Raw genomic sequence first — 57,671 nt, forward strand, 5'->3', positions numbered from 1 at the left:
GTAACCGTTCATTCACGATTGCGAATTGGAGGGGAATCGTGGAGCGTGAGGGTGTTGTGGGCCTAGATCCAAAACCGAAAAACCCCCTTTCCATGTCGTATCGCTCAAGGGCAAAGAGAAAACTTTCTCCTTCACGTGAAGAACAATTGGAGCGGGGGAATAAACGTCTTCGATTGCAAAAACCGTGTATCGGACAGCGTCAAAGATTAAAAACCAGAGTAACACGAATCGCCTCTCCTTTTTGATAGGGGGTTTTCCTTTTAGAAAGGAGGGAACTATATTTTAAAAACGTTATAATTTGAGGGGTAATTTATGAGTAGATTAGGACTAAGAAACTTTGTTATTTTTATTTTATTAGGTGTTTTTTCATGACTGTCTTAAACATTATCTTGAATATTAGTCAAAATGAATCCATTAATATTCAATCAATAATGCCATTTACTCTAATAGGATTAGGAATTGGATTTGCGTTAGCACTGCTTAGGTTTATTATTAAAGGTGATTTATGGGAGAAGAACTAAAAGGTATGGCGGAATGACTATATTTCGACTTATTCCTGCCACATATACAGATCAATACGAGCCCCTTCTTCTTTGCGGAACGGGAGTTATTTTCTTTGATAAATAAGAACGAATGTTCTATATTAGAGTGAGATGAAAATATGGAGGCGGAGAGTATGAGACCTAAATTAACAAAAACCCTTAATGTAGACGAGTTCAGTGACTTCTATTGGTTAAAAGAAGAATTACAATCTTTTTGTAGGAATAACGGAATTAGTGCATCAGGTTCAAAAATTGAGCTCTCTGAAAGGATTGAAACGTTTCTTGATACAGGGGAGATTAAAAAGGCACTTAGAAAAGCAAAATCCATAAGCAAAAAGGGTACTCAAAAAACGTTAAGTTTAAATACGGTCATTACAGTTGATCATCGATGTAGTCAAGATGTTCGTGCTTTTTTCAAGTCAGTTATTCCGAATTTTCATTTTTCTACGTATATACAAGACTTCTTTAAAAACAATGTGGGTAGTACATACCACGAGGTTGTAAACGCATGGCATAAAGAGCAGGAGAGAATGAAAAACCCCTCCTACAAAAAGAAAATTGCTCCTCAGTTTGAGTACAATCAATTTACAAGAGACTTCTTTGCAGATAAGAATAATGAAGGGAAGAATCGCGAGGATGCTATAGAGGCTTGGAATGCTATAAAAATACTACCAGGAAGTAATAAATACAAACCAACCCAATGATCTATACATATCTATATATGAGAATCATTCTTATTAAGCCACAGCGAGGTTGGTCGTTGTGGTTTTCGGTTTTGCATTTTTTATGAACAAAGATATTGCAGGTGCTCGAGCCATGCTTTACCAAGTTTCTACTACTCGTTTTTAGATTTTCCATATGTATACGTTGCCTCTCTAAGTGGTGAATTAGTGTCGCCCCCCAAAAAAGTGATAGCTAAAACTAACGTTTGGGGTGTTTTTATTTTTAAAGCCCAAAAACCACGGTCTGCTAAGAGACCGTGGAGTAATCCACTAAATAATGAAGAGGGTACCGGTGATTAGCATCGATATACCTGTAACTGCACAAACGAAACTCGCTCCCCGTTCACTCATGAGTTGTCCAGCAGGCTTGTCTTTGTCCATTGCATAAAGTAGCGTTAGTGCTATCGCTATAATGATTGGCATGGCGATATATCCAATGTTTTGGTACAACCATGCATACGGGACAAAATGAATCGTTACAGCTGTCGAGAATATTATAGGTATTGCCGTAAAGTTGCCTTTAATACTAAATAAAATTAATATAGGTAGCACCAACATTTGGGACAGTGACAGCATAATCGTTAATTGATTAATTAATTCTCCCCCTGGTTGATTGGTAAGCATTCCGAGACTAGCTGACACACCAAGGGCGATAGGTAAAGCAACCATACCTTGAAATAAGGTAGCGAGTGACGCTGTATATAAACTTACTTTTCTCCATAGTACTGCGCACACTACCCAAGTTACTCCGTATGCTCCTAAAAATGGAGCCCCACTATAGGTATGATTTGCAAGGTCAATTAAAGTACTCCTTAGCTCATCCATGTAAAAATTATAGCATGTCGTCGAAATAAAATCTATAATTTGGTTAAATTTTCTGAATATATCAGGTGCAATAATTAACAGAGAGGTCGGATATGAAAGAAGATTGGGTGCTGGTAGAGGTACGGGAATGACTATTTAAGATTGAAACAAAGCAGGAAAATATCCTTCAGTTCTAAGAGGTCACAGCTGAAGAAGCATTGAGGGTCGTCAAGCGATATGTAAAGGCATATAAAATAGACACAAAAAAGCTCGGAAGATCGTAGTCTTTGAATTAAAACAGGTGTCGGGATAGCAGGAATTTTGGTTACAATGCTACTTTTTCGATGCCAATTTTAATCGCTGATTACACACCATAAGGAAGAAAGTTGCATGATTAAGACATTACAGGGGTCGGCATTAGAGTTTTTGCTTAGCGTACTAAGTGTATTTCTGGCTGCACTAGTCGCTTATTTAACGACAAAAATCAAAAGGTATTTATATCTCGCGGCAGACCGTGCCAAACTTGGCATCATTGGCGCAATCACCATTGGAGCTGTGGAGCGTATAGAGGAGCAATTTTTCTGTAAATCCCGCGCTTTACATTTAAAGAGGCAACACAATCTGCATTGAATATTTTAAACCACTACGATATCGCGATTTCCGAAGATCTCATCCGTACGTAGATTCGAGATAAATAAGACCGTATATAGAAGTGAAATGAACAAGTGGTGTAACTATGGTCCACAGTACATTTGTTGCAATTCCTTGGCCAGCAAATAATAGGCCGGGCACTGACAAAAGCGAGGCGAGGTGATAGTTTATGCTACTTTCAGCACGTTACAATGCGATCCTTCAGATCCATTTCACTACGAGCCCCAACTATTGAATTTAGGGTATCAAATAAAGATTCGATGGATATACATAGCAAATAAATTCTGTAAAATTTAGTGCTTATGATAAAGTGAGTATATCCATGATTTGTTCGTTTTCTGGGCTTTTATTTCTGTACCCCATAGCTGGGGTCTTATTTATGTAATAAGGAGGCACATGAGTGCATCCCCATTTATTTCCTTTTAGTATTTATTAAAGAATTTTTCTGAACTTAGAGGACGCACCTCGCAGATTATCTGTGGTTTTGTTGATATTTTCAAACTCTGTAATCGCTTGTGAAATATGTTCTAAAGTTAGATAAAATTGATCTTTAGATAAATTTGTGGAATTTATTACTCTAGAAACTTCTTTTTTATTGGAGTACACAAGCTCTTCTACATCTTGAATTGATCTTTTAGAATTATTCGCTAGTGTACGGATTTCATCCGCAATTACTGCAAACCCCTGGCCTTCATTTCCTGCTCTTGCAGCTTCAATTGCTGCATTGAGCGCTAGGATGTCGGTCCTTATAGAAATTTCGCTTATCGTATTCACTATTCCCTCAATTTCATTAGAACTTTTCTGCAGGTTGTTGAGTATTTCGCTATTCTTGTTCGATTGTTCGATTAACTCGCCAGTCAGTTCTATAATTTCTGAGGCTTTATCATGTCCTCTCTGAGCAATAGATAACACCGTATTAGCCTCATTCACAATATTGGTTGTAATATCATTCACTGCATTTTCTCTGTAGGTTATGTCGGTTGCTATCTTTATTATTGATGTAACCACGCCAATCTCATCTTTCACAGGTATATACGTTGCCTCTAATATAATTATTTTCCCATCTTTTTTGACACGTTTAATTTTGTCTTGAAATCGTTCTCCAGAACGAAGTCTAGTCCAAAATTCTTCATAGCTATCACTGAGTGTAAATTCTTTTTGACAAAGCTGCTCATGATGATTGTTTATTAATTCTTCAGGCGTATAACCTATGGTTTTGGAGAATATTGAATTGATCCAAGTGATCGTTCCTTCAGGTTGAAACTGAATCATAGCTAAAGAATTTTCCATTGCGGTTAACAAGTGTGCTTGTTCATGACTTTGCATAGTGGCTAATTTTATTTGCATTCGTTACTCCCTTTTATAAAATAAATGAACAACAAAAATCTTACGGTAATAAATACCCATTCGGAGAAGTTTGCAAACAAATTATTCGTAAATAAAAAACACGCCCTCGACAGGACGTGCCAAAAAAAGGAATTGGAGTGGACGTTACTAGGTTGGTCTATGCTTGTCCTTTATTCAGTAATGAACGACAAAAACACGAGCAAATTCCCGTGTTAAGTCGCCTCATATCGCAATGATATTAACGGCAATGATTGATCACTTCAAAAAATAGCCCTAACGCCAGTACGTGAACGAAATCAACTGATTACACTCCATACACTCATTTTTAATCATCCAAACTCCTTCAAGTGCTACTTATTGATTTCAGATTTGGTTTTTTTGTGATTAAGGTTGTGCTCGAGACACCCTACACGATGCTGCGGGAATATCATCGGCAGTAAATACTAGCACATATTTGTACGAGGTGTTAGTTTGTTATCTCCTAAGGTGCACCCTCTTAATAATAAGAATGTGCGTTCTCATTACGTGCAATTGAGTACTTTTATACAAATTGAGCAACTCTAGTTCAACTATGTCTTCTATTCAGTACTTTTGATTGGAACGAAAGGCGGTGACGCCTGCGGAAGAAGGACCGAAACTATGCCTGGCAAGTCATAAGACCGAAGAGCCTAGGCGGTTCATCGGTGGCAAATGTTTCGCCACTGATGTCGCCCTTGTGCTCCGGAGTATAAAGAAAACACGGTGGACATCTTTTGGCCACCGATGTTGCCCTTATAGGCTGGACTACAAGCATCCGCCTGTAGTGGGAAGCAACAACCAATAGCGCAAATTAGAAAACTAAGGTTCATCCTATATAATCCATAAATCAGTAAGAAATTCAACAGAATTTTGTTTGTTCAATTTATATGCACTTTTTCTATACGATGTAAAAAGAGGAACATTTCAGTTTGCCCAGTACCTTACAACATCGTAAGCTGACGTAAGATCAATCAATTCAGCACAGTTCATCTAGGATGTAAAATGTGTGATAAAGGTATAGGTTAAGGAGGCAGTATGATGAGAAAAGCAGTGATTGGCATTAGTGTAGCAGTGATTCTAGGAATTGCTGCATTTATTGGGATGTATTACTCGTTGAGTGATATGACTAGAGCGAACATCAATCCGTTTATTCAAGAAGAATATTGGTATGTTCAAGTTGATGAAGATGGCATAGTTGCTGAAGATGAGCAAGGAACTGTCTATTATGAGCTACCTGCAATGAATGAAAATGGAGACGAAAAGGATATTGAGTTTACAGCACTCAGCGAATTAAGAGAAGGTGCGTTTATTCAATTAACGATGAAAGAAGGCTTTGTGATGACGTATGAAGAGGTAGGGGAAGAGGACGTTCCTTAAGCGAGTAGTTAAACGTGAAGTATGGATGTATTGCACCATAAAGGTTCTCTCAAACATGTTTTAGGGGAGGATCTTGATGAGTGAGATTTTAAAAGGCAAAGGGACGAATGGCCAACTAGAGTTGCACGAACATAAATTGGTCATTAAGCGAAAAGGACTAACGAATAAGATGTTACATGGGCTCAAAGGGGATAAAGAAATATCCATTAGAGAGATTACCTGGATTCAATATAAAAAGCCAGGACTCGTTGCCGGCTATATTCAGTTCTCGTTTAGAGGGGGAACTGAGGCACAAGGGGGTGTGTGGCAAGCGGTGAGTGATGAGAAACCGATTACGTTTAACCCCGGTCAAAACAAGAATTTCCTAAAAATAAAAGAAGAGATTGAAAAGAGGATCAATGATCTTTATGCCACCCCAACCGTCACTCAGCCTACGAACCAGAACTTGAATGATTATGATGAGATTGAAAGGCTCGCCTCATTGATGGAAAAAGGCTACATTACAGATGAAGAGTTTCAGGTAAAAAAGAAACAAATCTTAGGCCTTTAACAATACGAATGAAATGAATCCACCATATGGTGGATTCATTTCATTAAAGGCTTTGTGTGTCTTCAATAAAGTCTTCAAGGTCACGAAGCTCTCTGAGGTCCACAAGATCGTATTCTTCTGCAATCAAGATGAGTTGTTCGTAAGCGTTAGCAAGATGCTCGTTACCGGCTACAACTTGATCTACGAATGCTTCCTCTACCTCTTGAGCATTGTCGTTGTGGATCTCATCGAAATTGCCGTCTAATGACTCGACTGCTTCGGTATGAAGCTCCATTGCGAGTAAAAATTCATCAGCATAATACGTCATTTCTGGTGTGCTAAATTCAGCTCGTTCCAGGTTGCGAATTTGGTATGGCACATTTTCCATGTAGCGGTTGTAGTGAACGTCGACTGTTGTTCTTGCCTCCATGGCAGTGAAAACGGCGCTTAAGTAGTACGGGTGTTCACGCATGTTTTGCGGATTGTCGGGATCGACAATTTGGGACTCAAGTAATGTAATCATATCTTCCTCTAAGTCATCTTCTGATGAGGTGACTTCTATTGCTTCAGGCGAGTCCGTTTGCTCTTCTTCTTCGGGTTCTACATCCTCTTCTTCCGTTGCGGGTTCTACCGCGACGGGTTCATCTTCAGTCGTTTCTTGGTTCTCTTGTTCGTCTACCCCTGTATTTTCACTTTCTTCTTCCTCAATCGTGCTAGATAGGATTCCGCACGCAGAACTAAGCATGAGAATGGAGAATAATCCAACAAATTTCAACGTATGATGCATCTTTATTTTCATCCAGTCACCCTCCTTTTTTCTTAACGATACGCAAAAGAAAAACACCGTCAAATCGAGAAAGAGGGGGAAGGCCATGCATAATATAGTTATAAAGCATTAGCAAATAAATGGAAAAAGGATAAGTACTCTGTTTGGCAATCGTTGTTTCACTCCATAGCACTGGGTCGTAGGACATGAAACATTCACTAATAAATATATTTAGGTATCACGGCTTAATTTTTCGTATGTGTGCCTCACTTCATTGATAGCGGATATGGTACAATGCCAACTAGATCTGGAATAAATGAGGTGCGAGACATGAAATGGTTGGACGTATTGTTTCCGCTAGCCGCTGTGTTCTATTTGATTGCGTTTGACTGGCAAGAAACAACGCTTGGCATATTAGCAGCGATCGCCATCCTCCTTGTGGCGTCGCTAGCTGTTACAAATATGATTCTACGAATCACACAGAAAAGGAAAAAAACGTAAAAAAAGCAGACCACACCCTGCTTTTTTTAGTGTCCCGTAAATGTCGGGGTTCGTTTTTCCTTAAAAGCGTTCAGCCCTTCAACGTGATCGGCGGATTGCCCGGCAATCGTTTGTGCAGCCGCTTCTTTTTCTAGCAACACGTCGTAAGGTTGATCCATACCATCGTACATATACCGTTTGATGAGTCCCATTGCTCGTGCTGGTGAATCGGCCAGTCGGCGGGTGAACTGCTCGATCTGTTCCTCCCATTCCGCTTCATCAATACACAATGATGCCAGGTGCAGTCCAACGGCTTCAGTGCCTGCAATGGGGTCGCCAAGAACGGAAATCTCCATCGCTTTTGCATAACCAACGATTCGTGGCAAGACGGAAAGAAAGCCTGCATCTGGAATGAGGCCGATGTTGACAAATGCACTAACGAACTTCGTGCGTGGCTGTACGAGTCGGAAATCAGCGGCTAAAGCTATACTCATTCCAGCACCAGCAGCGGTTCCATTGACAGCTGCAACAATCGGCTTTTCGACGGAGCGCATCATTTTCAGCAATGGGTGATAGCTAGACTTGAGAAAATCACCGTACCGTGTCACCTCCCCAACGCTGTGAAGGTCTTGACCGGCAGAAAATGCTCGACCACTGCCGGTCATCATGATCGCCCGGATTTCGGGATCTTTGTTTGCGTGTTTCAAGGACTTTGTGATTTCTTTTAGCATGATCGGTGTTAATGCATTATAGGCATCCGGTCGGTTTAGACGAATGGTCGCAATGTTCTTCTGTTTCGTATAAATAATTTCTTGATAAGCATCGGTCACGTCACTACACTCCTTTAAACCGTGGCTGGCGTTTTTCTTTGAAGGCGTTCATGCCTTCTTTTTGGTCATCTGTAGCGAACGTGAGGTAAAAGTTCTTTCTTTCAAAAAGCATTCCATCATGAATGGATTGGTGCTCCGCAGCGAGAACCGACTCCTTTATCGCACGAAGCGCAACAGCAGGCCGTTTTGCAAATGTACGTGCGAATTGAAGCGTTTCTTCATGTAGAATTTCTGAGGCACATACCACATTTACAACACCGTTCTCATACAAGTATCGGGCAGAAATTGGTATCCCTACACCGATGATCTCCAACGCTTTTCTTCTACCTAGCGCATGGGTGAGGAGCTGTGTGCCACCAGCACCAGGGAGAACGCCGAGGGTGACTTCAGGAAAACCGAACTGGCTGTTCTCCGCAGCAATAATACAGTCACAATGAAGTGCTAATTCAAAGCCTCCACCAAGAGCTGAACCGTGGACGGACGCAATCATTGGTTTCTTGATTCGCATGATCCGTTCCCAATCCCGAAATGGATCCGCATATTCCAATGATACCGGTGATTCGTCTTTCATCTCACTAATATCAGCACCTGCGGCAAACATCCGCCCACTTCCATTTACAATGATGACCGATATTTGTCGGTCCTGATCAAACGCTTCCAGTTGATTGGCGATTTCTTTGACCATTTGCCAGTTGAGGGCATTAAAGACCTCTGGTCGGTCGAGCGTAACGATCCCGAACGACTCCGTTTTTGAAACACGAATATATTCGTTATTGCTCATCGACGTCCTCACCGATCATTAGCGTCACGAGTTTACCGGCGAACCCCATTAAATCTTTGCCTGAAGCTTTGCCTTCGTCACTTTTTAAGCCAGCTTTTAATGAGTCGTGAGAATCATAATACATCTCACAAAGCAAATAAAAATCACTTTCTCCTCCCATCGGGGAGCCGACAATTTTCGTCACTTTCATGTCGAGAAGTCCAGGTATTTCCTTTGTGATCGGTGCATGAGTATTGAAATAATAATCATCAAAGGCTGCTCGGTCTTCGGGCTGTTTATAAAGAGCGATAAGTTTTACCAAGTGATCATCTCCTTAAGAATGGATAGGTTTCATAGCTTCAAACGGATTTTTACAGTGATGGCAATAGAGGATACTACGACAGGCGGTTGGACCGAACAAATTATCTACGGACGTAAATAAAGACTCGCAATACGGACAATTCACCTCCCAATTAAAGTCTTCATCAGGAGTGGTGGGTACAGCAATTCCGTTTTGTCTCAACGATGCGATCCCTTTTTTCGTAATACGTGTTGTTGACCACGGAATATCGAATGAAAAAGCAACATCAATGCGAGTGAACCCTTGTTGCTTTAGAACTTGAACCACTTGACGTTCAATGAAATCAAGTGCTGGGCAACCGGTAAAAGTAGGAATCAAACGAACAAAGATTTCACCTGATGATGTAACGTCTACTTGGTCAATCATCCCTAAATCAACAATGCTGACACCAGCGAGTTCTGGGTCATCAACGGCCATTAAGATCTGGTGGGCAGTTTCCTTATTCAAACGATTACCTACCATACCGCATGCTCTTCCAATCGATACACTTCTGAAAGCGTATCGATTGCTTGTTCAAGGTCTTTTGTATGCTCGCCTTTTCTGCCGCTGAACACTTTCTGCAGCGGTCTGTCGGGCACTTGAACGAGTGTTTTACTTAATTCGTGAATCCATTGCTTTTCAATGAGACTTTCTTCGGGCATTAATTGATAGACGATCATCTTCTCTTGTTGGTCACCGAGTTGCAATAGATCGAGGCATTCGTTCCACGCTTCTTGAATGCGAGTATCGAGCTTTTGTTTTGCTGTAGCGCTTGATGATTGCAGTTGATTGACCCACATCTTCCAATAGGCAAGATGATACGTTTGCTCGGCTAACATGCGATTTGCCGCATGGGTGAGTGGTACGTATGAGCAATTTTTGAGCATCTGCAAACGCACTCGTTTAAATGTTTCATAGAAAAATCCGCGAATGACAGCAAGCGCCCAATCATAATAAGGATCTTGATCGTATTCCCCGTCACCGTTTTTTATCTCCAAATAAGTAGCATTTCGCCGCTCATTTGCCGATCTTTCATGGGCAAGTTTGTTCTTCGGCCCTTGGCCGAGTTCTTCTAATAATTGATAGAAATAAGCGGCATGGCCCATCGTGTTTTGGGTGATCGAAGAATACGCAACGTCAGCTTCAATATGCGGCGCAAGCCCAAGCCATTCAGATCCACGAAAAGCAACAATGAAATCATCATCGGCAAGTTGATACAACAATTGAGTAACAACGTTCTTATACTCCGCGTTTTTAGCGGCTTCTTCAGCGGTGTGAATGATCGTCATGTGAATTCACCTCTTTCCATGACATAATTTCTTTTTCATCAAGCATTCCTTGTTCTTTCGCTTGCCATTTCTTACGTAAATAACCGTATGCTTTTGTTGTTCGATAATCTTTATTATCGATGCGGGCAGTCAACTGCTCACGTTCTTCACTTTCTAAACCGTAGATATGTTGTTTTGGTATGACCCAAATGTCAATTACATCTTCGCGTCGCATAAAGTTCTCTTGAGCAAGCAATAGTGCCATTTCAGCATTTGGTGCGACGAGACTAAACTGATGTTGAAAAGACTGTTTGTTGTTCTTTTTGCTGAATACTTCGAATTCTTGGTAGAAAGAAGATTCATCCATTACGACACCTCATCTCGATGGGATAGTGCTTCTCGAACCCAGCGATTATTCTCATAGGCAATTTCTCGCAATGCGAGTCGTTCCTTTGAGCGAGGGCCGTTGTTTGAGATGATTTGTTTAAACTCATTCCAGTCGGGTTGTGCATACATCCATCGTTGCTGCTGTTCATCGTAACGGACAGTCGGGTCAGGGACGGTTAAGCCTAATGAAAATACACGTGGCAAATATTTGTCCAGAAACGCCTGACGTAATTCTTCATTTGAACTTTTGCGAATCCGGTATTTCTTTGTAATTTCTTGCTTAGATGATCCTGTCGTCGCAGCACTTTCTGGGCCAAAAAACATTAGCAAGGACGGCCACCAACGGTTTAGTGAGTCTTGTAACATTTGTTTTTGGTCGTCAGTACCTTCGGCGAGTGCATAATAATTGATTCTCCGTGTTGAGCATGAAATACTTCTTCTTTGCAAATGCGAAGCAAAGCGCGTTGATAAGGTCCATATGAGGCATCAAGCATGTTTGTTTGCGAAATAATTGCCGCTCCGTCCACGAGCCAGCCAACAATGCCCGCATCTGCATGTGTACGTTGGCATATGAAAAACGTTATGAAACTTTAACCGTCCGCTAAGCAAATCTTCCATAAGATGTTGTCGGTTTCTTGCGTAAGGTTTCATGAGATCTTCGGTTACGCGCAACAATAACTGCCCATGCCCCATTTCATCTTGAACTTTTGCCATAATGGCGAGCTTTCGTTCCAAGCTCGGGGCTTTTGGAACCCATTCTTTTTCTGGAAGTGCGCCCATAATCTCACTAATCCCATGCATGGAAATTAGCTTAATCAGTGTTGTTCTGTATTCTTCGGGCATCCAGTCGTCAGCTTCAATTTTATCTCCTCGTTCAATCTTCTTCATGAACTGTTCGTATAGAGCCGGGTCGTCGTTTGAAGAATCGGCGATTTGATGTTCCAGAAAATGATACATCACGCACGCTCCTTTTATTACGTTATTTTAACGTTATAATATCATTCTGTTATACGAATCGCAATATCGAAAGTTAGGAAAATTATATCTATTCTCGCGTTTATTTGTAAGATTATTCAAAAAATATGATTGACAGCGAACGAATATCGATGTAATTTATGTATAACAAAATAAGATCAGCCGTAAAGAAAAAGAAAGACATCAGGTAATTTTAGCAAGTTAAAGTGTTAATTTGTTGAAGGTTGTGCGATAATACGATAAAAGAAATGAAGAACAGTCTTATATCCTGTTCTTTTTTCGAATATTTTGTTTAAGGGGGATTTCAGTTGAAAAAGTATCTACTAGGGTCGGGGTCGATCGTTTTTTGCTGCTGCATTATTCATGGCGTGTGATGCAGGGGAGGAGAATGGTGAAACTGAAGAGGCGTCGGGAGATGCTGCCGGTGATGAAGAAGTAGAAGATGATGATGCGGACGAAGGAGAGACATCAGCGAATGGTGAGGCGTTTGATATTGGTGTCGTTCAATATGCTGACCACCCATCTCTTGACGCTGCCACAGATGGATTTAAAGACGCCCTTGATGATGCCGGGTTAGACATTACGTATGATGACCAGAACCCAAATGGGGATATGAATGTGTTGCAAACGATCGCGGATACGTTTATCGGCAATGATGTGGATCTTATTTTTGCAAATGCAACACCGGCTGCACAAATTATGTCTAGCTCAACTGCGGATATTCCAATTTTATTTACCTCGGTTACCGACCCAGAAGGAGCGCAACTTGTGGATAGTTTGGATTCACCAGGAGGGAACGTTACAGGCACGATGGACTTGCATCCAGATGCCATCTCACAAACGGTCGAACTGATGAGTGAAGAGTTTGATATTGAAACGATTGGAATGATTTACAATGCAGGCGAGCAAAATTCAGAATATCAAGTGAGTATTGCTGAAGAGACTGCCGATGAATTAGGAATGAATGTACAAACGGCAACCGTTCAAACATCAGCAGATGTTCAAAGTGCAACTGAAAGCCTGATTGGCAATATTGATGCCATTTATATTATTACAGATAATGAAGTCGTTTCTGGACTTGACGCGGTCATTGGTGTGGCAGAGAGCGAAGGATTACCACTTTTTGTTGGGGAATTAGACTCTGTTGAGGCTGGAGGTTTAGCAGGTTTCGGGTTTTCATATTATGATATTGGCTACAAAACTGGAGAAATGGCGGCAGACGTACTCGTAAATGGGGAAGACCCAGCCACATTATCTGTAGAATTCCCTCCAGAGCTAGAGCTCGTCTTTAACGAAGGCGCTGCTGAACGAATGGGTCTGGATTGGGATGATGAATGGGAAACCATCGCTGACAACATAATCAACGAGTAAAAAGGTGAGGTGAAACGGCATGTTTACGGCCATTTTTGGCTCACTTGAACTCGGGCTATTATATGGAATTATGGCATTAGGTGTCTATCTATCGTTTCGGGTGTTAAACTTTCCCGATTTGACGGTTGACGGTAGTTTTGTCACGGGAGGTGCGGTAGCTGCCATTCTGATTACGAGTGGGTACTCTCCGGTTCTCGCGACTGTGGCGGCTGTCGCCGCCGGATTTCTTGCCGGGACAATTACGGGGACGCTTCATGCCAAAGGCAAGATTAACCCGTTGTTATCCGGCATTCTCATGATGATCGCTTTGTATTCCATCAACTTGCGAATTATGGGGAACAGCCCAAACATTCCGTTGATGCGAGAAGATACGATCATGACGATGTTTGGCAATGCTTGGGCTTCACTTCCGTTTGATGGGTGGATGGCAAGCTTGTTTGGTGCATTGAATGTTGGTTTCCAGCCGAGCACGTGGGGGATTTTATTGCTCGCGTTCGTGATCGTCATCTGTGTGAAGCTCTTTACGGATTTCTTTTTAAAGACGGAAGTTGGTCTTGCTGTTAGAGCGACGGGTGATAACCCGAGAATGATTAGCTCTTTATCAGCGAATACAGACCGTTTAAAAATCATCGGGCTTGGGATATCGAATGGATTTGTTGCATTGTCAGGTGCAGTGATTACCCAGTATAGTAGTTTTGTTGATGTGAACATGGGTATTGGGATGATCATTATTGGTCTTGCTTCAGTAATTATTGGAGAATCAATTTTTGGTAAAGGTTCAATTTTCAAAATTACGCTTGCGGTCATCGTTGGTGCGGTTATTTACCGTATTGTCGTGGCACTCGCGCTTAGGTTGGTTTTTTGGAAACCGGTGATATGAAACTCATTACTGCTGTCATTGTAATCGGAGCGCTCGTTATTCCGAAAATGATCGATGATGGGAAAGAGCGAAGGCGTAAATATAATAAAGCAAGAAAGATTAAACGAGAATACGAAGGGGAGGAGAGCGTTGCTTCAACTAAGTCAGATTTATAAAGTGTTTAATGAAGGCACGATTGATGAAAAAGCAGCGCTGGAACGCGTCTACCTTACACTAGAACCAGGGGATTTTGTGACCGTAATTGGCAGTAACGGTGCGGGGAAATCAACAATGATGAATCTAATAGCCGGTAATTTGACTCCTGATGTAGGCACTGTCAAAATTGATGGCAAAGATGTGACCCGTCAAAAAGAACATGAACGATCAAGATTAATTGGTCGAGTGTTTCAAGATCCCATGGCAGGGACCGCTCCGTCAATGACCATTGAGGAGAATATGGGAATGGCGTATAGCCGGACGCATAAACGTTCATTTTTCTCAATGGGCGTGACGAAGAAAAGAAAACTTTTATTTCGAGAGCAACTTGCGACACTAGGTCTCGGGCTAGAAGATCGACTGAACGCGAAAGTTGGGTTTTTGTCAGGGGGAGAGCGTCAAGCGTTATCGCTCCTCATGGCCACGTTTACGAACCCATCGATCTTGCTGCTGGATGAACATACCGCCGCACTCGACCCGTCTCGCGCCAAGCTGATTACAGAGAAGACGAAAGAGATCGTTGCAGGGACAGAGCTGACAACGCTTATGGTCACCCACAATATGCAGCAAGCGTTAGATCTAGGCAATCGGCTAATTATGATGGATAAAGGTCAGATTATATTTGAAGCTTCAGGCGACCAGAAGAAAGAGCTCACGGTGGAACAGTTGTTACATGAGTTTCAAAAGATTCGTGGCGATCATCTCGCAAATGACCGTGCGGTACTCAGTTCATAAGATAGAATAAGAGAAACGTACTTTCAAAGAAGGGAACGGCGATACTTTGTCTCAAAAAGTCAATGCACGCTCCATGATCTTTACAATCTATGGGGATTACATTCATCACTATGGAGGAAAAGTTTGGGTTGGGACACTCATTCGCCTTTTAGAAGCCTTCGGACATAATGCACAGGCAGTGCGAGCTGCGATATCTAGAATGCAAAAACAAGGGTGGGTGCAAGCTGAAAAAAGAGGCAATCGCAGTTTTTATTCACTAACCGCCCAAGGTCAAAAACGGATGCGAGAAGCAGGGAAGCGTATTTTCAATGATGTGGACAAAGAATGGGACGGAAAATGGCGTATGCTTATTTATTCGATTCCAGAAGATCAACGCAAGCTCCGAGATGAATTACGAAAGGAATTAGGGTGGAGTGGTTTTGGCTCACTGACGCATAGTTGTTGGCTCACACCCCATCGATTAGAAGATCAAGTTCAGCAGCTTTCCAAGCGCTATGGAATTGCAGAATATATCCATTTTTTTACAGGTGATCATCAAACGCCAGAACGCAACGACGAGCTCGTTGAAAAATGTTGGGACCTTGCCGCAGTGAACGAACGTTATCGACAGTTTATTGATGAATACAGTAAGCGGTTCATCATTACGCGAAACGAAATTAAGAACCAAAAGATGAACCGAGAACAATGCTTTGTAGAGCGCACGAAACTTGTCCACGAGTATCGGAAGTTTCTTTTTATAGACCCAGAACTTCCTGAACCGCTGCTCCCAGATTACTGGTGGGTGATCATGCGTCTTCCCTATTTCATGAATACTATGAAGTGTTAGCCGAGCCAGCAAATGAGTTTTTTGAATCGGTGTACAAAGAAGATAATGATGCAAAAGACAGTGTGAAGCGTGGCAAAGGATACCGGGAACCTTTGTCTATAAAGGAGTAATTCATGGAGCCCTTTACTATTCGAGATTTCAAACAAGTCGCCAATCACAATCATCCGCCTCCTGCGTGTGATACGCATATGAATGTTACAGTACAACGTGCAGAACATGGGAAATCGACGGGCATTTGGTCGCCAGATGAGCGGTTTGTAAACGGCAATGGGGTTGTTATGGGCGGTTTGTTGTCTGGCGCTACCGATATTCTGATGGCGTATGCACTTGCATCAACACTTGAGGACAACCAAAGCTTTGCAAGTGTAGACCTTCATACAACATTTCACCGTCCTATTTTCCCAGGTAATGTAACTGTAAATGCTGAAGTCGATAAACTGGGCAAGAAGATGGCTTACGTGACTGCGGAGTTATGGCAAAACGATAAAAAAGCGGCATCGACTGTGTCGTCTGTCTTCATCCAAACGAATCAACAGTGAGGGCCATGAATGTACGAATCCCTCGCTGTTTTTCTGTGTGGGCAGGCAAGTATGATAAGTAAAGTGTTGTGGTGAATCTATAATGGGTATATAGCGGCTTTTATCAATTAAGACGACGTCCAAAACGATCTATATAGGGTGATCTTTAAATCTTCCTGATTTGCGTTGTTGGTTTTTGCTTTCCGCTACAGGCGAATTCTTGCACTCCAGAGCACAAGTGCAACATCGGCGGCCAAAAGACGCCCGCCGTGTTTTCTATGCACTCCAGAGCACAAGTGCAACATCGGCGGCTAAAAGACGCCCGCCGTGTTTTCTATGTACTCCAGAGCGCAACGGACATCGGTGGCTAAAAAACAGCCACCGTTTTTTCTTTATACTCCAGAGCAGAAGGCAGACGCGGTTCACGTTTCTGCCTACTGGCTACGGTGTGTGGAAAGATGTCCAAATGCCCCATATATTCATTTATGTGACACTTGGGAAAGAAAAATCATCATTTTAAACGTGAATACGCCCATAAACGGAGTCAACGGTCACTAATCGTGATATATGTGACCGTTGGGTGCCGAAAGTGCCCGGTTTGAGGGCTGGATTGTCACATAAGTAAGAGGTCATCACATGCTTTCGCCAGGTGGTGACCCTAGGTCACGACTTTTTAGCCTTCGGCATACGTTTCCGTGTTGACCGCAACCCTTACAGTGACGAACAACGATCGGCAACGAAGGTAAGGGCAACATCGGCGGCCAAAAGACGCCCGCCGTGTTTTCTATAGTAGTCCAGACGATAAGGGCAACATCCCCTTTCACTGCGCTTCGGTGCTGCACCTAAAGACGTCGGATTTTGAACGTGAAACGAAAGAATGGGTTCCAAAGAGTATCGATTGGAATCAGATTCACTCATATGTGATCGGTTTGCCTCGTTCTGATTCCAATTGATCGACATCTCGTTCCAAACTTCCGTTTATGGAATCAGATTCAAAAGTTTTATAGAAAATAACCAACAATCTAGCCCGAAAGTGATGTTCATTAGGATGTATGCCCTGTCCCAACCCCGAGTTGAAAAACCCAAAATTCTTATCGGCGCGAGTCGCGCTGAATCGAGACCGATTTCGGTTCGGCCCCACTAGGCCGACAGATCGTATGGTGTTAGGTTTAATTTAGACTGAGCGTAAGTTTTACGAAATGAGTACTAAAATCGCTAAAAAGAGCAAACTTGATTGCAGAAAGTGAAAACTAGCGCGCACAATGCGAATGACGCTCCCTTTCCCTACTCGGGATAACACCATCGAAGTGATTCCACTACGCAAAAGGGGTATGAAGACATTTTTGATCATAACGGTCAAATTGCATGAAATGACGATGTTATCTCTATATTGTGGCGTCTAACGAATTTCTTTCGTTCATCCTATATAGATCGCAGCCCTCTCCCTAAGTGTTATAAATCGAAAAAGCGAACCCTAGCATCGGATGGGGTTCGCTTTTTCTCATCGTCTCTCCCTCATTTGAGTGAAGTAAGGAGGCGATATGGCTTTTCAAGTAAGCTTTTCATCCGGTTCGTAAACATCACCGCTGTGTAGCCATCGGCAACACGGTGATCAAAAGAGAGTGACAGGTTAAGCATCGACCTTATGACGATTGTTTTGTTACGCACAACCGGTGTATCTTCGATCTGATGAAGAGCGAGAATGGCGACTTCGGGGTGGTTAATAATCGGTGTTGCATACACCCCTCCGATCGGACCGACATTGCTAATCGTAAAAGTGCCTCCTCGCAAGTCGCTCATTTCACACTCGTTGTTTTGCGCTTTTTCGGTGAGTTGTTTCATCTCTTCATGCAGATGTGGAATGCTCTTTTGTTGTGTATCCTTTATAACAGGAACAATGAGACCCTCATCGGTATGTGTCGCGATTCCGCAGTTTACCGTCGGCTCTAGCGTAATTTCCTCGCGTTCTTCATCTAACTTTGAATTAAAGACAGGGAACTCTAATAGGGCAATTGATACGGCTTTTAGAAAAAATGCCGTGAGAGAAAGATGAACTCCGTCTGCTTTTAACTCATCTTTTACTTCAATTAACGCGCTTACATCAATTCGGTCAAAGTGAGTAACGTGTGGAATCGTGTAAGCGGAAGTTGTCATTTTTTTTGCAATTTGTTTTCTGCGTCCTTTGAAGGGCAGGCTTTCTTTATTCGTGTGCGTATCCAATAGTGTGCGATTGGTTGTTGGATTGTTGCTACTTTGACGTGTACGTTCAATATCTTCATTCGTAATTCGTTTGTTCTTACCCGTTCCTTCGATCGTTTCAATCTCGATGCCATATGAACGAGCAAGTTTACGCGTGTACGGTGCTGCTTTTACATTCCTCATCCGAAAAAGACGTGAAGGTGTAGGGAGGAGGAGCCCTTCGCAGCATCTTGTGATGGTGAGGGAGAAGGTGTTGTCTTTTTGGAGTGATCCTCAATCACAATAATGGTGGTACCTGTTTTCACGACGTCTCCCTCTGCAACAGGATGGTAACGACTTTTCCGGCAACCGGTGAAGGCAGGTCAGCGGTCACTTTATCAGTCTGGACACTCAAAACCGGCTGGTCAGCTGAGACCGAGTCCCCGACTTTTACAAAGACGGTGTCCACAGTACCTTCAGTAATGCCCTCACCAATGTCGGTTAATTTCATTTCAAACATACACACCCCTACCTTTCATTCATGACATGTTCAATGGCTGCACCAATCCGCTTGGCACTTGGAATATACGCTTGTTCAATAGAAAAAAATGGTACGTGAACGTCAAACCCCGTCACTCGTTGAATCGGTGCGCGTAAAGAGTACAAAGCTTCATCATTAATTATCGCAATAATTTCCGCACCAAAGCCGCTCGTCTGGTGACCTTCATGGACGACAACGACCCGACCTGTTTTTTCTACGGAAGCAATAATCGTTGGAACGTCTAGTGGGTCAAGCGTACGTAAGTCAATGACTTCGGATTGGATCCCCTTTTCTTCAAATGCGTCACGTGCCGCTTCCAACGCTGGACGTACCATGTTGCCCCAAGCAAGAACGGTTACATCCTCACCCGTTTGACGAACACTCGCTTCTCCAATGTTTACGATGTATTTCTCAACAGGAACGTCTTCACGATACGCACGGTACGTTTCATCGGCTCCATAAAAAGTACCGGATCAGGGTCAAGAATACTTGCGATTAACAGCCCCTTAGCATCATAAGGTTGATGGAACGACGACTTTTAAACCCGGAATGTGGGTGAAAAGGGACTCCATACTGTCTGAGTGCAGTTCAGGAGCATGAATTCCTGCACCATAAGGTGCGCGAATAACGAGAGGTACAGTGAAGCGGCTTAACGTTCGTGTACGCATACGGACGGCGTGGGACACGATCTGTTGAAAGGCAGGGTAGATAAAACCTTGGAATTGCATTTCAGCGACAGGTAAAAAACCGTTCATGGCAAGACCGATACTCGTGCCGATGATTCCTGATTCAGCAAGGGGGGTATCCACAACCCGTTGTTCCCCAAATTCTAATTGCAGTCCATCGGTGGCTCGGAACACACCCCCATTTGTTCCGATGTCTTCCCCAAGTAATATGACGCGCTCATCTTCACGTAACATTACTTCTAATCCAGAAGTGATCGCACCAACAAGGGTCATTTCTTTCGTCTTTTTCTCCTCCAAAGCACTCGGTTGACTCATCATTGGTGGGCCTCCTTTTCATAACGTTCATGCTGCTTAATTAGTGAAGCACTTTTCGTTTGATATACGTGTTCAAACATGACGGTTGCATCTGGATCTGGAAAGCGATCAACGGCTTCGGCTGCTTCGTCAATTTCAGATTGAATGATCGCCTGTTCACGTTTTAGCCAATCATCTCCGATGGCTCCTTTTAATGATAGGTACGTATGTACCCTTGATAAGCAATCTTCAGTGCGGCGGGCCTCGCTTTCTTGTTGGTCGCGATACTTCGTCGGATCATCGGCGGTTGTATGCGCGCCGTACCGCCACGTTACGGCCTCAATAAGCGTAGGGCCACCACCGTTTCTAGCTTTATCTATCGCTTTTGACACGGTTGTATAAACAGCATAAACGTCATTACCATCGACACGAATTCCTTCAATATCATAGGCATCGACTTTTTGAGCGATCGTTTTGGATTTCATTTGTTTATGTTGAGGAACACTGATCGCGTAATGATTGTTCTGGCATAAGAAAATCGTAGGTGTATTGTAAACGCTTGCAAAATTGAGCCCTTCATGGAAGTCACCTTCAGATGTGGCGCCGTCACCGAAGTAAGCAATAGACACACGATCGGTTCCTTTTCGTTGTTCAGCCCAACCCGTACCTACGGCGTGTAGTAATTGTGTAGCAATTGGAACAGAAGGGGGAAGGATGTTCATACCTTCAGGAGGAACACACCCTTCAATTCTACCTTTCCAATAAAGAAAAATGGTCAGAAGATCATGACCGTAAGTCATTGTCGCAGCATGGTCTCGGTACGTAGGAAATAACCAATCTCCATCGGAGAGTGCCATCGCACTTCCAATTTGAGCGGCTTCTTGGCCTTCGAAAGGCGCATATGTTCCAATTCTTCCTTGACGTTGCATCGTGATCGCTTTCTGATCAAAAAGACGTGCGCGAAGCATCTTTGTATACATCTTAATGAGTAAAGAAGTGTCTATGTCTCGCTCGTCGACGAGCGTGTCTCCGTCAGGCAAAATCATTTGAAAGAGCGGATAGCGTTCGGTAGAGTCTGCATCATTCGCACGTGTAGAATTCACAAATTGCGCCAATCTGAACCCTCCTATAAATATAACAAAATATTCATGCTACGATATTATACTGTAATGATACCGGGCGATATGATGTGTTGTCAATAAAATTAAGAATATTCAGTCTGTAACTGAAATCCCTATGAATATTAGCATTTATTTAATTTTGCAATTTAAAACAGTAAAGCAAAACTGTAGTTATGTAAGGATGTGAAGTAGAATAAATATATAACGTATAAAAAACGATAATAAAAAAAGTGTAACAAACCCGAAGGGGCCCATGCTACACTTCACTGATGGAATAAATAGAAGAAAATAAGATAAAGAGGTAGCGATGAGTTGAGCGGAGGACGATTCTCTCGTTCTGCCAATCCATTTCGACACAGTGACCGCGGAGCCATTCCACATCACCCTGATTCCCGCTGCAAACGGCTATGCGCAATTCTTGATCGAAAGACTGTTGGATTACACGCACAAGTCGTTGCCATTCTCTTTGATTTGCGAGGGTATACGGTCGTTTACGATATTCTATATGATGTAAGGTTTGGCGTTTTTCTAAATCATTCCAGTTAAGTGTCATCATTCGCTTCACTTGATCATTGTGATTCATGGTGTATGACGAATAAATCCAGCACAAGTCGTACCAAGATTCCCTCGTCCAGCCCCCTTCCTAAACAGTGGCGATGTTGTAATAACTCCAATTTAAAACGAACACTAGTTCGCAGTCAACGTAAATTGACTTTGTGAAATTATGTGACAAAAAACGGTTGACCGCGAAGAGGTAACGATGTAACATTGTTTTCATATTGTTGGTGTTCATTTAGGGTGAACAAATGAACGTGTTGAGTGAACAAGAGTTTGGGATTGGGGTGAATACAATGTCAGAAAAGCAGCAGTGGATCTTTATGAATGGAGATTTTGTAGAGAAACACAATGCGAAAGTATCTGTATATGATCACGGCTTTTTATATGGAGACGGCGTGTTTGAAGGGATACGTGCCTACGACAATAATGTGTATAAATTAAAGGACCATATTGTTCGTCTGTATGAATCTGCCCGATCAATCATGATGGAGATCCCATACTCACAGCAAGAAATGGAAGACATTGTTGTAGAAACGATTCGTAGAAATCAGCTTAAAGATTCTTACATTCGCGTCGTTGTCTCACGTGGTGTTGGTAATTTAGGACTTGACCCTAGATCATGTGGAGAGCCGCAAGTCATCGTCATTGCTGAGAAGCTTGCGTTATTTCCAGAGGAATTATATGAAACGGGAATTGAAATTGTAAGTGTTGCTACAAGAAGAAATCGTCCTGATGTACTCAGTCCAAAAGTAAAATCATTAAATTACTTAAATAATATATTAGTAAAAATCGAAGCGAACCTTGCAGGCGTTCCTGAAGCGCTCATGCTAAACGACGAAGGTTATGTTGCAGAAGGCTCTGGGGACAACATTTTCTTAGTGAAGAATGGAACGATTTTCACGCCTCCAGGTTACGTTGGCGCCTTGGAAGGAATTACCCGCCAAGCCATCATTGATATCGCGGATGAGTTTGGATATCCAATTAAAGAACAACCATTTACTCGCCACGACGTGTATACAGCTGATGAGATGTTTTTACTGGTACGGCGGCAGAGGTTATTGCTGTTGTAAAGGTAGACGGTCGTACAATCGGCGACGGTATACCGGGCAAAGAAACGGTAAAACTTACCGAAGCATTTCGTGAGAAAGTCATCCATGACGGTACCCCTGTATACGAAAAGAGCATGGAAGCTGGATAATTTTTAAAAGTTGTTGAATAACTCTGTTTTTCTAAGCATAGGTGTGTTACTATATCAATCAATAACAAATTCGAAATTCGTACAATTTAATATTTAAAACGTTGAAGAGGATCAGTAGTTATTCATACTTTCTTTACAGAGAGCCGTTCGTGCTGAGAGACGGTGAGAAAGCGAATAATGAACTCCCCTCGGAGTGTGATAGTGAATGTATATCAAGTAGCTATCGCCGGTCGGATTATCATCTGACCGTTACTAACAGGCGCTTTTAGCGCAATGAGCCGGTTGCTATTTAGAACCGGGAAATTAGGGTGGTACCGCGGAATAACCTTTTCGCCCCTTTGGTTAAATGTCCAATGGGGAGAAAAGGTTATTTTTTTATCGTAGACAGATGGATGCTTTGGAGGAAGAGAAATTGTATGAAGGAGGAAGATGGAGATGGGCACGAATCTCGAAGTGCAAGATGATGAACGGAGAACTGACCGAAACAACGAAGAGATGAATGGCAGCCAAATGGTTCTCGAGTCACTGGCAGAAGAAGGTGTGGAAATCATTTTTGGTTATCCTGGCGGAGCCATCCTGCCGACGTATGACGAGATTTACAAAAAAGGGATCCGTCACATTTTAGCAAGACACGAGCAAGGCGCAATACACGCTGCTGAAGGTTATGCAAGAGTGTCAGGGAAACCAGGTGTTTGCATCGTTACGTCGGGTCCAGGGGCGACAAATGTTGTGACTGGCATTGCCGATGCGATGATTGACTCATTGCCGCTTGTCGTCATTACCGGTCAAGTTGCAACGAATGTCATCGGTACGGATGCTTTTCAAGAGGCGGATATGATCGGTATTACGATGCCAATCACGAAGCATAATTTTCAAATCCGAAATGTCGCAGATATCCCTGCGGTGATGAAAGAAGCTTTTCACATTGCGACAACTGGCCGTCCAGGTCCTGTACTCATTGATTTGCCCAAAGATGTATCCATCGATCGAGGAAATTTTACGTATCCAAAAAGGGTGCAACTACCCGGGTATCAACCAACCGTTCAACCTAATCGACTGCAAATCAAGAAATTAAAAGCGGCGATTGAGAAAGCCAAACGTCCTGTCATACTTGCTGGTGCTGGCGTTCTCCATGCAGGCGGTGCAAAGGAACTTGAACGTTTTGCAAAAACACAAAACATTCCGGTATCATCAACGTTGCTCGGTCTGGGAGGATTTCCTGCTCGTGATGATTTGAGCCTTGGAATGGCAGGAATGCACGGCTTGTACGCATCTAACATGGCGTTGCATGAATCAGATTTACTCATCAACATTGGGGCACGCTTTGATGATCGTCTTACGGGTAAACTGGAACACTTTGCTCCATACGCGACGGTTGCACATGTCGATGTAGACCCTGTTGAAATCGGAAAGAACATTACGACTGACATTCCGATTGTAGGGGATGCAAAACGAGCGTTACAGCTACTGAATGAAACAACTGATCCACTAGGTCGATTCGATGAATGGCACGAGCGGTTAGGTGAATACAAAAGCAACTATCCACTCTGGTATGAAACGGATCACGAAACACTCAAGCCGCAAGCCCTCATGGAAATGGTTTACGAGGAAACAAATGGCGACGCGATCGTTACGACAGACGTCGGTCAACATCAAATGTGGGCAGCCCAGTATTACAAATTCAATGAACCCAATCACTGGGTCACATCTGGGGGCTGGGAACGATGGGCTTTGGTTTTCCAGCAGCCATCGGCGCACAGTTTGCTGAACCCGACAAAACGGTTGTAGCCGTCGTAGGAGATGCAGGTTTTCAGATGACCCTCCAGGAGATGTCGATTCTTCAAGAACTGCATCTTCCTGTAAAGATTGTGATTGTAAACAATGCCTCGCTTGGATGGTAAGGCAATGGCAAGAATTGTTCCACGGAGAACGGTATTCTCATTCACTGTTTCCGATTCAACCCGATTTCACGAAACTATCGGAAGCGTATAACATTCCAGGATATCGTATCGACGACCCAAGTGAAGCAAGAACGGTTCTAAAAAAAGGGCTAGCGATTGACGGACCTGTATTGTTCGATTTCAGAGTGACAGGTCAAGAAAATGTGTACCCGATGATTGCACCTGGTAAAGGTCATCAGGAAATGGAGGGAATTGCGCCGTGATTCGAACGATAACTGCAACGGTGAACAATTCGTCAGGTGTATTAAACCGGATTACAGGATTGTTCGCTAGGCGACAGTTCAATATTGAGAGCATCACCGTTGGAACGACCGAGAATCCCGAAATATCAAGAATGACCTTCGTTGTGAATGTAGAAAGCGATGGCGCGCTTGACCAAGTTGTCAAACAGTTGAACAAACAAGTAGATGTACTAAAAGTAAGAGACATTTCAGGTGAATCGATCGTTCTTCGAGAGTTAGCGCTCATAAAAGTAGTCGCTTCCGCAGAAAACCGTGGAGAAATCGAAACACTCGCCCGTCCATTTCGAGCAACCATTGTTGATGTCGGTCGGGACACTGTCACACTTCAAGTTACTGGCGACCATAGTAAGGTTGAAGCATTGATTGACCTTCTCAAGCCTTACGGAATCAAGGAGTTAGCTCGAACGGGGGCAACAGCCTTGAAGCGAAGCTCAACCACACAAGCTCAAGAATTGAAATACTCGCTTTTCCAATAATATATAACACAATTTAAAGGAGAGATTTAAGATGGCTACAGTATTTTATAATAATGATATTAATGAGAACGTACTTGGAGGAAAAACAATTGCCGTGATTGGATATGGCTCACAAGGACATGCGCACGCATTAAATATGAAAGAAAGCGGAGTAAATGTAATTATCGGCATCCGCAAAGGACGCTCTTGGGAGAAAGCAGAAAAAGATGGGTTTGACGTATACGAAGTTTCCGTAGCTGCTGAGCGTGCAGATATTCTCATGCTTGCTCTACCCGATGAAGCGCAGCCTGCAATCTATGAAAATGAAATCAAGCCGTATTTAACAAGTGGAAAATCACTCGTATTTGCACATGGATTTAACATTCATTTTAGCCAAATTCAACCACCAGCAGATGTGAATGTGTTTATGGTCGCTCCAAAAGGTCCAGGTCATATCGTGCGTCGTACGTATGAAGCAGGTGCAGGTGTTCCAGCACTTTATGCGATCTACCAAGACCCTCATGGCGAGGCAAAAGATCTAGCACTTGCCTATGCGAAACAAATAGGGGCAGGTCGAGCAGGGATTATTGAAACAACGTTCCAAGAAGAAACAGAAACAGACCTATTCGGTGAGCAAGCTGTCTTATGTGGCGGAACGTCCGCACTAGTAAAAGCCGGTTTTGAAACACTTGTTGAAGCAGGATACCAACCAGAAGTCGCATACTTTGAATGTTTACACGAATTGAAACTTATTGTTGACCTGATGTACGAGGGCGGTTTGGAGTACATGAGGTACTCGATCTCAGATACTGCACAGTGGGGTGACTTCCAAGCTGGATCTAGAATTATAACGGATGATACGAAACAAGCCATGAAAGAAATCCTTGATGACATTCAAACCGGGAAGTTTGCTAAAGGGTGGATTTTAGAAAACCAAGCGAATCGTCCACAATTTAATGCCATTAATAATCGTGAACATGCGCACCAGCTGACAGAAGTTGGTCAAAAACTTCGAGAAATGATGCCGTTTGTTAAACAAGACCAAAAAGGAGTGGTATCACGTGCGGGCAGTTGAGTTTTTTGACACGACTTTACGAGACGGTGAACAGCAACCGGGTTTAAATTTAAATCGTGACGAAAAATTGGAAATTGCAAAGCAGCTCGACCGTTTAGGTGTTGACATCATTGAAGCCGGGTTTCCGGCTTCCAATGAGGGCGACTTTTTATCCGTCAAGCAAATTGCAGAAACAGTAAAAAATAGTACGGTGACCGGTCTATCGCGAGTGAAAAAGCAAGACATCGACATTGCCTATGATGCGCTGAAAAACACTGCAGCGCCTAGAATTCATTTGTTCATCGCAACGTCTGACGTTCATATTAAACACAAATTGTTCATGACCCAAGATGAAGTATTGGCTTCTGCTGTCGAAGCTGTTAAATACGCAAAGACGTTGTTCGAGACAGTTCAATTTTCAGCAGAAGATGCGTGTCGGACGGATTGGGAATTTTTAACGAGAATTTCTGAAGCGGTCATTGAAGCGGGTGTTGACGTCATTAATTTACCGGATACGGTTGGGTATACAACGCCGAATGAAATTCGCGCCATGTTTAAACACATGAAAGACAACGTAAAAGGCGTTGAAAAGATTAAACTCTCAAGTCATTGTCACGACGACTTAGGAATGGCGGTTGCCAATTCACTTGCAGCTGTAGAAGGTGGAGCTGACCAAGTGGAATGTACCATAAACGGTTTAGGGGAGCGGGCAGGCAATGCTTCACTTGAAGAAATTGCCGTCGCTTTGCATATCCGAAAAGATCATTACCAAAGATCATCAAACCTAGTACTTTCTGAAATCAAGCGAACGAGTAACTTAGTGAGTACGTTGAGTGGTACTGTCGTTCCTGGTAATAAAGCCATTGTCGGCGCTAATGCATTTGCTCACGAATCCGGGATCCACCAAGACGGAGTTTTAAAAGAGAGCACCACGTATGAAATCATCACACCAGAACTTGTCGGTGTTGAAAAGAATAAACTCGTTCTCGGTAAGCTCTCTGGTAAGCACGCTTTTCGAAATAAAGTCGTTGAACTTGGGTTTGATCCGACAGATGAAGAGTTAAAGCGAGTATTCTCCTCGTTTAAGGCACTTGCCCACAAAAAGAAAAATGTTACCGATGATGATATCTTCGCGCTAATGGCTGCTGACAAGGCTGGCAGTCCAGTCGGTCAATATGAACTGCAAAGCTTGCAAGTAAACGTAGCGACGCAAGCGAACGTCATCCAGACGGCAACAGTCATCGTAAAAACACCGAGCGGTGAAACGGTTGAAGAAGCGGCAACGGGTAAAGGGAGTGTTGAGGCGGTGTACAACACGTTGGCTCGGATCATCGGTGAAGAGATCCGACTTGATGATTACCGTATTCAATCGGTAAGCGGTGGAGAAGACGCACTAGCTGAAGTGGTTGTTCACCTTACGTATAAGGATGATTCGTCACTTGGAAGAGGCACGGCACATGATGTGTTAGAAGCTTCCGCATATGCCTATTTGAATGCAGTGAACCGAATCTTACTTGGAAATCCTGCGAAGCAATCCGCTGAGCAACCGGTAAAGTCATAGAAGTGAGGGTGCAGTAATGAGCGTGAAAAAAATAGCAGTATTGCCTGGGGATGGCATTGGACCGGAAGTGACAGAAGCGGCAGTTGCTGTGTTACAAACCGTAGCAAGGAAGCGGGATCACCAGTTTGAGTTTTCGTATGGGAGCATCGGAGGTGCTGCCATTGATGAAACGGGAGACCCCTTTCCTAAGCAAACCGAAGAGCTATGTAAAGGAAGCGACGCGATTTTGCTTGGGGCTGTTGGTGGTCCGAAATGGGATGGAATTGATGTGGCAAAACGTCCGGAAAAAGGTTTGCTCAAAATGCGGAAAGAATTAGGGTTGTTTGCGAACTTGCGACCAGTAAAGGCGTACGCTCCTTTACTGGATTCCTCTCCATTAAAGCGTGAAGTCGTTGAAGATGTCGATGTTTTGATCGTGAGGGAACTGACCGGAGGCATTTATTTCGGTGATCATGAACGAAAAGAAGACAACGGAGAAGTATATGCTGTTGACACACTTACGTACTCGGTATCAGAAATTGAGCGGATTACGGAACGTGCCATTGATGCGGCTGCTCTTCGGAGCAAGCGGATCGTATCTGTGGATAAAGCAAACGTATTGGAGTCGAGCAGATTGTGGCGCGAGGTGGTTGAAGAAAGAGTCGCAAACCATTCCGATATTTCTTTGTCGCATATGCTCGTAGATAACGCAGCAATGCAGCTCATTCAGAACCCGTCCTCATTCGATGTCATTCTAACAGAAAATATGTTTGGAGATATTTTAAGCGATGAAGCGTCCATGCTGACAGGGTCTCTCGGGTTATTGCCATCAGCAAGTCTCGGCGAAACTGGACCCGGTGTGTTTGAACCGATCCATGGCTCGGCCCTGACATTGCTGGTTTAGAATTGGCGAACCCATTGGCTGCAATTTCGTCAGCCGCCATGCTATTAAAATATGGATTTGGTTTTGCAGAAGAAGCAGAGCAAGTAGAACGAGCGATTCTTTCTGTGCTCGAACAAGGGTATCGAACGAAAGATCTTCAACGGAACGAAACAAAAGCGCATACGACAAAAGAAATGACTGAAGCGGTCATTCAAGCGTTAGCATAAGGAGGGGAAGAATAATGGCAAAAACAATCATCGAAAAAGTTTGGGATCAACATACGGTCACTCAAGAAGAAGGGAAGCCTGATTTGTTGTATATTGATCTTCATCTTGTTCATGAGGTCACGTCTCCGCAAGCTTTTGAAGGGTTACGTATGAATGGGAGGTCTCTTCGTAGACCGGATTTGACGTTTGCAACGATGGATCATAACATCCCTACAGAAGATCGAAGAACGATTACCGATCGGATTGCAAAAAAACAAATTGATGTGCTCGTTAAAAACTGTGAAGAGTTTGGGGTAGAGCTCGCTGACCTCGATAGTCCGAGCAACGGGATTGTTCATATTATTGGACCGGAGCTTGGATTAACTCAACCAGGAAAAACAATCGTTTGCGGGGATAGTCACACGTCTACGCACGGTGCATTTGGCGCTTTAGCTTTTGGTATTGGTACGAGTGAAGTTGAACACGTGATGGCGACCCAAACTTTATGGCAAAGTCGGCCAAAGACGATGGAGGTTGTCATTGATGGCCGTCTTAACAGTGGTGTGAGTGCAAAAGATATTATTTTGGCGCTCATTGCCAAATACGGTGTGAATTTTGGAACAGGGCATGTGGTTGAGTACCGGGGTGAAGCGATTCGTGGTCTAACAATGGAAGAGAGAATGACCATTTGTAACATGTCAATTGAAGGAGGGGCGAGAGCGGGTTTAATTAGCCCTGACCAAGTGACGTTTGATTACTTGAAAGGGCGTGAAAATGTCCCGAAAGGTGATGAGTACGAACAAAAGGTCAAAGAGTGGAAAGCGCTAGCTACCGATGATGGGGCAACGTTTGACGAGACGCTCACATTGTCAGCAGATGAAGTGAAGCCGATGGTGACGTGGGGAACAAACCCAGGTCAAGGAATTGCTATTGACGGTGTCGTTCCGTCTCCTGCAGATGCAAAAAGTGATGCTGAGCGAAGAGCAATTGAACAATCATTAGCGTATATGGGTCTCACTCCTGGTACAAAGATGGAAGACGTTGAAATTCAACACGTATTCTTAGGTTCATGTACAAATGCGCGAATTAGCGATCTTCGCGAAGCCGCGCGCTATATTAAAGGAAAGAAAGTAAAGCCAGACGTTCGTGCCTCGTCGTACCTGGTAGCATGCAAGTGAAACGCAAGCAGAAGCAGAAGGGCTTGCGGAATTATTTATTGAAGCCGGTTTTGAGTGGCGAGATGCAGGATGTAGCATGTGTTTAGGAATGAACCCTGACCAAGTACCTGCAGGTGAGCGCTGTGCTTCCACGTCGAATCGTAATTTCGAAGGACGACAAGGGAAAAATGCCCGTACGCATTTGATGAGTCCGGTTATGGCTGCAGCTGCAGCGGTTCACGGTCATTTTGTTGATGTAAGAAAGATCGAAGCAGAGCAGGTTACGTAAGGAAAAAGGAGGCGATAAACGTGGAGAAATTCACGACGCATAAAGGAAATACAGCGGCTCTCCCTTTTGTGAATATTGATACCGATCAGATTATCCCAAAGCAATTTCTAAAGCGTGTGGAGCGATCTGGTTTTGGTCAATTTCTATTCTATAATTGGCGCTTTCTCGATGATGAGTCCCCAAATCCAGATTTTGCGCTTAACCATTCGAGTGCTGAAGGTGCGACAATTTTGCTAGCTGATGAAAACTTTGGCTGTGGTTCATCCCGAGAACATGCAGCGTGGGCACTTCAAGACTATGGTTTTCGCGTTGTCATTGCACCGAGTTTCGGTGATATTTTCTATAACAACAGCTTCAAAAATGGATTGCTACCGATACGGATTGAAAGTGAACAGGTGAGAGAGTGGTTGAAAGCGAGTGAACACACGTCATTTGACTTACTCATTAACCTTGATGATCAATATATTGAAGATCCTTCAGGAAAAAGGCATTCATTTGACATTGATTCGTATTGGAAAAATATGATGGTTCATGGATTGGATGAAATTGGACTCACTTTACAATATGTAAATGACATTCGTGAATATGAAGCAAAGAAACAACCATTATAAAGGAAGAAAGCCGGATTTATTGACCGGCTTTCTTCCTTTTTTTGTAGGTAAAATCATACAAATCCAGCATTTTGTATAGATGTCGTTTTAAAAGCCTGTTAGTTTGGGTAAAGAAAAGGTATTCATGTTTGCTGTTCGTCATGAATGTGGAGAAAGCGAGGAAGGTGAGTACATGGAAGCAGTAGAAATTGTTGGATTTGCACTAGTTGTTATTAGTATTGTTCTCATCATCGGGAAATGGATACGATTGAAAGTTCCCGTACTTCAACGGTTATTTTTGCCGAGTTCAATTATTGGTGGGTTCTTTGCCTTACTATTTGGGCCTGAGGTATTAGGAAGAATTATAACGCAGTGACCGGAAACGAGGTCATGCCATACGGGATATTTACAGAACCAATGTATGAAGTGTGGGCAGAGCTTCCAGGTATACTTATTAACGTCGTATTTGCATGTTTATTTATTGGTTTTGCACTGCCTAGGTTACAAGACATATGGAAAGTCGGTGGGCCGCAAGTAGCACTCGGTTATACGATTTCTTGGGCTCAGTACGCTGTCGGTATTCTGGTCGCCATAACGATTTTAACACCGTTGTTTGGCATGAGCCCTGCAGCAGGTGCACTTATTGAAATTAGTTTTGTTGGCGGTCACGGAACTGCTGCGGGACTTTCCGATAGCTTTGAATCATTAGGGTTTGAAGAAGGTTATGATCTTGCGATTGGCCTTGCAACGGTCGGTCTATTGTCCGGTGTTCTTATCGGTATTATTATGCTGAACATCGCTGCGAGAAAAGGCGCTTCGGAGACATTGAAACACCCTGATGATATATCTGTTGATCAACAAACAGGTGTGTTAGATCAAAACCGCCGTGAGCCTAGTGGGCAGATGACGACGTCAACCGTTTCCATCGATCCACTAGCATTTCACATCGGTATGGTCGGCTTGTCTATTTTTATCGGGTATTGGTTGCTCGAAGGGTTAATGTGGGTCGAAGAGGCTTTATGGATTGAGCAAATGGAATTGATTGCTCATGTTCCTCTCTTTCCATTCGCAATGATTGGCGGGATTATCGTTCAAATCTTTATTACTCGGTTTGATAAAAACGATATCGTTGACCGCCCAACGATTAGTAGAATCCAAAATACGGCACTGGACCTGCTTATCGTCAGTGCGCTCGGTACACTGAGCTTACAAGTCATCGGGAATAATCTCATGGAATTTATTATTTTAGCTGTTGTTGGTGTTGTGCTTAACGTTGTGATGTTCTTATATCTCGCACCACGCATGATTCCTCATTATTGGTTTGAGCGAGGAATGGGTGACTTTGGTCAGTCAATGGGTGTTGCCGCGACAGGCATTATGCTCATGAAAATTGTCGACCCAGAGCAAAAGACACCAGCAATGAAAGCATTTGGCTATAAACAAATTCTATTTGAGCCGATGGTTGGTGGTGGACTTGTAACGGCAGCAGCGATGCCAATCATCATTCAGTTTGGAGCCGTACCAGCACTCATTGTGGCGACTGTTCTTATGATTGGTTTTTGGTTGCTCGGTGTGTTATATTTTGGGAAAAACAAACAAAACGAAACGCGCTCATAGTGAACGCGTTACCGCTCAACCTATGGCGAGGCGATGCTTCGTGCATAGGTTGTTGCTCTGGATTGAGGGATCGTCATGAATGAAGAAGAACAAAAGGTGATCGTGTTTCCTGGTACGGTTCAGCGTTTAATAGAAAACGGTCTGAATGATTTAAAAGGCGGGCAGTTTGAGAAATCGCTCCACACGTTTCAGGAAGTGATCCAATTTGAGCCCGATCATCAAGAAGCAATCTATGGGAAATGGGTGTCACTGCTCAAATTGGAAAGGCACAACGACGTGATACAAGAAGCGTATGAAGGTCTTCCGCGCTTAGGGCATTTATATAGACAAGGCTCATGATTGTTGTCACGGCATTAGTAGAGCAAAGTCGTTGGCAGGAACTGGCCGATCTTATTAACGATGCAGCGGATGCAAATCATATTCAATTGAATGACGATCTAGAGTTTCGTGCACTTCTTGAAGAAGCGAACCGTCATAAGGAAGCGCCTGCAATCGAAAAGGAAGAGGACACGCGACCTGTTCCCACCGACCTTACGGAATCATTGCGATTTGGATCGGCGGAAGAACAGTGGTCGGCATTTCAGCAGTTGAAGACGTATCCTCTCGTCGTAGTTATTGACACTTTCGACGATGTTTTACAGGACAAAGACCGGTCTCCTGTCGTTAAATCACTCATATTGCTTCATCTTAAAGATGAGGAAATGGAAACATCTGTATTCGTTCATAAAAGCGAAAAGGAACAAACAATTGTGCCGAAAACCCTTCCGGCGTTAGAAAATTATGCTGGAGAGTCACAGACTGAGATTTTCTCAGCGCTTGCTCCAATCGAATCGGACAATCCCCACTTGTATGAGACGTGCCGGCACGTGTGGGATTGGATGGGGGTCATATTGTATCCTTTCAAATATGAAAGAGCTTCGTCAATGGATTGGGCAGCGGCCCTCCATATTGAAGCACTTCGATATGGAGGCGAAGACTTAGACACTCATAAAGATGAGTGGGTTGGATACTATGGAGCAAATCAAGTAAATGTTAATGAGTTGCTCGTGATGTTCAAACACTATGAAAGGTAGATACTGGCGAACTTTTCTAATTTGGTGCGATTGAAATGCACGTGGAGTATGTTATAATATAGTGGTTGTAAAAATGGAAGCGTAACCTATGAAACTTGGAGGGAACACAATAAATGACTGCAAAATGGGAAAAAGGTGAAGGAAACCAAGGGGTCCTCACTGTCGATGTAGATGCTAAACAATTTGATGAAGCCATTGATCAAGCATTTGAAAAAGTCAAGAAAAGCGTAAACGTACCTGGATTTCGTAAAGGGAAAGTCCCACGCAAACTATTTGAATCTCGTTTTGGTGTAGAGTCACTCTATCAAGATGCACTTGATATTGTTCTTCCAAAAGCTTATTCAGAAGCGGTAGAAGAGACAGGCATTGAGCCAGTAGACCAGCCAGAAATTGATATTAAAGAAATGGAACAAGGAAAGACGTTAACATTTACAGCGAATGTCATTGTGAAGCCAGAAGTTGAGCTTGGCGATTACAAAGGGTTAGAAGTTCCTGCATTTAACACAGAAGTGAATGATGAAGATGTTGAAACTGAATTAAATAACCTACGCGATAAGCAAGCAGAGCTTGCTGTTGTTGACGAAACTGCCCAAGATGGCGATACGGTTGTTTTTGACTTTGAAGGGTTTATGGACGGCGAACCTTTTGAAGGTGGAAAAGCAGAGAACCATTCGCTAGAGCTAGGATCTGGTCAATTTATTCCTGGTTTTGAAGAGCAAATGATCGGCTTGAAAGCAGACGATGAGAAAGATGTCGAGCTTACGTTCCCTGAGGAATATCATGCCGAAGACCTCGCTGGTAAACCGGCAGTATTTAAAGTGAAAGTTCACGAAGTGAAGCGCAAAGAACTTCCTGAGCTTGACGATGAATTTGCAAAAGACGTAGACGAAGAAGTTGAGTCACTAGAAGCACTAAGAACGAAGAAGAAAGACGAACTTCAGCACAATCTCGAGCATGAGAAAGAGCATCATTACAATGATACCGTTGTAGAAAAAGCAGCGGAGAATGCAACTGTCGATATTCCAGATGCAATGATTAAAGCAGAAACTGATCGCATGATGCAAGAAATGGAGCAGCGTTTCCAATCACAAGGCATCTCTATGGATATGTACTATCAAATGGCAGGAACAGATGCAGAAGGTATGAAAGAGCAATTTAAGCCAGAAGCAGAAAAGCGCGTTCGCATGAACCTTGTACTTGAAGCCATTGCAAATGCGGAAGAACTTGAAGCGAGTGACGAGCGTGTCGAAGAAGAGCTCGACAAAATGGCAGAAATGTATCAGCGCGATAAAGAAGAAATTCGTCAACTACTTGCGATGCAAGGTGGCGTAGATTCTTTGAAAAATGATCTTCGCATCCAAACAGCTGTTCAATTCTTAGTAGATGAGAGTGTAACAGTTGAAGCAAAAGAAGATAAAGAAGCGTAAGTTGCAAAGAAGGCACGAGTCGTATTCGTGCCTTTTTATGCAATAGAAAACCGCTTCGATTGATCTTTTCATTGGATTCCTGTACATTAAAAAAGTAGGTGGAACAGATGAGCAGAAACGCAAAAGATCAAGAAGAACACAAGTGTTCGTTTTGCGGCAAAACGAAGGACCAAGTTAAGAAGTTAATTGCTGGACCGGGTGTCTACATTTGCAATGAATGTGTAGGCGTAGCTCAGAAAGAATTATAGAACAAAATGAGGCGCGAACGTCGTGTCCTCTTTTTTCTTGAATTCATGATTGTGTTCATTTTGTGAACGTACAGAAGGACCTCCATTAAAAAAACATGAATGAATTTACGTTTTTCAACGTAAAGCTGATGAAGAATGGGTACGATAATGTAGGGGCTATTGTTTGACGTGGAGCAACCATTCGGTGTAGTCTACATAATACAAAAGAGGGGTGAATCACATGATCAAGTTTAACGAGGAGAAAGGGCAACTCAAGTGTTCTTTCTGTGGCAAAACACAAGACCAGGTTCGGAAATTAGTCGCTGGACCCGGTGTATATATATGTGATGAATGTATTGAATTATGCTCTGAAATCGTTGAAGAAGAACTCGGAACCGATGAGGAAGTAGAATTTGAAACCGTTCCGAAACCTCAAGAAATTGACGGGATTCTCGATGACTATGTGATCGGGCAAGAAAGTGCGAAAAAGGCACTGTCGGTTGCTGTGTACAACCATTATAAGCGCGTGAACTCAACGATTGGTCAAGGTGGCGATGATGTTGAGATTTCAAAGAGTAACATCTGTTTGATCGGACCTACCGGTAGTGGTAAAACACTCATGGCCCAAACGTTGGCAAGAATATTGAATGTGCCGTTTGCGATTGCAGATGCGACGTCACTAACTGAAGCCGGTTATGTCGGTGAAGATGTAGAGAACATTCTTTTGAAGCTTATCCAAGCAGCAGATTATGATGTTGAAAAAGCAGAAAAAGGGATCATTTACATCGATGAAATTGACAAAGTAGCCCGCAAATCAGAGAACCCATCCATCACGAGAGATGTGTCTGGAGAAGGGGTTCAACAAGCACTCTTAAAGATTCTTGAAGGAACAACAGCAAGCGTGCCACCACAAGGCGGGCGTAAGCACCCTCATCAAGAATTTATTCAAATTGATACGTCAAACGTTCTGTTCATTGTTGGCGGAGCATTTGATGGGATTGACCAAGTCGTAAAGCGCCGTCTAGGTAAGAAAGTCATTGGATTCGGCTCTGAGGGCGAGAGCGGTGAAATGACTGAAGATGATTATCTAGATAAAATTCTGCCTGAAGACTTGCTTCGCTACGGTTTGATTCCAGAATTCATTGGGCGTCTACCGGTAATTTCAAGCTTGAAACAACTGGATGAGAATGCGCTCATTGAAATTCTCACGAAACCGAAGAATGCACTCGTTAAGCAATTCCAACGTTTACTTGAGATTGATGAAGTGGAACTTGAGTTTACGGAAGACGCTCTTACGGAAATCGCAAAGAAAGCGATTGAACGTAAAACAGGGGCAAGAGGTTTGCGCTCAATTATTGAGGTTATCATGCAAGATGTGATGTATGATCTTCCGTCACAAGATAACATTAGCCATTGTAAAATTACTGCTGATTGCGTGTTACACAACGCGTCACCAGTTCTTACGACTAAAGATGGCAAGTCGATCACGTTAGATGAGATCGTGCCGCGAGAAAGCGCGTAACATCTGAATCTTACAACCCGGGAGAATTTCTTCCGGGTTTTTTCGTGTGTGCATCGTGAAACTATGGGGATAGCTTCTGAGCGACCGAGTCATACTACTTGAGAATGATTCGGTTGTAAGGAGGAATTACATGAATTGGACATCGATTATCATGTTGGTTCAAGTGTTTTTTGGGATCGTTATTGGCCTTTATTTCTGGAACTTGCTAAAAAACCAGCGTACACAAAAAGTATCGGTCGATCGGGAGTCGAGAAAAGAGATGGTGCAGTTACAAAAGTTAAGGTCTGTATCTTTGAATGAGCCATTATCGGAGAAAGTCAGACCAGAATCTTTAGATGATATTATCGGACAAGATGAAGGGATTTTATCTTTAGAAGCGGCACTTTGTGGCCCGAATCCGCAACATGTCATTATATATGGTCCCCCTGGCGTAGGAAAAACTGCAGCCGCTCGTCTCGTCATGAATAAAGCGAAATCAAATGAACACTCCCCATTTTTACAAGAAGCACCATTTATTGAGCTCGACGGTACAACGGCAAGGTTTGATGAAAGAGGCATTGCAGACCCACTCATTGGGTCCGTTCATGATCCGATTTATCAAGGGGCAGGTTCGATGGGGCAAGCGGGCATCCCGCAGCCGAAACCAGGCGCCATTACAAAAGCACATGGTGGCATGCTTTTTATTGATGAAATTGGTGAACTTCATTCCATCCAGATGAACAAGATGTTAAAAGTACTAGAAGACCGAAAAGTGTTCCTGGAAAGTGCATATTATAGCGAAGAGAACATGAATATTCCAAGACACATCCATGATATTTTTCAAAATGGATTACCTGCTGATTTTCGTTTGATTGGAGCGACAACGCGGACACCAGATGAAATCCCGCCAGCCATTCGTTCCCGTTGCTTAGAAGTGTTTTTCCGTCCGTTAAAGCAAAAAGAGTTAGCCCGTGTTGCTGAAAAGTCCGCCAAGCGTTTGGAAATGAGTATCCACCCAGAAGGATTAGAAACGATCGCGTCTTACGTATCGAACGGCCGTGAAGCGGTAAATACAATTCAGATTGCAGCAGGATTGGCTACGAGTGAAAACCGTAATGAGATCGGCGTATCTGACATCGAGTGGGTCGTTCATGCCAGTCGTTTGACTCGGCGCCCCGAGAAGGTCATCCATCAAAGTCCGGCTGTTGGACGGGTTAATGGGCTTGCCGTTTACGGTCCTGATCTTGGTATGCTTTTAGAAATTGAAGCGACCGCCAGAAAGACCTCTGAAGGAAAAGGAATGTTGACAGTGACGGGAATCGCTGAAGAAGAAAATGCCGGTAATCAAATGCGATCCATCCGTAGAAAGAGCATGGCGCGAAGTTCAGTTGATAACGTCATGACCGTATTGCGGCGTCTTCAAGTGCCTGTTGACCATTATGATATTCATGTGAATTTCCCTGGGGGTACGCCAATTGATGGACCTTCAGCAGGTGCGGCGATTGCTACAGCGATCTATTCCGCCATCACGAACAAGAAAGTGAAAAACGATGTCGCCATGACGGGTGAACTCAGCATTTGGGGAACGATCAAACCGGTCGGAGGGGTGCCTGCAAAAGTCGCTGCTGCACTTGAGGCAGGAGCTTGTAAAGCGTATATCCCTGTTGATAATGATGAAACAGTGCTTCATCGACACGTTGGCATTGAAGTTATCCCTCTTTCATCTTTAGATGAATTATTTCTTCACGTGCTTAGTGAAGAATCTGTGCTTATGGACACAACGATGGATCATCCGATGAATCATAATCAATCCTCATCCATCTAATTCATGACGAGATGTGAGTTCATAGACACGTGATATTCGTTAAGCTACAATGAATATCATGAGTCTACAGAGCTTACGAACATATAGACAATTAGATGGAACAATGTGATTTAGGAAATGGGGGATGATGTTGACGTCAACTCAACACGAAAAACGTACCATTCCACTCCTTCCACTACGAGGAGTGCTTGTTTTCCCAGGGATGGTGCTTCATTTAGATGTAGGAAGATCAAAATCAGTGAAAGCATTAGAACAAGTGATGGTCGGTGACCAAGAAATTCTTCTTACAAGTCAAATTGATTTATCTGTTGATGAACCAGCAAAAGAAGACTTGTACACCGTTGGCACACTTGCTTACGTAAAACAAATGATTAAAATGCCAAATGGCACAACGCGTATTCTCGTTGAAGGCTTGAAACGGGCGACGATTGAGACGTTTACGAGTGAATTAGACTACTATGAAGTAGACATTCAAATACGTGTAGACAGTCAAGCCGGTGATGAAGATCCCGAAGAGAAGACGGCGTTAATGCGTTCGGTTTTGAAGCAGTTTGAGCAGTATACGAAACTGTCGAGCAAAGTATCAAAAGACACACTAAAATCAGTGCAAGATATCGACGAGCCAGGTTATTTTGCTGATCTCGTCGCTTCGCATCTGCCGCTACAAATTAAAAGAAAACAAGAGCTTCTTGAAACGTTCGAAGAAAAAGCGCGCCTAGAGCAACTTCTTGACATCTTAGAAAATGAGCGAGAAGTCCTCGGTTTAGAAAAGAAAATCGGCCAGCGCGTAAAAAAAGTCAATGGAGAAGACCCAAAAAGAATACTATTTGCGTGAGCAGATGAAAGCCATTCAAAAGGAATTAGGAGATAAGGATGGCAAAGGTGGCGAAGTAGAAGAGTTAAGGACGCGTATTGAGGAGTCCGAGATGCCGGAGAACGTGAGTGAAAAGGCATTAAAGGAATTGGCGCGCTACGAAAAGGTTCCGGCGAGTTCAGCAGAAAGCTCCGTCATTCGCAATTACATTGAATGGTTGACGACGATTCCTTGGAGTGAAGAAACGACGGACCGTCTCGACCTCGATCATGCAGAGAAGGTGCTAAACGAAGATCATTTTGGGTTAGAGAAAGTGAAAGAGCGTGTGCTCGAACATTTAGCAGTTCAAAAGCTCACGGATTCGCTGCGTGGGCCCATTCTTTGTCTCACTGGGCCTCCTGGAGTTGGGAAAACATCGCTTGCCAAATCCATTGCTCGATCGTTAGAGAGAGAATTTGTCCGCATCTCACTTGGAGGTGTTCGTGATGAAGCAGAGATTCGTGGCCACCGCCGCACGTATGTCGGAGCGATGCCAGGGAAGATGATACAAGGGATGAAAAAGCTGGTGTCATGAATCCGGTATTCCTGCTCGATGAAATTGATAAAATGGCGAGTGATTTTCGAGGAGATCCGTCATCAGCTATGCTTGAAGTGTTAGACCCTGAGCAAAACCATCAGTTTGGTGACCATTACATCGAGGAAACGTATGACCTTTCCAATGTCATGTTTGTCACGACAGCAAATCAAGTGGGGGCAATCCCCGCACCGTTACGTGACCGGATGGAGATGATCCACATTGCAGGTTACACGGAAATCGAGAAACAAGCCATTGCTACGGATCATTTGTTGCCAAAACAAATTAAAGTACATGGGTTAACGAAAAGTGACGTGCAAATCCGCGAACAAGCACTAATGAAAGTGGTCCGTTACTATACACGCGAAGCGGGCGTCAGAAATCTAGAGCGGAGCATCGCAACGCTTTGTAGAAAAGCGGCTAAACAGATCGTAGCCGGAGAGAAAAAACGTGTCATTATTACCGAGAGTATCGTTGAGGAGATGCTCGGAAAACCGAAGTTTCGGTATGGGATGGCAGAAGAAGAAGACCAGATCGGTGCAGCTACAGGTTTGGCGTACACAGCCGCAGGTGGCGACACGCTGTCTATCGAAGTGTCATTGGCAAAGGGAAAAGGAAATCTCACACTGACCGGGAAACTTGGGGATGTCATGAAAGAGTCCGCCCGAGCGGCGTTTAGTTACATTCGTTCGAAAGCAGATGAATTTGGCATTGATGAGCGGTTTCATGAGAAGTATGATATTCACATTCATGTACGAAGGGGCGACACCAAAAGACGGTCCTTCTGCAGGAATTACAATGGCCACAGCTCTGTTATCAGCATTGACGGGCCGACCTGTGAAGAAGGAAGTCGGCATGACAGGAGAAATGACGTTGCGTGGACGTGTACTACCTATTGGTGGTCTAAAAGAAAAGTCGATGAGTGCGCATCGTGCCGGTCTCACAAAAATTATCATTCCTCATGATAATGTCAAAGACTTAGATGATGTGCCAGATAGTGTGAAAGAAGCTGTCGAGTTTGTCGATGTGACGAGCTTTGATGAAGTTGTAAAGCATGCGTTGGGAGAGAAAGATGAACGTAAATAAAGCAGAATTAAAGATCAGTGCCGTTGGTCCAGACCAGTATCCAACTGAAGACTTCCCTGAACTTGCCTTTGCAGGGAGGTCCAATGTTGGGAAATCATCATTTATTAATACGATGACAACACGCAAAAAGCTCGCGTACACATCTCAGCAACCAGGCAAAACAAAGACATTGAATTTCTTCAATATTAACGATGTCTGTTATTTTGTTGATATTCCTGGGTATGGTTATGCGAAAGTGTCCAAAAAGGAACGTGCAGCGTGGGGTAGAATGATCGAGGAATACTTAACGACGAGAGACAAGTTAAGAGGAGTCGTGTTGTTAGTCGATGCTAGGCACGATCCTACGAACGACGACCTTTTGATGTATGATTGGTTGAAGCATTACGAGGTTCCAATTTTGTTAGTACTCACGAAGATTGATAAGATTAATAAAACCCAACGAACAAAGCATATAAAGAACATTTTAGACATCATTGAACTTCATGAAGAAGACCGATACGTTGCATTTTCTTCAGAAACTGGTGATGGCAAAGATCAAGCTTGGAAAGAAATCCGTCGCTTATTACAAATTTGACGTTCGGGGCACAATGAATCTCACTTGAGCATTGTGCCTTTCGTTGTATTCCTTAATTCTTTACATGGAATGGGGGAATTTGGCTACAATATAAAGAGCACTTGTCGAAATGAGCAGTTCTGTTGAACGAAGGTTAGAAGTGTGTTCTAATGGAAAAGATGAAGATACTCATTACCGTATCGTTTCAGAGGTTGTTCACATTTTCGTGCATTCAGACGCATGCTTGCCATGTTACAATATAAATAGAGAATTAGGCTCGTGTAACGATCTTTAGCAGAGAAGAAGCAGAGCTTTATCATTGGGGGTGGAGACGAAATATGCATATTATTGTTGCTAGCATCGACTATAAAAGTGCCCCTGTCGATTTGCGGGAACAATTCGCGTTTGATGAAGAAGAATTACCCAAAGCTCTCCACATGTTAAGAGACATGAAGAGTATTTTGGAATGCACGATTATTTCTACGTGTAACCGGACGGAGATTTATGCCGTTGTTGACCAATTGCACACCGGTCGACATTTCACAAAGAAGTTTATCGCGCAATGGTTTGATGTTCAGCAAGAAATCTTTCAGCCGGTGTTAAACATTCGAGAAAACGATGAAGCCATCGAGCACTTATTGCGCGTATCTTCAGGCTTGAATCGATGATTCTTGGTGAAACACAGATTCTTGGACAAGTGAAATCAAGCTTCTCCCTGGCCCAAAAGAACGATGCAACGGGGACGGTGTTTAATCAGTTGTTTCGTCAAGCGGTCACGTTTTCAAAACGAGCACATGCAGAGACAGCATTAATGATAACCCAGCGTCCATTAGCTATGCAGCTGTAGAGCTAGGAAAGCAAGTGCTTGGGAATTTAGCGGACAAACATGTTCTTATTTTAGGCGCAGGAAGATGAGCGAACTGACAGCGAAGCACCTTGAAGCAAATGGTGCGGCAAGTATTACAGTTATGAATCGTACATTTGAACGAGCGCGAGAACTCGCAAATAACATGAGTGCTCAAGCAAGAGACATTGAAGAACTGCACGAGTGTTTAAAAGAAGCAGACATTCTCATCTCATCAACGAGTGCCGATCAATATGTTCTGACAAAAGCCGGTGTTGAAGACACATTGTCGTTACGATCCGATCAGCCTTTGTTTATGGTCGATATTGCGGTTCCCCGTGACTTGGACCCAGAGCTCGGTACGATGAACGGTGTGTTTCTTTATGACATCGATGACTTGGAAGGCATTGTTGCAGCCAATATGGAAGACCGAAAGGAAGCTGCAATTCAAATTGAGCGCATGATTCAACAAGAAATTGCCGATTTTAAGGCATGGATTGAAACGCTTGGTGTTGTTCCTGTCATTTCTGCATTACGGGAAAAAGCACTAACCATTCAACAAGAGACGATGGAGAGCATTGAACGGAAGATGCCAGAGTTGACCTCAAGAGAAAGAAAAGTACTTTCCAAGCATACAAAGAGTATCGTCAACCAACTTTTAAAAGAACCGATCACTCGTGCGAAGGAAATGTCTGGGGAAAATGATCGAGAGCAATCTCTTGCCTTATTTGTTGAGATCTTCGGTTTAGAAGAAGAATTATCAGCGCTAAAAGCACGTGAACAAAAGACGTTTAGACCGTCTGAAGATCGAGCGGAACCGACTGTCGAAACCCAATATTTAGAAGGTCGAGTGCTCCAAGAGCTTTTGCAGTATCGCTATGCAAGAGATGTCATTGTTTAGCATAGTAACACCAAAGACAACCGGAAGGCGCACCGCTTTCTGGTTGCTTTCGTGTATTCCACGAATCTAGGTATAATGGAGGCAACATGATGAGGAAAATTGTCATTGGAACGAGAAAAAGCAACTTGGCGGTTAATCAGGCAGAATGGGTGCTAAGCCAGTTAGAATCTTTAGGGTTACCGTATGAATTTGAACTCAAAAAGATTGTAACAAAAGGAGATCGCATTCTAGATGTCACGTTATCAAAAGTAGGTGGGAAAGCTTTATTTGTGAAAGAGATTGAGCATGCGCTTCGTGAAGGCGAAGTTGATCTTGCTGTACATAGCATGAAGGACGTGCCATCTGTCCTGCCTGAAGCTTTTACGCTAGCTGCCGTAACCGAACGAGAAGATCCTCGCGACGCACTGTTATCCAATAGCGGTGAAACGTTAATGGAATTACCTAGTGGGTCAGTTGTAGGAACGAGCAGTTTACGTCGACAAGCTCAAGTGCTCGCAGTTCGCCCAGATTTACAAGTACACTGGATTCGTGGAAACATTGAAACGAGAATGCGCAAGCTAAAAGAGGAGAATTTCGACGCGATCATATTGGCTGCTGCAGGTCTTAGCCGCATGGGATGGACAAATGAAGTCGTGACGGAATTTTTGGATCCAACAGTAAGCATACCTGCCGTTGGCCAAGGTGCTCTCGGCTTGAATGTCGAGTCGGTGATGAGGAAGTCATTACCATTCTACAGCATTTGCACGATGAGGAAGTGTCTCATACCGTCAGTGCGGAACGCTCATTTCTAAGAAACGTTGAAGGTAGTTGTACGGTTCCAGTTGCAGCCCATGCAACGATGAATGAAGGGCGGCAACTAACATTGACGGCACTAATCGCTTCTACGGACGGAAAAACTTTGCTCAAAGAAGAACTCACCGGAGATGATCCCGAGCAATTGGGTAAAATTGCAGCAGCGAATCTCTTTGAACGTGGAGGGAAAGAAATACTCGAACAAGTACGTGCTGAGCAGCGAGAATCTTGAGCCGTGCCGTCATCGTCACGAGAAGAAAAAAAGAAGGGGTGAAAGACAATCTCGTTCAAGCAATTGAACAAGTCGGAATTGCTGCTTGTCATTTTCCTCTCGTCGAGTTACAACGCCTACATACAGAGCAGCATCTTCCTAACCCAACGGAGATAGATCGAATCATCTTTACGAGTGCCAATGCCGTTTCGTTTTTCCTACAACAGGTTGAGTTGGATTATACGACTGTAAAGGTTGCTGCCGTAGGCAAGAAAACAAGTCGAGCGGCTGAACAAGCAGGGTTTACTGTTGATGTCGTTCCAAGTGCGGGCAAAGAAAATGCCGAAGGTCTGTTAGAAGTGTTACGAAAGAAGCTACTACCTGGAGAGCGGATACTTTTTCCAAAAAGCAAGCAAGCTCGACTCGTGTTGGAACAAGAGCTCCAACGTTTTGCTGTGCATGTGCATGCGGTTTCTGTTTACGAAACCGTTGCCACGCATGCAGACATAGACGTTTGGCGCCAACATGTTCATCATCCTGTCGTCTTTACAAGTCCAAGTGCAGTATCCGCTTACGAGCAAGTGATGAGCCATTTGCAAATCATCCCGGCAAAAACGATCGCCTTTGTCATCGGTCCGGTTACTGAACAAAGGGCGTTACGAACGGGTTTTTCTCAAGTAATTGCAGCACCACAAGCAACATTTGAAAGTTTAGCTACAACGATTTGTACGTATTTGAATAGGGGGATTCACAGTGAGTGAGATGAGTTTTGACAGACATCGACGTCTAAGAAGCAGTGAAACAATGCGGGGTTTGGTACGAGAAACGCGTATTGAGAAAGACGATCTCATTTATCCGATTTTTGCAGTGGAAGGCAGTGATGTTGGCAAAGAAGTTCCTTCGATGCCTGGAGTGTTCCACTATTCGTTGGACCGATTAGATGATGAAATTGATGAGATTGTGAACTTAGGAATTTCATCAATCATCTTGTTCGGTGTACCCGCCCATAAAGATGATGTCGGCAGCCAAGCCTATGCAGAAGAAGGGATTGTTCAGCGAGCCATTCGTCAAGTGAAGGAGCGGCATCCACACCTCGTCGTCATTGCCGACACGTGTTTGTGTCAGTATACCGATCATGGGCATTGTGGTGTCATTCATGAAGGTGAAGTGTTAAATGATGAATCTCTTCGGTTGTTAACGGAAACCGCTGTATCTCAGGCACGAGCAGGTGCTGATATCATTGCCCCATCCAACATGATGGATGGATTTACAAAAGCGATTCGAGAAGGTCTTGATGAAGCAGGTTTTGCAGATCGTGCACTCATGGCTTATTCCGTCAAGTACGCCTCTGCATTTTACGGTCCATTCCGAGATGCGGCTCACAGTTCACCAGCATTTGGAGATCGAAGAACGTACCAAATGGACCCGGCAAATCGTTTAGAAGCGATGCGCGAAGCAGCATCTGATGAGCGAGAAGGTGCTGACTTCTTTATCGTTAAGCCGGCGCTATCCTATCTTGATGTGATGCGAGACATTAAAAATCAGACGAATTATCCAGTTGTTGCTTACAACGTATCAGGTGAATATTCCATGATTAAAGCTGCGGCTCAAAATGGCTGGCTAGATGAGAAAGAAACGGTTCAAGAGAAATTAGTGAGTATGAAGCGTGCAGGTGCTGATCTTATTATTACGTATTTCGCAAAAGACATGGCCAGATGGATCAATGAAAGGAGTTCATAATGCGTACATTTAACAATTCAAAACAAGCGTATGAAAAAGCAAAACCAATCATGCCAGGAGGGGTAAGCAGCCCTGTACGTGCATACAGTTCAGTCGGAATGGACCACGGCATTTACATGAAGAGTGGGAACGGTGCACACATCACCGACCTCGATGATCAGACATACATCGATTACGTACTGTCATGGGGGCCGTTGTTGCTCGGTCATGCTGATCCAGTAGTCGTTGAACACCTTAAAAAGACAACAGAGCTCGGCACTAGTTTCGGGGCGTCTCACACGATGGAGACAGAGCTTGCGGAACTCGTTATCGACCGTGTTCCTTCTGTTGAAATGGTGCGGTTCGTTAACTCTGGTACAGAGGCGACGATGAGTGCACTACGCTTAGCTCGTGGGTATACGGGCAGAAACAAGATTGTCAAAATGGAAGGGAACTACCACGGACATGGCGATTCGTTACTCATTAAAGCCGGTTCTGGGGTGGCGACACTTGGACTTCCGGATAGCCCAGGAGTACCCGAAGGTACAGCTTCAAATACACTCACCGTCCCTTACAATGACTTGGATAGCTTGCAACTCGTGTTTGAAAAATACGGCGATGATATTGCAGCAGTGATTCTTGAGCCGGTGGCTGGGAACATGGGTGTCGTTTTACCAGAGGAAGGGTTTTTACAAGGCGTTCGTCACATGACTAAAGAGTACGGAAGTCTGCTGATTTTCGATGAAGTGATGTCTGGTTTCCGAGCAGGTTTCCATTCTGCACAAGGCAGGTTCTCTGTTACACCTGATTTGACTACGCTCGGCAAAGTCATCGGAGGGGGATTGCCGGTCGGTGCTTACGGCGGTAAAAAAGAAATTATGGAGCAAGTAGCGCCAAGCGGTCCGATCTATCAAGCAGGAACATTGTCTGGAAATCCTCTCGCGATGACCGCAGGGTATATGACACTTTCTCAAGTGACACCAGAGCACTATGAAGAATTTGAAAGAAAAGGTGCTCGTTTAGAAGAAGGAATTACTGAAGCCGCAAAGAAACATGGCATTACTGTTACATTTAACCGTGCAGGCTCGATGGTTGGGTTATTCTTTAACGACGGCCCCGTCGTTGATTTCAACACCGCGAAATCATCAAATGTTGAGCAGTTTGCCGCGTATTTCAGAGAAATGTTGCAAGAAGGTATTTCAATTGCACCGTCACAATTTGAAGGTATGTTTTTGAGTACGCAGCATACCGATGAAATGATTGAAGAAACGATTGCAGCTGCTGAACGAGCATTATCTAGAATCTAATGTGTACCCTACGATTTTAAAAAAGACGCCAAAAGCGAACAGCTTTTGGCGTCTTTTTAACGAGAGCAGACTTAGGTTTATGAACATATTTTCCGAGTTGGTGACATACGTTGATAGCGTACTGGCTAAATCTGTAGTGATATTCCCACCGTCTTGTAAAAAGGGTTGGATATACGGGAAGGGTCACAATGTTTGGTGAGCAAAAGTCGGGATGACAATCAGTGAACGGCTAGGCAAAGAAAGATTACGTTGAGTAGAAAAGGAGGAGCTGACTGTGAGCCAAGAACAGCCATCTGCGTTAACGTTTAACCTTGAAGAATCGGTATGGCTAGACCAGGGCGAGAGAATCCAAACCATCCTAGGGCTGGAGCTTGAACCTGAATTAACGATTCAAGAAGATGATCACCAAGTGAGCATTAAAGGAGGGTTGCACCTACTCGGTCAGTATGTTCCGTTTGATCAAAACGAGAGCTTTGAAGATTATGAAGGTGGGGGTGTTCCCCAAAGAATTGACAGCGTGCGAACGACAGAAAATGGCGAACGTGAAATCAAGCACTTCTTTCCGATTGAAGTTTCCATTCCGTTAAATCGGATCCAAAGTGTCGAAGAGTTGTATGTTCAAGTAGACAGCTTTGATTACGATCTTCCCGAACCGAGCTGCATCCAACTGGCAGCGGATGTTACGATTACGGGCATGATTGATGAGCATCAAGATGCGAAAGCTGAAAAGACGATTGCATCACCGCCTGAGCCATTTCCGAGGTTTACTCATGAAGTGAAAGTACCGGAGGAAGAATACGCTGAAGAGCGATATGAAGAAGAAAGCGATGTTACTCAAGAATCATGGTCCTCCGAGCTTGATGAAGAAGTTGACGAACTAGAAGAAGAGCCTTTCGCTCGAGATGAAGTGAAGTCTTACTACGACGCGCAAGAAGTAACAGATGAGGATACCGATCGTATTGAACACACCGCTTTTGTGGACGATCATATTTCAAATGGTGATGAGTCGACCGAAGAGGTTGAACAAGAAGAAGAACAAGAACAAGAAGAAGAACAAGAACAATGGACCGGAGTGGAAGAAGAAAAAGAAGATGTCCACTTGAATTTGAATAGTCACCGTGCCCAAGAAGAGCCTTCTTATGACAGCGAGGCACGCTACAGCAGAGAGCCGTTAGATGAGGAGCCTGTAGACAATCATGAGGAAGATGTGGAAGAAGAGCCACAAAAGCCTGAAAAAAGAAGAGAGAACGCGCTATACCTTACAGAGATGCTTGAAAAATGGGATCGGGAGACGTTCACCAAAATGAAAATGTGCATCATTCAAGATAATGAATCGTTAGACACGATCGCTGAGCGGTACGGGTTTTCCGTTCAACAACTTTTAAGATGGAACAATATGGACATGAACCATGTTGAAGCTGGTGAAATTATTTACATTCCAGTGCAAGCTCAACATGAATGATCAGGCGTGGCGTGCGGCCGTACACACCATTGTTGACCGTCCGTCCGACTGGCAGTGGGTGAGTGACCGCGTAATAAAAGTTGACCACCCGGACGGTCCTATGGCGATGAAGCGATGGGACCGAACACCCGGGGAACGGGATACGTTCTTGCAACATTTACGTTACGGTGAACGTTCAGGGATTCAAGGGATTATCCCCCTCATGACAAGTACGCGAGGGGATTTTCCTGTTTTTGAAGCTGAAGGATATGATTATTATTTAGAACCTTGGGTAGAAGAACAAACGCTCACGTCTCCACCATCCAAAGAGCTCAGATTATTATCTGTTCTTGCAGCGAATCATAAGATCTCTGAAAATGAGCAAACCATTGAAGAGGGTGCCTTGGAGGAATACGAACAAGAAGTTGATTTCATATGGAATCAACAGCGTCTTCATATGGAACAGTTGGCAGACCAGCTTGAGCAGTCTAGATTTATTTCTCCGTTCACGATGACGTATTTGCATGCCGGTCCATTTTTAGAACGAATGTTCCAATCTGGGAAAAGTGGATTTCAAAATTGGGCTCGCCACGTGAAGGAAAAAGAAACGTATCGGTTTGTCTTTTGTCACGGAAAACCTTCAATCGAGCACGGTTTAATTGCAGCCGATGGAAATGCATGGTGGACGAATTGGGAAGCGAGTGGACCGAATCATCCCGCATATGATCTTGCCTATTTTTATCAAGACATTGCAAGAAACCAACCGTTTCATGCGTTAGACTACCAAGCAATCGTTGGTACGTATGAGGCATATGGTCCTCTATGGGGAGAAGCAGATACGTCGTTACTCAAGGCGTTGATGCTAACACCAACACCGATTATTGATTTTGTCGAACAATATCGAGCCAATCCTCAAAGCTATGCGGAGCACCAGTGGACGGCAATGCTAGAACTGCGTTTGAATGCTCTAAGATACGGCGCAGAGCTAGTGAAGTGGAAAGAAGACCAAGAAGCAGCCATGAGACAAAGTGCAACCTAGTCTCGTGGCTGCTTTTTTGCAGAAGGTGGGGTGTTTAGAATGCCACCTGTATGTGCTGGACTAAATATTTTGAAGTCATAAAAATCACATAGCACGTCATGTTCGCTTCCGCCTTGAGCCATGCTAGTGGGGATGTGCATCATCCAAGTATATGAAGACGTTTGATCTTGAGTTTGCATTAGCTCTTTACTAGTGTTGAGCTAGTGATTGCTCACAAACACCTCTAGCTGTATAGCATTTGGGAATTTTAGGGGAGTGGTGATCTAGATCACCCCTGAAACGATCCATATAGAATGAACTTAACATTTTCCTGATTTGCGCTGTTGGGTGTTGGGTTGGAGGGATAGCGCGGTGCCATTTTGCGCGCTAGTTTGTCTAGTTTAACGATTTTGGCGCTCATACCGCTAAACTCGTGCGCAGTTTGTTCCAACTGGAGCGCAGATTCCAGGCTGAAGTGCCAACGACACGTTGGCCCGCTGGGGCCGAAACGAAACCGCACTCGGTTCGGCGCGTCTTGCGCCGACAGCTTATTGGGTACTTCGGTGCGGGGATGTACACGTGACTTTATAATCTGTTACCGAGTTTGCTCAATCTGTTCCCTAGTTTATGAGAATATACCGCTTTTCCTGCAATTTCCCCCCAAATTGAGAACCGTTCGGTCCCAACTCGAGCACAGTTTCCACTTTACCAAGCTTACCATTGGTTCTTGAAGAATTTCACTGTACCTATGTTCGAGATCGCTCTTTACGGCAAACGCTTCCTATTGTTTGTTGATGTTCACCTCGTTTTACTTCGACAACTTTGGTGTGGATCGTTGTTCGTCACTGCAAGAGTTGCGGGAAACAGGGTGAACGTTTACCGAAGAGTAAAAAGTCGTGACCTAGGGTCATCACCTGGCACAAGCATGTGAAGGCCTGTTACTTATGTGACAATTCATTCCTCAAACCGGGCACTTTCAGCCTCAACGGTCGCATATATCGCGATTTGTGACCGTTGACTCCGTTTATGTGCGAATTCACGTTTAAGATGATGATTTTTCTTTCTCAAGTGTCACGTAAATGAATATATGGGGCATTTGGACTTCTTTCCATACACCTTAGCCAGTAGGCAGAAAGGTGATCCGTTTCGTCCTTATGCTCTAGAGTGTCAAGAGAACACGGTGGGCGTACTTTGACTACCGATGTCGTCCTTGTGCTCTGGAGTGCAACCATCGGCTCCAGAGGTGCCGATGGTAAGCCATACGCACGTCTCGTCAGTCTCTGTGACAGAAAAGGGTCTGAGAATTTCTTGCGCCAGGTGAATGGAACGGAGGGTTGATGCAGTTACAACATTAAGTGTTAGTGATTTTTTTTAGTTATACATATAAAGATCACAAAATTCCCGTATCCCCTAACTGGAAATTGAATGATTCTGTCCACAATTTTATTCACATAACTCGAGGTAATCATATTAAACCGAATGTCCGTCATGACCCATCCGGTTTTTCGGTGATCTGTTTTTATAGACAGAGGCATAAATATATCTATTTTTGGAAATACCAGAAAGCACAAGCAAGAATAATGAGGATCAACACATCAATAAACGTGGCAAAAAACAACAAACGTAGCAACTGAAAGCAGATGATCGGAAGTAAGATTTGAGCAGCAGCCGCACGCCATTTATACACCCACGGTGGTCGTTTCTTCTTTCCGTACGGGTACTGCGGGGGCGGACTATAATATCTGGGCATCAGCACACCCCTTTCTTAGTTTTTACTCTATCCTATGCCTTCAAAACAAATCAGTCACCAATGTTGTTGACGAATGGTAAAGGCATCGGTACAATAAATACACAAACTGAATCCTCAACATGCGAAGAATGGAAGTAGTATGCACACATCCTCATACAGAGACGGGACCCTTGGCTGAAAGGTCCCCCGACAGGATAGGGCAGAAGTCGTCCATGAGCAGATCCTTTGAATGACCTTAGTAGAAGGAATACGTTAACTTACGTTACAGTTGCTAAGAGTATGAACAATTCTTGTTCATAAATAAAGGTGGTACCGCGAGCCCTTCGTCCTTTTCATAAGGAGAAGGCTCTTTTTTTATTCAAAAAAAGGAGGACGTACAATGACTGAAGAGAAAAACATGGCAACAAAATATGACCCAAAACAAACCGAATCGAAATGGTATCCTTACTGGATTAACAATGGCTTTTTCGAAGCTACTCGTGAAGGTGAAAGAAAGGGAGAGCCGCACTCCATTGTGATCCCCCCACCGAATGTAACCGGACGTTTGCATTTAGGGCATGCGTGGGACGTGACTTTACAAGACATTATTGCCCGTCAGAAACGAATGGAAGGTAAGGACATGTTGTGGCTACCGGGCATGGACCATGCAGGCATTGCTACCCAATCCAAAGTCGAGCAGAAACTAAAAGAAGAAGGCCGATCTCGAAGAGAAATGGGCAGAGAAAAGTTTCTTGATGTGTCTTGGCAGTGGAAGGAAGAATATGCAGATTTTATTCGAGAGCAATGGTCAACACTTGGTCTGTCGTTAGACTACACGAGAGAGCGCTTTACATTAGATGAAGGGTTGTCAGATGCGGTAAAAGAAGTGTTCGTTCGTTTATATGAAAAAGGGCTCATCTATCGTGGCAAATACATCATTAACTGGGACCCATCAGCTCAAACAGCGCTTTCAGACATTGAAGTGGAGTACAAAGAAGTGGAAGGCGCGTTTTATCACATGCGCTACCCGTTAAAAGACGAAGAAGGACACATCGAAGTCGCGACGACGCGGCCTGAGACGATGCTTGGCGATACAGCGGTTGCGGTTCATCCAAGAGATGAACGCTACAAACATTTAATTGGAAAAACCGTCATCTTGCCGATCGTTCAACGTGAAATCCCAATTGTTGCTGATGAGTATGTCGATCGTGAATTCGGTTCGGGAGCGGTAAAGATTACACCAGCTCATGACCCGAATGATTTTGAAATTGGAAATCGTCATGAACTGCCTCGTGTTCTCGTCATGGATGAAGCTGGGCAAATGAATGAAAATGCTGGCAAATATCAAGGTTTAGATCGATTCGAATGCCGCAAACAAATCGTGAAGGATTTACAAGCTGACGGCATATTGTTTGACATTGAACAACACCTGCACTCTGTCGGTCATTCAGAACGAAGTGGCGCGGTCGTTGAACCTTATCTCTCGACCCAATGGTTTGTGGATATGAAACCTCTCGCCGAAGCTGCCATAAAGCTGCAAACAGATGCGGATAATAAAGTCACATTTGTGCCGGAGCGATTTGAACGCACGTATATGCAATGGCTAGAAAACATCCGAGATTGGTGTATTTCTAGACAGCTTTGGTGGGGACATCAAATTCCTGCGTGGTACCATAACGAAACAGGTGAACTGTACGTAGGAAAAGAAGCACCAGCGGATCTTGAAAACTGGACACAAGATGAAGATGTGTTAGATACGTGGTTTAGTTCAGCATTGTGGCCGTTCTCAACGATGGGCTGGCCAAATGAGGAAGCAGAAGACCTAAAACGATTCTACCCGACGAATGTGCTTGTAACTGGATATGACATCATCTTTTTCTGGGTATCAAGAATGATCTTCCAAGGGCTAGAGTTTACCGGTGAACGGCCGTTTAAGGATGTTCTTATTCACGGGTTGGTTCGTGATGCAGAAGGACGGAAGATGAGTAAATCCCTCGGGAACGGTGTTGATCCGATGGACGTTGTCGAACAATACGGAGCGGATGCACTCCGGTTCACACTTGCGACAGGCACATCACCAGGAAATGACCTTAAATTCCAATGGGATAAAGTAACCGCAAACTGGAACTTTGGCAATAAGATATGGAATGCATCGCGATTTGCGCTCATGAACATGGAAGCTTTACGTATGAGGACATTGACCTCACGCACGTCAACGCCACCCACGACCGTTGGATCTTGCGAAGTTACAAAAGACGATCGCTGATGTCACACGTCTAATGGATCGTTATGAGTTTGGTGAAGCCGGAAAGATGCTCTACAACTTCATTTGGGACGATGTGTGTGATTGGTATATCGAAATGGCGAAACTTCCACTGTATGGAGACGTTGAAGAAGATAAACAAACGACCCGTTCTGTGCTCGCGCATGTGTTAGACCAAACGCTTCGTCTGCTTCATCCGTTTATGCCATTTATTACTGAAGAGATTTGGCAGCACCTGCCACACACGGGTGATTCTATTACGATTGCTGAGTGGCCTAAAGCACAGGCAACGTGGCTGGATGAAGAAGCATTCACAGACATGGAACTTTACCAATCAATCATCCGGACCGTTCGCAACACACGTAGAGAAATGGACGTTGCGCCGAGAAAGCCGATTCCTTTGCATATAAAGCCAAATTCAGAAGCGTCTGCTGAACAATTACAAAGAGGCGTTCATTATTTGGAACATTTCTGTTCGCCAGAAGAACTGAAAATTGATCGGTCATTAGTCGCGCCAGAACAATCGATTTCGCATGTTTTGTCGGGGTTAGAACTTTATATTCCGCTTGCTGGCTTAATTAATGTTTCTGAAGAATTGGCCCGCCTGCAAGGGGAGAAGAAGAAACTTGATGGAGAAGTGAAGCGGCTGGAGGGTAAACTCACCAACGAGAAGTTTGTGAGCAATGCCCCGGAACAAGTGGTTGCTGCTGAACGAGAAAAGAAAGCCGATTACGAAATGAAGCGAGAAAAAGTGATTGAACGATTAAAAGAGATTGAGAAACTCGCACAATAGTGAGTTGGAGGGCAGATGTTAATGAACACCTTTGACGAGGTTATGGACTGGCTGAAAAATGCACGTAAGTTTGGCGTCAAGCCAGGGCTGGGTCGTATGGAGCTTGTGTTATCCACCCTCCAAAACCCAGAGAAGAAGCTCCAATGCATCCATATTGGGGGAACAAATGGAAAAGGTTCGACCGTTACGTATCTTCGGAATATCCTCCAAGCTGCAGGATATTCCATTGGTACATTTACTTCTCCATATGTAGTGAGGTTTGAAGAACGGATTAGTTTAAATGGGGAACCCATTCATCAAGATGACTTTGTCCGAGCAGCACAAACGGTAAAGGATGCGATTGAACAAACGGATGATCCATTTGGCCCGGCAACGGAGTTCGAAATTCTTACGTTAATTTCTTTCGTCTATTTTGAAGCGATCGCCCCTGATTTTGTCATTTATGAAGTGGGTTTAGGTGGCAGATTGGATTCCACCAATGTCATCGTTCCGCTCGTAAGTGCGATAACGAATGTCGGGATGGACCATATGCACATCCTAGGAGACCACGTAGAAGCGATCGCAGATGAGAAGGCAGGCATTATTAAACCTCGAGTTCCTGTTATCACGTCAGTCACCGACGAGCCGTCCCTCGAAGTCATTAAAAAGAAAGCGGCAGAACGGTCCGCTCCGATTACTCGTTTAAACGATCATTTTCATGTGACACATGCGACGACCGAAGAGGAAGGCTCAACGTTTTCACTGCGCGTTCAAGATCAAGAACTTCTTGATTTACGCATCTATATGCGGGGACGGCACCAGGTTGACAATGCTGCTCTTGCTGTTTCAATCGCGCTTGAAATTCAAAAAATGGGACATCGGGTTGGGCGACAGGCCATCAAGAGTGGTCTCGTTCAATCGATGTGGCCTGGCCGATTGGAGAAAGTAAAGGACAAGCCATTTACCCTCATTGATGGTGCCCATAACCCTGAAGGAATAGAAAGTCTAGTTCGGTATATGCAACCGTTCGCAAAAGGTCGACCGATCCATGTGATCGCAGCGGTGACGAAAGAAAAAGATGTAAACGAAATGTATGCACCTCTCCTTTCGTTACAGCCGTCGTCTTTCATACTCACCTCTTTTGATCATGAACGCTGTGCAAACCCAACAGAAGTTGCTGAAACGATGTCCTATTCAGGCATCACTGTTGAGTCGGATAATCAAAAAGCATACAGCAATGTTAAACGTATCGCGAAAGAAAAAGACGTGATTTTGATTACAGGTTCATTATTTTTTATTTCTGAGATGCGAACGTTTCTGACAAAATAAAAAGATTTGCTGTCGATAGAAGGAATGTCACTGTCGATGGCGAATCTTATTTATTGTGGCAGTGTTTGATCGGTCGTTGGTGATGGAAAGGAACGGAATTGATTTTTTTTGGAATGATTGGTTTCATCTTTGGTTCATTCTTTTCTGTAGTTGCTGTACGCATACCTAGAGGACTGTCTATTTCTTGGCCACGCTCTCATTGCCCCTTTTGTATGCGTACACTCCGAATGCCTCATTTGATCCCCGTGTTTTCATATGTTTTTCAAAAAGGTAGGTGTTCATATTGTAAACAACCCATCTCGATACTGTATCCGTGTACAGAACTCATAACAGGAGCGTTATTTGCTAGCGCGTTTCTCATCTTTGGTGTTTCTACGCAACTCCTCTTTTCGCTGGTCGTCATTTCCCTCTGCATCATCGTCGTGTTGACGGATCTCCTTTATTTACGAATTCCTAACAAAATTGTTGTGTTTTTTGGCTTGATATTTCTCGTACACCGCCTCTTCATCGAACCTTTCTCTCCTTGGTATGATCCGCTCGTCACAGCCTTTCTTTGTTTTTTGTTCCTGTTTGCCGTACTCGCTTTGTCAGGCGGAGGTATAGGCGGTGGCGATGTGAAGCTGTTTATGATTCTTGCATTGGCGCTTGGTAGCTCGATGTTTATCCTCGTCTTCTTTTTGTCGACACTGTTTGGCACAATGACGGGTATTGTGCGAAAAGGGAAAACGAAACATTATCCTTTAGCACCTAGCATTTCCGTAGCTGTGCTCCTTACTTTATTTGCTTACGACTGGATTTGGGAAGGAATGGAACGTGCTTTGTCATTCATTGTCAGTTATTCCTTGTATTGAACTGACAGGAATCTTCAAGGTTTGTCCTTTCCATATGATAACCTTGTCCTCATATTAATACCTTCAAGGTAGGGAGGTTCATATGGGACAAGACCGGGGGAAAATGACGTTTACGTTTCAGAATGAGAATGAAAAGAAGAAGGATGGGTCTGGAACATCAAAGAAGAAAGCCAAAGAATCTAACAACAGTGCACATGCGAAGACGAATAGCTCATCATCAAAAAAAGAGCCTGCGCGAGGCGATGACCAAGATGTAAAAACGAATAAGAAATCGGCGAACAATGATCAAGGTGCGTCGGAAGCAGCAAAGAAGAAAGGCAAAAAACTCAACACAAGTGCACATGCGAAGACGAACAGCTCATCACTAAAAAAAGAGCCTACGAAAGGCAACGATCAAGCCGTAACAACAAATGAGAAACCGGCGAAGAATAACGAAGATGAGCGGGTAACATCCGAGGGATCACTTCCTGCTGTGCGTACATCAGAAGCTTCAAAAGAAGCAATGCACGCAGCAGAAACATCA

At 43.8% G+C, this 57,671-nt stretch carries 44 protein-coding genes, 13 pseudogenes and 2 other annotated features (1 of these 59 only partly in view); of the genes and pseudogenes, 42 read left to right on the forward strand and 15 right to left on the reverse strand.

Features of this window, described 5'->3' with window-relative positions; translation table 11 throughout:
• Positions 1–676 precede the first annotated feature (676 nt).
• Positions 677–1,246, forward strand: coding sequence for a DUF6434 domain-containing protein (locus tag JCM19039_RS10555; protein ID WP_042426895.1), 570 nt, complete (start codon positions 677–679; stop codon positions 1,244–1,246).
• 288 nt (positions 1,247–1,534) lie between these two features.
• On the opposite strand, the gene JCM19039_RS10560 is transcribed toward JCM19039_RS10555, so the two are convergent.
• A complete protein-coding gene (locus JCM19039_RS10560) occupies positions 1,535–2,089 on the reverse strand; it encodes a hypothetical protein (RefSeq protein ID WP_373975442.1) in 555 nt (184 codons plus the stop codon).
• A 369-nt stretch (positions 2,090–2,458) separates the two neighbouring features.
• On the opposite strand from JCM19039_RS10560, the gene JCM19039_RS10565 reads away from it, so the two are divergent.
• Positions 2,459–2,698, forward strand: coding sequence for a hypothetical protein (locus tag JCM19039_RS10565; protein ID WP_042426897.1), 240 nt, complete (start codon positions 2,459–2,461; stop codon positions 2,696–2,698).
• A 453-nt stretch (positions 2,699–3,151) separates the two neighbouring features.
• On the opposite strand, the gene JCM19039_RS10570 is transcribed toward JCM19039_RS10565, so the two are convergent.
• Complete coding sequence (locus tag JCM19039_RS10570) at positions 3,152–4,066, reverse strand: methyl-accepting chemotaxis protein (protein ID WP_052398699.1); 915 nt, start codon at positions 4,064–4,066, stop codon at positions 3,152–3,154.
• A gap of 1,056 nt (positions 4,067–5,122) precedes the next feature.
• Here JCM19039_RS10570 and JCM19039_RS10575 point away from each other — a divergent pair.
• Entirely contained in the window at positions 5,123–5,461 is a 339-nt protein-coding gene (locus tag JCM19039_RS10575; protein ID WP_042426898.1) for a YxeA family protein, read from the forward strand.
• A gap of 76 nt (positions 5,462–5,537) precedes the next feature.
• Positions 5,538–6,011 carry an SHOCT domain-containing protein gene (locus JCM19039_RS10580; protein ID WP_042426899.1) on the forward strand — a complete coding sequence of 158 codons (474 nt, stop codon included), beginning with the start codon at positions 5,538–5,540 and terminating at the stop codon, positions 6,009–6,011.
• A gap of 43 nt (positions 6,012–6,054) precedes the next feature.
• Here JCM19039_RS10580 and JCM19039_RS10585 read toward each other — a convergent pair whose 3' ends face one another.
• Positions 6,055–6,789, reverse strand: coding sequence for a hypothetical protein (locus tag JCM19039_RS10585; protein WP_042426900.1), 735 nt, complete (start codon positions 6,787–6,789; stop codon positions 6,055–6,057).
• 297 nt (positions 6,790–7,086) lie between these two features.
• Between JCM19039_RS10585 and JCM19039_RS24385 the strand changes: the two genes are divergently transcribed.
• Positions 7,087–7,257 (forward strand): hypothetical protein, encoded by a 171-nt coding sequence (locus tag JCM19039_RS24385; RefSeq protein ID WP_193744205.1) that lies wholly within the window; start codon positions 7,087–7,089, stop codon positions 7,255–7,257.
• A gap of 26 nt (positions 7,258–7,283) precedes the next feature.
• Here the strand turns inward: JCM19039_RS24385 and JCM19039_RS10590 are convergent, their stop codons facing one another.
• The 7 genes and pseudogenes from JCM19039_RS10590 to paaA all read right to left on the reverse strand — a co-directional run bounded on the left by JCM19039_RS10590 (position 7,284) and on the right by paaA (position 11,778).
• The gene (locus tag JCM19039_RS10590; RefSeq protein WP_042426901.1) at positions 7,284–8,066 is read right to left on the reverse strand and encodes an enoyl-CoA hydratase/isomerase family protein; all 783 of its coding nucleotides are present in this window, start codon (positions 8,064–8,066) and stop codon (positions 7,284–7,286) included.
• Positions 8,067–8,070: 4 nt separating this feature from the next.
• Entirely contained in the window at positions 8,071–8,847 is a 777-nt protein-coding gene (locus JCM19039_RS10595; protein ID WP_042426906.1) for an enoyl-CoA hydratase-related protein, read from the reverse strand.
• Complete coding sequence (locus tag JCM19039_RS10600) at positions 8,837–9,148, reverse strand: EthD family reductase (RefSeq protein ID WP_042426907.1); 312 nt, start codon at positions 9,146–9,148, stop codon at positions 8,837–8,839. The genes JCM19039_RS10595 and JCM19039_RS10600 overlap by 11 nt, the downstream gene beginning before the upstream one ends.
• A 12-nt stretch (positions 9,149–9,160) precedes the next feature.
• Positions 9,161–9,649 carry a 1,2-phenylacetyl-CoA epoxidase subunit PaaD gene (paaD, locus tag JCM19039_RS10605; protein ID WP_042426908.1) on the reverse strand — a complete coding sequence of 163 codons (489 nt, stop codon included), beginning with the start codon at positions 9,647–9,649 and terminating at the stop codon, positions 9,161–9,163.
• On the reverse strand, positions 9,643–10,455 hold the full coding sequence (paaC, locus tag JCM19039_RS10610; protein ID WP_042426909.1) for a 1,2-phenylacetyl-CoA epoxidase subunit PaaC: 813 nt from the start codon (positions 10,453–10,455) through the stop codon (positions 9,643–9,645). The genes paaD and paaC overlap by 7 nt, the downstream gene beginning before the upstream one ends.
• Entirely contained in the window at positions 10,433–10,801 is a 369-nt protein-coding gene (paaB, locus tag JCM19039_RS10615; RefSeq protein ID WP_042426910.1) for a 1,2-phenylacetyl-CoA epoxidase subunit PaaB, read from the reverse strand. The genes paaC and paaB overlap by 23 nt, the downstream gene beginning before the upstream one ends.
• Positions 10,801–11,778 (reverse strand): annotated as a pseudogene (gene paaA, locus JCM19039_RS10620) (1,2-phenylacetyl-CoA epoxidase subunit PaaA). Before paaA ends, paaB begins: the two are co-directional and overlap by 1 nt.
• 381 nt (positions 11,779–12,159) lie before the next feature.
• On the opposite strand from paaA, the gene JCM19039_RS10625 reads away from it, so the two are divergent.
• From JCM19039_RS10625 to JCM19039_RS10645, 5 genes and pseudogenes are all read left to right on the forward strand, one after another.
• Positions 12,160–13,167, forward strand: a complete 1,008-nt coding sequence (locus JCM19039_RS10625) for an ABC transporter substrate-binding protein (RefSeq protein ID WP_042426911.1) — start codon at positions 12,160–12,162, stop codon at positions 13,165–13,167.
• Between the two features lie 19 nt (positions 13,168–13,186).
• A pseudogene (locus JCM19039_RS10630) lies at positions 13,187–14,202 on the forward strand (ABC transporter permease).
• Entirely contained in the window at positions 14,177–14,977 is an 801-nt protein-coding gene (locus JCM19039_RS10635) for an ABC transporter ATP-binding protein (protein ID WP_042426913.1), read from the forward strand. The pseudogene JCM19039_RS10630 and the gene JCM19039_RS10635 overlap by 26 nt, the downstream one beginning before the upstream one ends.
• Before the next feature lie 73 nt (positions 14,978–15,050).
• Positions 15,051–15,913: pseudogene (gene paaX / locus JCM19039_RS10640) on the forward strand (phenylacetic acid degradation operon negative regulatory protein PaaX).
• Positions 15,914–15,916: 3 nt separating this feature from the next.
• Complete coding sequence (locus tag JCM19039_RS10645) at positions 15,917–16,342, forward strand: PaaI family thioesterase (protein WP_042426916.1); 426 nt, start codon at positions 15,917–15,919, stop codon at positions 16,340–16,342.
• Positions 16,343–17,836: 1,494 nt separating this feature from the next.
• On the opposite strand, the gene JCM19039_RS10650 is transcribed toward JCM19039_RS10645, so the two are convergent.
• From JCM19039_RS10650 to pdhA, 4 genes and pseudogenes are all read right to left on the reverse strand, one after another.
• Entirely contained in the window at positions 17,837–18,703 is an 867-nt protein-coding gene (locus JCM19039_RS10650) for a dihydrolipoamide acetyltransferase family protein (protein ID WP_052398700.1), read from the reverse strand.
• Between the two features lie 118 nt (positions 18,704–18,821).
• Positions 18,822–19,019, reverse strand: a complete 198-nt coding sequence (locus JCM19039_RS25465; RefSeq protein WP_042426918.1) for a biotin/lipoyl-containing protein — start codon at positions 19,017–19,019, stop codon at positions 18,822–18,824.
• Between the two features lie 8 nt (positions 19,020–19,027).
• A pseudogene (locus tag JCM19039_RS10660) lies at positions 19,028–20,041 on the reverse strand (alpha-ketoacid dehydrogenase subunit beta).
• Positions 20,041–21,066 (reverse strand): pyruvate dehydrogenase (acetyl-transferring) E1 component subunit alpha, encoded by a 1,026-nt coding sequence (gene pdhA / locus JCM19039_RS10665; protein WP_042427014.1) that lies wholly within the window; start codon positions 21,064–21,066, stop codon positions 20,041–20,043. The pseudogene JCM19039_RS10660 and the gene pdhA overlap by 1 nt, the downstream one beginning before the upstream one ends.
• A 387-nt stretch (positions 21,067–21,453) precedes the next feature.
• Between pdhA and JCM19039_RS23805 the strand changes: the two genes are divergently transcribed.
• From JCM19039_RS23805 to JCM19039_RS10780, 28 genes and pseudogenes are all read left to right on the forward strand, one after another.
• The gene (locus JCM19039_RS23805; RefSeq protein WP_152550175.1) at positions 21,454–21,687 is read left to right on the forward strand and encodes a hypothetical protein; all 234 of its coding nucleotides are present in this window, start codon (positions 21,454–21,456) and stop codon (positions 21,685–21,687) included.
• Between the two features lie 305 nt (positions 21,688–21,992).
• A pseudogene (gene ilvE, locus JCM19039_RS10670) lies at positions 21,993–22,897 on the forward strand (branched-chain-amino-acid transaminase).
• A 92-nt stretch (positions 22,898–22,989) separates the two neighbouring features.
• Positions 22,990–23,238: a binding site (T-box leader), on the forward strand.
• A gap of 94 nt (positions 23,239–23,332) precedes the next feature.
• Positions 23,333–25,061 (forward strand): annotated as a pseudogene (ilvB, locus tag JCM19039_RS10675) (acetolactate synthase large subunit).
• Positions 25,058–25,576: an acetolactate synthase small subunit gene (gene ilvN / locus JCM19039_RS10680; protein ID WP_042399061.1), complete on the forward strand. Its 519-nt coding sequence runs from the start codon at positions 25,058–25,060 to the stop codon at positions 25,574–25,576. Before ilvB ends, ilvN begins: the two are co-directional and overlap by 4 nt.
• 31 nt (positions 25,577–25,607) lie before the next feature.
• Positions 25,608–26,630 (forward strand): ketol-acid reductoisomerase, encoded by a 1,023-nt coding sequence (gene ilvC / locus JCM19039_RS10685; protein WP_042426921.1) that lies wholly within the window; start codon positions 25,608–25,610, stop codon positions 26,628–26,630.
• Positions 26,617–28,170, forward strand: coding sequence for a 2-isopropylmalate synthase (locus tag JCM19039_RS10690; protein ID WP_042426925.1), 1,554 nt, complete (start codon positions 26,617–26,619; stop codon positions 28,168–28,170). Before ilvC ends, JCM19039_RS10690 begins: the two co-directional genes overlap by 14 nt.
• Positions 28,171–28,186: 16 nt before the next feature.
• Positions 28,187–29,259, forward strand: a pseudogene (gene leuB / locus JCM19039_RS10695) (3-isopropylmalate dehydrogenase).
• Positions 29,260–29,270: 11 nt separating this feature from the next.
• A pseudogene (leuC, locus tag JCM19039_RS10700) lies at positions 29,271–30,684 on the forward strand (3-isopropylmalate dehydratase large subunit).
• Between the two features lie 20 nt (positions 30,685–30,704).
• Positions 30,705–31,295: a 3-isopropylmalate dehydratase small subunit gene (leuD, locus tag JCM19039_RS10705; RefSeq protein WP_042426927.1), complete on the forward strand. Its 591-nt coding sequence runs from the start codon at positions 30,705–30,707 to the stop codon at positions 31,293–31,295.
• Positions 31,296–31,398: 103 nt separating this feature from the next.
• On the forward strand, positions 31,399–31,650 hold the full coding sequence (locus JCM19039_RS27275) for a hypothetical protein (protein WP_307190222.1): 252 nt from the start codon (positions 31,399–31,401) through the stop codon (positions 31,648–31,650).
• Positions 31,647–32,891: a sodium/glutamate symporter gene (locus tag JCM19039_RS10710; RefSeq protein WP_307190223.1), complete on the forward strand. Its 1,245-nt coding sequence runs from the start codon at positions 31,647–31,649 to the stop codon at positions 32,889–32,891. Before JCM19039_RS27275 ends, JCM19039_RS10710 begins: the two co-directional genes overlap by 4 nt.
• Positions 32,892–32,966: 75 nt before the next feature.
• Entirely contained in the window at positions 32,967–33,230 is a 264-nt protein-coding gene (locus JCM19039_RS10715) for a hypothetical protein (protein WP_042426929.1), read from the forward strand.
• A complete protein-coding gene (locus tag JCM19039_RS10720; protein WP_042426931.1) occupies positions 33,227–33,964 on the forward strand; it encodes a hypothetical protein in 738 nt (245 codons plus the stop codon). The genes JCM19039_RS10715 and JCM19039_RS10720 overlap by 4 nt, the downstream gene beginning before the upstream one ends.
• A gap of 113 nt (positions 33,965–34,077) precedes the next feature.
• Entirely contained in the window at positions 34,078–35,391 is a 1,314-nt protein-coding gene (gene tig / locus JCM19039_RS10725; RefSeq protein WP_042426934.1) for a trigger factor, read from the forward strand.
• A gap of 107 nt (positions 35,392–35,498) precedes the next feature.
• Positions 35,499–35,615 (forward strand): annotated as a pseudogene (locus JCM19039_RS23175) (ClpX C4-type zinc finger protein); the annotation flags it as partial.
• 244 nt (positions 35,616–35,859) lie between these two features.
• A complete protein-coding gene (gene clpX, locus JCM19039_RS10730; protein ID WP_042426936.1) occupies positions 35,860–37,140 on the forward strand; it encodes an ATP-dependent protease ATP-binding subunit ClpX in 1,281 nt (426 codons plus the stop codon).
• A 130-nt stretch (positions 37,141–37,270) separates the two neighbouring features.
• Positions 37,271–38,944 carry an ATP-dependent protease LonB gene (gene lonB, locus JCM19039_RS10735; protein ID WP_042426939.1) on the forward strand — a complete coding sequence of 558 codons (1,674 nt, stop codon included), beginning with the start codon at positions 37,271–37,273 and terminating at the stop codon, positions 38,942–38,944.
• 127 nt (positions 38,945–39,071) lie between these two features.
• Positions 39,072–39,779 (forward strand): LON peptidase substrate-binding domain-containing protein, encoded by a 708-nt coding sequence (locus tag JCM19039_RS25470; protein ID WP_373975456.1) that lies wholly within the window; start codon positions 39,072–39,074, stop codon positions 39,777–39,779.
• On the forward strand, positions 39,745–40,332 hold the full coding sequence (locus JCM19039_RS25475) for an AAA family ATPase (RefSeq protein ID WP_255343653.1): 588 nt from the start codon (positions 39,745–39,747) through the stop codon (positions 40,330–40,332). Before JCM19039_RS25470 ends, JCM19039_RS25475 begins: the two co-directional genes overlap by 35 nt.
• 32 nt (positions 40,333–40,364) lie before the next feature.
• A pseudogene (locus JCM19039_RS26500) lies at positions 40,365–41,418 on the forward strand (S16 family serine protease).
• A complete protein-coding gene (gene yihA, locus JCM19039_RS10745; RefSeq protein WP_042426942.1) occupies positions 41,405–41,992 on the forward strand; it encodes a ribosome biogenesis GTP-binding protein YihA/YsxC in 588 nt (195 codons plus the stop codon). The pseudogene JCM19039_RS26500 and the gene yihA overlap by 14 nt, the downstream one beginning before the upstream one ends.
• A 317-nt stretch (positions 41,993–42,309) precedes the next feature.
• Positions 42,310–43,716, forward strand: a pseudogene (gene hemA / locus JCM19039_RS10750) (glutamyl-tRNA reductase).
• A gap of 89 nt (positions 43,717–43,805) precedes the next feature.
• Positions 43,806–44,740, forward strand: a pseudogene (hemC, locus tag JCM19039_RS10755) (hydroxymethylbilane synthase).
• Positions 44,737–45,480 carry a uroporphyrinogen-III synthase gene (locus tag JCM19039_RS10760; protein WP_042426946.1) on the forward strand — a complete coding sequence of 248 codons (744 nt, stop codon included), beginning with the start codon at positions 44,737–44,739 and terminating at the stop codon, positions 45,478–45,480. The pseudogene hemC and the gene JCM19039_RS10760 overlap by 4 nt, the downstream one beginning before the upstream one ends.
• A 1-nt stretch (position 45,481) precedes the next feature.
• Positions 45,482–46,459: a porphobilinogen synthase gene (hemB, locus tag JCM19039_RS10765; protein ID WP_373975470.1), complete on the forward strand. Its 978-nt coding sequence runs from the start codon at positions 45,482–45,484 to the stop codon at positions 46,457–46,459.
• On the forward strand, positions 46,459–47,745 hold the full coding sequence (gene hemL / locus JCM19039_RS10770) for a glutamate-1-semialdehyde 2,1-aminomutase (RefSeq protein ID WP_042426952.1): 1,287 nt from the start codon (positions 46,459–46,461) through the stop codon (positions 47,743–47,745). The genes hemB and hemL overlap by 1 nt, the downstream gene beginning before the upstream one ends.
• A gap of 274 nt (positions 47,746–48,019) precedes the next feature.
• Positions 48,020–49,207 carry a stage VI sporulation protein D gene (gene spoVID / locus JCM19039_RS10775; RefSeq protein WP_042426955.1) on the forward strand — a complete coding sequence of 396 codons (1,188 nt, stop codon included), beginning with the start codon at positions 48,020–48,022 and terminating at the stop codon, positions 49,205–49,207.
• Entirely contained in the window at positions 49,200–50,225 is a 1,026-nt protein-coding gene (locus JCM19039_RS10780) for a hypothetical protein (protein ID WP_042426958.1), read from the forward strand. Before spoVID ends, JCM19039_RS10780 begins: the two co-directional genes overlap by 8 nt.
• Positions 50,226–51,747: 1,522 nt before the next feature.
• Here the strand turns inward: JCM19039_RS10780 and JCM19039_RS10785 are convergent.
• A complete protein-coding gene (locus tag JCM19039_RS10785; RefSeq protein ID WP_042399091.1) occupies positions 51,748–51,954 on the reverse strand; it encodes a hypothetical protein in 207 nt (68 codons plus the stop codon).
• 115 nt (positions 51,955–52,069) lie between these two features.
• Positions 52,070–52,288 (forward strand) — a binding site (T-box leader).
• 45 nt (positions 52,289–52,333) lie between these two features.
• On the opposite strand from JCM19039_RS10785, the pseudogene JCM19039_RS10790 reads away from it, so the two are divergent.
• The 4 genes and pseudogenes from JCM19039_RS10790 to JCM19039_RS10805 form a co-directional block, all read left to right on the forward strand.
• Positions 52,334–54,989: pseudogene (locus tag JCM19039_RS10790) on the forward strand (valine--tRNA ligase).
• Positions 54,990–55,010: 21 nt separating this feature from the next.
• Positions 55,011–56,297, forward strand: coding sequence for a folylpolyglutamate synthase/dihydrofolate synthase family protein (locus JCM19039_RS10795; protein WP_052398701.1), 1,287 nt, complete (start codon positions 55,011–55,013; stop codon positions 56,295–56,297).
• A gap of 113 nt (positions 56,298–56,410) precedes the next feature.
• Positions 56,411–57,148, forward strand: coding sequence for an A24 family peptidase (locus tag JCM19039_RS25485; protein ID WP_373975472.1), 738 nt, complete (start codon positions 56,411–56,413; stop codon positions 57,146–57,148).
• 82 nt (positions 57,149–57,230) lie between these two features.
• Positions 57,231–57,671: the 5' portion of a hypothetical protein gene (locus JCM19039_RS10805; RefSeq protein WP_042426965.1), read on the forward strand. It continues 636 nt past the right edge of the window; 441 of the gene's 1,077 nt are visible here — the first part of the coding sequence; its start codon is at positions 57,231–57,233; its stop codon lies beyond the right edge, outside the window.

Source organism: Geomicrobium sp. JCM 19039 (assembly GCF_000698145.1).
Lineage (GTDB): Bacteria > Bacillota > Bacilli > Bacillales > Marinococcaceae > Geomicrobium_A.

What these genes read in the sequence shown, in the direction of transcription:
- JCM19039_RS10555 (WP_042426895.1), top strand. Translation starts at nt 677, where the DNA reads ATGAGACCTAAATTAACAAAAACCCTTAATGTAGACGAGTTCAGTGAC.
- JCM19039_RS10560 (WP_373975442.1), bottom strand. Translation starts at nt 2,089, where the DNA reads ATGGATGAGCTAAGGAGTACTTTAATTGACCTTGCAAATCATACCTAT.
- JCM19039_RS10565 (WP_042426897.1), top strand. Translation starts at nt 2,459, where the DNA reads ATGATTAAGACATTACAGGGGTCGGCATTAGAGTTTTTGCTTAGCGTA.
- JCM19039_RS10570 (WP_052398699.1), bottom strand. Translation starts at nt 4,066, where the DNA reads ATGCAAATAAAATTAGCCACTATGCAAAGTCATGAACAAGCACACTTG.
- JCM19039_RS10575 (WP_042426898.1), top strand. Translation starts at nt 5,123, where the DNA reads ATGAGAAAAGCAGTGATTGGCATTAGTGTAGCAGTGATTCTAGGAATT.
- JCM19039_RS10580 (WP_042426899.1), top strand. Translation starts at nt 5,538, where the DNA reads ATGAGTGAGATTTTAAAAGGCAAAGGGACGAATGGCCAACTAGAGTTG.
- JCM19039_RS10585 (WP_042426900.1), bottom strand. Translation starts at nt 6,789, where the DNA reads ATGAAAATAAAGATGCATCATACGTTGAAATTTGTTGGATTATTCTCC.
- JCM19039_RS24385 (WP_193744205.1), top strand. Translation starts at nt 7,087, where the DNA reads ATGAAATGGTTGGACGTATTGTTTCCGCTAGCCGCTGTGTTCTATTTG.
- JCM19039_RS10595 (WP_042426906.1), bottom strand. Translation starts at nt 8,847, where the DNA reads ATGAGCAATAACGAATATATTCGTGTTTCAAAAACGGAGTCGTTCGGG.
- paaD (WP_042426908.1), bottom strand. Translation starts at nt 9,649, where the DNA reads ATGGTAGGTAATCGTTTGAATAAGGAAACTGCCCACCAGATCTTAATG.
- paaC (WP_042426909.1), bottom strand. Translation starts at nt 10,455, where the DNA reads ATGACGATCATTCACACCGCTGAAGAAGCCGCTAAAAACGCGGAGTAT.
- paaB (WP_042426910.1), bottom strand. Translation starts at nt 10,801, where the DNA reads ATGGATGAATCTTCTTTCTACCAAGAATTCGAAGTATTCAGCAAAAAG.
- JCM19039_RS10625 (WP_042426911.1), top strand. Translation starts at nt 12,160, where the DNA reads ATGGCGTGTGATGCAGGGGAGGAGAATGGTGAAACTGAAGAGGCGTCG.
- JCM19039_RS10645 (WP_042426916.1), top strand. Translation starts at nt 15,917, where the DNA reads ATGGAGCCCTTTACTATTCGAGATTTCAAACAAGTCGCCAATCACAAT.
- JCM19039_RS10650 (WP_052398700.1), bottom strand. Translation starts at nt 18,703, where the DNA reads ATGAGGAATGTAAAAGCAGCACCGTACACGCGTAAACTTGCTCGTTCA.
- JCM19039_RS25465 (WP_042426918.1), bottom strand. Translation starts at nt 19,019, where the DNA reads ATGTTTGAAATGAAATTAACCGACATTGGTGAGGGCATTACTGAAGGT.
- pdhA (WP_042427014.1), bottom strand. Translation starts at nt 21,066, where the DNA reads ATGATTTTGCCTGACGGAGACACGCTCGTCGACGAGCGAGACATAGAC.
- ilvC (WP_042426921.1), top strand. Translation starts at nt 25,608, where the DNA reads ATGGCTACAGTATTTTATAATAATGATATTAATGAGAACGTACTTGGA.
- JCM19039_RS10715 (WP_042426929.1), top strand. Translation starts at nt 32,967, where the DNA reads ATGAATGAAGAAGAACAAAAGGTGATCGTGTTTCCTGGTACGGTTCAG.
- JCM19039_RS10720 (WP_042426931.1), top strand. Translation starts at nt 33,227, where the DNA reads ATGATTGTTGTCACGGCATTAGTAGAGCAAAGTCGTTGGCAGGAACTG.
- tig (WP_042426934.1), top strand. Translation starts at nt 34,078, where the DNA reads ATGACTGCAAAATGGGAAAAAGGTGAAGGAAACCAAGGGGTCCTCACT.
- clpX (WP_042426936.1), top strand. Translation starts at nt 35,860, where the DNA reads ATGATCAAGTTTAACGAGGAGAAAGGGCAACTCAAGTGTTCTTTCTGT.
- lonB (WP_042426939.1), top strand. Translation starts at nt 37,271, where the DNA reads ATGAATTGGACATCGATTATCATGTTGGTTCAAGTGTTTTTTGGGATC.
- JCM19039_RS25470 (WP_373975456.1), top strand. Translation starts at nt 39,072, where the DNA reads ATGTTGACGTCAACTCAACACGAAAAACGTACCATTCCACTCCTTCCA.
- JCM19039_RS25475 (WP_255343653.1), top strand. Translation starts at nt 39,745, where the DNA reads ATGGAGAAGACCCAAAAAGAATACTATTTGCGTGAGCAGATGAAAGCC.
- yihA (WP_042426942.1), top strand. Translation starts at nt 41,405, where the DNA reads ATGAACGTAAATAAAGCAGAATTAAAGATCAGTGCCGTTGGTCCAGAC.
- hemB (WP_373975470.1), top strand. Translation starts at nt 45,482, where the DNA reads ATGAGTTTTGACAGACATCGACGTCTAAGAAGCAGTGAAACAATGCGG.
- hemL (WP_042426952.1), top strand. Translation starts at nt 46,459, where the DNA reads ATGCGTACATTTAACAATTCAAAACAAGCGTATGAAAAAGCAAAACCA.
- JCM19039_RS10780 (WP_042426958.1), top strand. Translation starts at nt 49,200, where the DNA reads ATGAATGATCAGGCGTGGCGTGCGGCCGTACACACCATTGTTGACCGT.
- JCM19039_RS10785 (WP_042399091.1), bottom strand. Translation starts at nt 51,954, where the DNA reads ATGCCCAGATATTATAGTCCGCCCCCGCAGTACCCGTACGGAAAGAAG.
- JCM19039_RS10795 (WP_052398701.1), top strand. Translation starts at nt 55,011, where the DNA reads ATGAACACCTTTGACGAGGTTATGGACTGGCTGAAAAATGCACGTAAG.
- JCM19039_RS25485 (WP_373975472.1), top strand. Translation starts at nt 56,411, where the DNA reads ATGATTGGTTTCATCTTTGGTTCATTCTTTTCTGTAGTTGCTGTACGC.